Annotated in this window: 56 protein-coding genes and 6 pseudogenes (2 of these 62 only partly in view); 45 read left to right on the top strand and 17 right to left on the bottom strand. The window is 63.7% G+C overall.

The window, feature by feature from the left end; genetic code table 11:
• Positions 1-200, top strand: partial view of a hypothetical protein gene (locus H8F27_RS06220; RefSeq protein WP_197152241.1) — the 3' portion only. 121 nt of this gene lie to the left of the window's left edge; the window shows 200 of its 321 coding nt (coding positions 122-321); the start codon falls outside the window, past its left edge; its stop codon occupies positions 198-200.
• Positions 201-399: 199 nt separating this feature from the next.
• Here H8F27_RS06220 and istB read toward each other — a convergent pair whose 3' ends face one another.
• Together istB and istA are read right to left on the bottom strand one after the other, a co-directional pair.
• Entirely contained in the window at positions 400-1113 is a 714-nt protein-coding gene (gene istB, locus H8F27_RS06215) for an IS21-like element helper ATPase IstB (RefSeq protein ID WP_231596186.1), read from the bottom strand.
• Positions 1067-2689, bottom strand: a complete 1623-nt coding sequence (istA, locus tag H8F27_RS17490; RefSeq protein ID WP_231596551.1) for an IS21 family transposase — start codon at positions 2687-2689, stop codon at positions 1067-1069. Before istA ends, istB begins: the two co-directional genes overlap by 47 nt.
• Here istA and H8F27_RS06210 point away from each other — a divergent pair.
• A pseudogene (locus tag H8F27_RS06210) lies at positions 2627-3307 on the top strand (group II intron maturase-specific domain-containing protein); the annotation flags it as partial. The gene istA and the pseudogene H8F27_RS06210 overlap by 63 nt on opposite strands.
• Here the strand turns inward: H8F27_RS06210 and H8F27_RS18225 are convergent.
• Positions 3240-3671 carry a transposase gene (locus H8F27_RS18225; RefSeq protein ID WP_370594501.1) on the bottom strand — a complete coding sequence of 144 codons (432 nt, stop codon included), beginning with the start codon at positions 3669-3671 and terminating at the stop codon, positions 3240-3242. The pseudogene H8F27_RS06210 and the gene H8F27_RS18225 sit on opposite strands and share 68 nt — an antisense overlap.
• Before the next feature lie 1229 nt (positions 3672-4900).
• On the opposite strand from H8F27_RS18225, the gene H8F27_RS06205 reads away from it, so the two are divergent.
• From H8F27_RS06205 to H8F27_RS06195, 3 genes are all read left to right on the top strand, one after another.
• Complete coding sequence (locus H8F27_RS06205; protein ID WP_197152239.1) at positions 4901-5158, top strand: plasmid stabilization protein; 258 nt, start codon at positions 4901-4903, stop codon at positions 5156-5158.
• Positions 5155-5592 carry a type II toxin-antitoxin system VapC family toxin gene (locus H8F27_RS06200; protein WP_197152238.1) on the top strand — a complete coding sequence of 146 codons (438 nt, stop codon included), beginning with the start codon at positions 5155-5157 and terminating at the stop codon, positions 5590-5592. Before H8F27_RS06205 ends, H8F27_RS06200 begins: the two co-directional genes overlap by 4 nt.
• A gap of 270 nt (positions 5593-5862) precedes the next feature.
• Positions 5863-6249 (top strand): hypothetical protein, encoded by a 387-nt coding sequence (locus tag H8F27_RS06195; protein ID WP_197152237.1) that lies wholly within the window; start codon positions 5863-5865, stop codon positions 6247-6249.
• A gap of 595 nt (positions 6250-6844) precedes the next feature.
• Here H8F27_RS06195 and H8F27_RS06190 read toward each other — a convergent pair.
• The 3 genes and pseudogenes from H8F27_RS06190 to H8F27_RS06180 form a co-directional block, all read right to left on the bottom strand.
• The gene (locus H8F27_RS06190; protein ID WP_197152236.1) at positions 6845-7042 is read right to left on the bottom strand and encodes a hypothetical protein; all 198 of its coding nucleotides are present in this window, start codon (positions 7040-7042) and stop codon (positions 6845-6847) included.
• A 49-nt stretch (positions 7043-7091) separates the two neighbouring features.
• A pseudogene (locus H8F27_RS06185) lies at positions 7092-8707 on the bottom strand (IS3 family transposase).
• Complete coding sequence (locus H8F27_RS06180) at positions 8682-8948, bottom strand: hypothetical protein (RefSeq protein ID WP_197152235.1); 267 nt, start codon at positions 8946-8948, stop codon at positions 8682-8684. Before H8F27_RS06180 ends, H8F27_RS06185 begins: the two are co-directional and overlap by 26 nt.
• 294 nt (positions 8949-9242) lie before the next feature.
• On the opposite strand from H8F27_RS06180, the gene H8F27_RS06175 reads away from it, so the two are divergent.
• On the top strand, positions 9243-10346 hold the full coding sequence (locus H8F27_RS06175) for a Fic family protein (protein WP_197152233.1): 1104 nt from the start codon (positions 9243-9245) through the stop codon (positions 10344-10346).
• Between the two features lie 317 nt (positions 10347-10663).
• On the top strand, positions 10664-10798 hold the full coding sequence (locus H8F27_RS17975) for a hypothetical protein (protein WP_255517744.1): 135 nt from the start codon (positions 10664-10666) through the stop codon (positions 10796-10798).
• A 58-nt stretch (positions 10799-10856) separates the two neighbouring features.
• On the opposite strand, the pseudogene H8F27_RS06170 reads toward H8F27_RS17975, so the two are convergent.
• A pseudogene (locus H8F27_RS06170) lies at positions 10857-12472 on the bottom strand (IS3 family transposase).
• Positions 12473-12641: 169 nt separating this feature from the next.
• Between H8F27_RS06170 and H8F27_RS06165 the strand changes: the two are divergent.
• The 7 genes and pseudogenes from H8F27_RS06165 (at position 12642) to H8F27_RS06135 (ending at position 17188) form a co-directional block, all read left to right on the top strand.
• Positions 12642-12902, top strand: a complete 261-nt coding sequence (locus H8F27_RS06165) for a DUF2442 domain-containing protein (protein ID WP_197152220.1) — start codon at positions 12642-12644, stop codon at positions 12900-12902.
• Between the two features lie 157 nt (positions 12903-13059).
• Positions 13060-13609, top strand: a pseudogene (locus H8F27_RS18220) (ABC transporter permease); the annotation flags it as partial.
• Between the two features lie 85 nt (positions 13610-13694).
• A complete protein-coding gene (locus H8F27_RS06155) occupies positions 13695-14162 on the top strand; it encodes an antitoxin Xre/MbcA/ParS toxin-binding domain-containing protein (protein WP_197152217.1) in 468 nt (155 codons plus the stop codon).
• The gene (locus H8F27_RS06150; RefSeq protein ID WP_197152216.1) at positions 14159-14629 is read left to right on the top strand and encodes an RES family NAD+ phosphorylase; all 471 of its coding nucleotides are present in this window, start codon (positions 14159-14161) and stop codon (positions 14627-14629) included. Before H8F27_RS06155 ends, H8F27_RS06150 begins: the two co-directional genes overlap by 4 nt.
• Positions 14630-15363: 734 nt before the next feature.
• Positions 15364-15765, top strand: coding sequence for a hypothetical protein (locus tag H8F27_RS06145; protein WP_197152215.1), 402 nt, complete (start codon positions 15364-15366; stop codon positions 15763-15765).
• Positions 15766-15770: 5 nt separating this feature from the next.
• On the top strand, positions 15771-15956 hold the full coding sequence (locus H8F27_RS06140) for a hypothetical protein (RefSeq protein ID WP_197152214.1): 186 nt from the start codon (positions 15771-15773) through the stop codon (positions 15954-15956).
• 197 nt (positions 15957-16153) lie between these two features.
• Complete coding sequence (locus H8F27_RS06135; RefSeq protein ID WP_197152213.1) at positions 16154-17188, top strand: IS5 family transposase; 1035 nt, start codon at positions 16154-16156, stop codon at positions 17186-17188.
• Between the two features lie 474 nt (positions 17189-17662).
• Here H8F27_RS06135 and H8F27_RS06130 read toward each other — a convergent pair whose 3' ends face one another.
• On the bottom strand, positions 17663-17980 hold the full coding sequence (locus H8F27_RS06130) for a DUF5320 domain-containing protein (RefSeq protein WP_197152212.1): 318 nt from the start codon (positions 17978-17980) through the stop codon (positions 17663-17665).
• 433 nt (positions 17981-18413) lie between these two features.
• On the bottom strand, positions 18414-19544 hold the full coding sequence (locus H8F27_RS06125) for an FAD-dependent oxidoreductase (RefSeq protein ID WP_197152211.1): 1131 nt from the start codon (positions 19542-19544) through the stop codon (positions 18414-18416).
• A 56-nt stretch (positions 19545-19600) separates the two neighbouring features.
• Here H8F27_RS06125 and H8F27_RS06120 point away from each other — a divergent pair, with 56 nt between their 5' ends.
• The 6 genes from H8F27_RS06120 (at position 19601) to H8F27_RS06095 (ending at position 24653) form a co-directional block, all read left to right on the top strand.
• Positions 19601-20242 carry a hypothetical protein gene (locus H8F27_RS06120; RefSeq protein ID WP_197152202.1) on the top strand — a complete coding sequence of 214 codons (642 nt, stop codon included), beginning with the start codon at positions 19601-19603 and terminating at the stop codon, positions 20240-20242.
• Between the two features lie 47 nt (positions 20243-20289).
• Complete coding sequence (gene gatB / locus H8F27_RS06115) at positions 20290-21765, top strand: Asp-tRNA(Asn)/Glu-tRNA(Gln) amidotransferase subunit GatB (protein ID WP_197152200.1); 1476 nt, start codon at positions 20290-20292, stop codon at positions 21763-21765.
• Positions 21766-21892: 127 nt separating this feature from the next.
• The gene (locus H8F27_RS06110) at positions 21893-22120 is read left to right on the top strand and encodes a type II toxin-antitoxin system Phd/YefM family antitoxin (protein ID WP_197152194.1); all 228 of its coding nucleotides are present in this window, start codon (positions 21893-21895) and stop codon (positions 22118-22120) included.
• The gene (locus H8F27_RS06105) at positions 22110-22550 is read left to right on the top strand and encodes a type II toxin-antitoxin system VapC family toxin (RefSeq protein WP_197152188.1); all 441 of its coding nucleotides are present in this window, start codon (positions 22110-22112) and stop codon (positions 22548-22550) included. Before H8F27_RS06110 ends, H8F27_RS06105 begins: the two co-directional genes overlap by 11 nt.
• 280 nt (positions 22551-22830) lie before the next feature.
• Complete coding sequence (locus tag H8F27_RS06100; RefSeq protein ID WP_197151357.1) at positions 22831-23922, top strand: IS630 family transposase; 1092 nt, start codon at positions 22831-22833, stop codon at positions 23920-23922.
• Positions 23923-24434: 512 nt separating this feature from the next.
• Complete coding sequence (locus H8F27_RS06095; RefSeq protein ID WP_197152187.1) at positions 24435-24653, top strand: PIN domain-containing protein; 219 nt, start codon at positions 24435-24437, stop codon at positions 24651-24653.
• 193 nt (positions 24654-24846) lie between these two features.
• Here the strand turns inward: H8F27_RS06095 and H8F27_RS17970 are convergent, their stop codons facing one another.
• A complete protein-coding gene (locus H8F27_RS17970; RefSeq protein WP_255517743.1) occupies positions 24847-24969 on the bottom strand; it encodes a hypothetical protein in 123 nt (40 codons plus the stop codon).
• 598 nt (positions 24970-25567) lie between these two features.
• Between H8F27_RS17970 and H8F27_RS06090 the strand changes: the two genes are divergently transcribed.
• From H8F27_RS06090 to H8F27_RS06080, 4 genes and pseudogenes are all read left to right on the top strand, one after another.
• Positions 25568-26179, top strand: coding sequence for a Uma2 family endonuclease (locus tag H8F27_RS06090; RefSeq protein WP_197152182.1), 612 nt, complete (start codon positions 25568-25570; stop codon positions 26177-26179).
• Between the two features lie 57 nt (positions 26180-26236).
• A pseudogene (locus H8F27_RS18215) lies at positions 26237-26371 on the top strand (MbcA/ParS/Xre antitoxin family protein); the annotation flags it as partial.
• Entirely contained in the window at positions 26341-26577 is a 237-nt protein-coding gene (locus H8F27_RS18210; protein WP_370594500.1) for an RES family NAD+ phosphorylase, read from the top strand. The pseudogene H8F27_RS18215 and the gene H8F27_RS18210, both read left to right, overlap by 31 nt.
• 130 nt (positions 26578-26707) lie before the next feature.
• Positions 26708-26842, top strand: a complete 135-nt coding sequence (locus tag H8F27_RS06080; protein WP_197152178.1) for an Arc family DNA-binding protein — start codon at positions 26708-26710, stop codon at positions 26840-26842.
• Positions 26843-26935: 93 nt separating this feature from the next.
• On the opposite strand, the gene H8F27_RS06075 is transcribed toward H8F27_RS06080, so the two are convergent.
• Complete coding sequence (locus H8F27_RS06075; protein ID WP_197149060.1) at positions 26936-28474, bottom strand: IS5 family transposase; 1539 nt, start codon at positions 28472-28474, stop codon at positions 26936-26938.
• Positions 28475-28724: 250 nt separating this feature from the next.
• Between H8F27_RS06075 and H8F27_RS06070 the strand changes: the two genes are divergently transcribed.
• Positions 28725-29150 carry a type II toxin-antitoxin system VapC family toxin gene (locus tag H8F27_RS06070; RefSeq protein ID WP_231596548.1) on the top strand — a complete coding sequence of 142 codons (426 nt, stop codon included), beginning with the start codon at positions 28725-28727 and terminating at the stop codon, positions 29148-29150.
• A gap of 53 nt (positions 29151-29203) precedes the next feature.
• Here the strand turns inward: H8F27_RS06070 and H8F27_RS06065 are convergent, their stop codons facing one another.
• Positions 29204-29824, bottom strand: a complete 621-nt coding sequence (locus H8F27_RS06065) for a YqhA family protein (RefSeq protein WP_231596547.1) — start codon at positions 29822-29824, stop codon at positions 29204-29206.
• Positions 29825-30011: 187 nt separating this feature from the next.
• Between H8F27_RS06065 and H8F27_RS06060 the strand changes: the two genes are divergently transcribed.
• Positions 30012-30458, top strand: a complete 447-nt coding sequence (locus H8F27_RS06060) for a hypothetical protein (protein ID WP_197152177.1) — start codon at positions 30012-30014, stop codon at positions 30456-30458.
• Here the strand turns inward: H8F27_RS06060 and coaE (H8F27_RS06055) are convergent.
• A pseudogene (coaE, locus tag H8F27_RS06055) lies at positions 30422-30968 on the bottom strand (dephospho-CoA kinase). The gene H8F27_RS06060 and the pseudogene coaE (H8F27_RS06055) sit on opposite strands and share 37 nt — an antisense overlap.
• A gap of 141 nt (positions 30969-31109) precedes the next feature.
• Here coaE (H8F27_RS06055) and H8F27_RS06050 point away from each other — a divergent pair.
• Positions 31110-32051 (top strand): HAD family phosphatase, encoded by a 942-nt coding sequence (locus tag H8F27_RS06050; RefSeq protein WP_197152175.1) that lies wholly within the window; start codon positions 31110-31112, stop codon positions 32049-32051.
• 624 nt (positions 32052-32675) lie between these two features.
• Here H8F27_RS06050 and coaE (H8F27_RS18205) read toward each other — a convergent pair.
• On the bottom strand, positions 32676-34193 hold the full coding sequence (gene coaE, locus H8F27_RS18205; RefSeq protein ID WP_197152173.1) for a dephospho-CoA kinase: 1518 nt from the start codon (positions 34191-34193) through the stop codon (positions 32676-32678).
• 14 nt (positions 34194-34207) lie between these two features.
• Between coaE (H8F27_RS18205) and argJ the strand changes: the two genes are divergently transcribed.
• From argJ to H8F27_RS06025, 4 genes are read left to right on the top strand one after another with little or no spacing between them, the layout of a single operon-like run.
• Positions 34208-35452, top strand: coding sequence for a bifunctional glutamate N-acetyltransferase/amino-acid acetyltransferase ArgJ (gene argJ, locus H8F27_RS06040; protein ID WP_370594499.1), 1245 nt, complete (start codon positions 34208-34210; stop codon positions 35450-35452).
• Positions 35453-35477: 25 nt separating this feature from the next.
• Positions 35478-36023, top strand: a complete 546-nt coding sequence (locus H8F27_RS06035) for a hypothetical protein (RefSeq protein WP_197152164.1) — start codon at positions 35478-35480, stop codon at positions 36021-36023.
• Positions 36020-36349 carry a hypothetical protein gene (locus H8F27_RS06030; protein ID WP_197152162.1) on the top strand — a complete coding sequence of 110 codons (330 nt, stop codon included), beginning with the start codon at positions 36020-36022 and terminating at the stop codon, positions 36347-36349. The genes H8F27_RS06035 and H8F27_RS06030 overlap by 4 nt, the downstream gene beginning before the upstream one ends.
• A complete protein-coding gene (locus H8F27_RS06025; protein ID WP_197153399.1) occupies positions 36349-38010 on the top strand; it encodes an AarF/ABC1/UbiB kinase family protein in 1662 nt (553 codons plus the stop codon). Before H8F27_RS06030 ends, H8F27_RS06025 begins: the two co-directional genes overlap by 1 nt.
• Positions 38011-38012: 2 nt before the next feature.
• Here the strand turns inward: H8F27_RS06025 and eno are convergent, their stop codons facing one another.
• Positions 38013-39308: a phosphopyruvate hydratase gene (gene eno, locus H8F27_RS06020; RefSeq protein WP_197152154.1), complete on the bottom strand. Its 1296-nt coding sequence runs from the start codon at positions 39306-39308 to the stop codon at positions 38013-38015.
• 68 nt (positions 39309-39376) lie between these two features.
• Here eno and gloA point away from each other — a divergent pair, with 68 nt between their 5' ends.
• From gloA to rplA, 6 genes are all read left to right on the top strand, one after another.
• Complete coding sequence (gloA, locus tag H8F27_RS06015) at positions 39377-39769, top strand: lactoylglutathione lyase (RefSeq protein WP_197152152.1); 393 nt, start codon at positions 39377-39379, stop codon at positions 39767-39769.
• An 11-nt stretch (positions 39770-39780) separates the two neighbouring features.
• The gene (locus H8F27_RS06010; protein WP_197152150.1) at positions 39781-42471 is read left to right on the top strand and encodes an ATP-dependent Clp protease ATP-binding subunit; all 2691 of its coding nucleotides are present in this window, start codon (positions 39781-39783) and stop codon (positions 42469-42471) included.
• Between the two features lie 47 nt (positions 42472-42518).
• Positions 42519-42767 (top strand): preprotein translocase subunit SecE, encoded by a 249-nt coding sequence (secE, locus tag H8F27_RS06005; protein ID WP_197152141.1) that lies wholly within the window; start codon positions 42519-42521, stop codon positions 42765-42767.
• Positions 42768-42852: 85 nt separating this feature from the next.
• Complete coding sequence (nusG, locus tag H8F27_RS06000; protein ID WP_370594498.1) at positions 42853-43470, top strand: transcription termination/antitermination protein NusG; 618 nt, start codon at positions 42853-42855, stop codon at positions 43468-43470.
• A 103-nt stretch (positions 43471-43573) separates the two neighbouring features.
• A complete protein-coding gene (gene rplK / locus H8F27_RS05995) occupies positions 43574-43999 on the top strand; it encodes a 50S ribosomal protein L11 (protein ID WP_197152138.1) in 426 nt (141 codons plus the stop codon).
• 100 nt (positions 44000-44099) lie between these two features.
• Positions 44100-44807 (top strand): 50S ribosomal protein L1, encoded by a 708-nt coding sequence (gene rplA, locus H8F27_RS05990; protein WP_197152136.1) that lies wholly within the window; start codon positions 44100-44102, stop codon positions 44805-44807.
• On the opposite strand, the gene H8F27_RS05985 is transcribed toward rplA, so the two are convergent.
• Entirely contained in the window at positions 44791-46299 is a 1509-nt protein-coding gene (locus H8F27_RS05985; RefSeq protein ID WP_231596546.1) for an ABC transporter permease subunit, read from the bottom strand. The genes rplA and H8F27_RS05985 overlap by 17 nt on opposite strands.
• A gap of 271 nt (positions 46300-46570) precedes the next feature.
• Between H8F27_RS05985 and rplJ the strand changes: the two genes are divergently transcribed.
• Both rplJ and rplL read left to right on the top strand, forming a co-directional pair.
• Positions 46571-47095 (top strand): 50S ribosomal protein L10, encoded by a 525-nt coding sequence (gene rplJ / locus H8F27_RS05980; protein ID WP_197152134.1) that lies wholly within the window; start codon positions 46571-46573, stop codon positions 47093-47095.
• Between the two features lie 39 nt (positions 47096-47134).
• A complete protein-coding gene (gene rplL / locus H8F27_RS05975; RefSeq protein ID WP_197152132.1) occupies positions 47135-47518 on the top strand; it encodes a 50S ribosomal protein L7/L12 in 384 nt (127 codons plus the stop codon).
• Between the two features lie 250 nt (positions 47519-47768).
• Here rplL and H8F27_RS05970 read toward each other — a convergent pair whose 3' ends face one another.
• Positions 47769-48509, bottom strand: a complete 741-nt coding sequence (locus H8F27_RS05970; protein ID WP_231596545.1) for a DUF3747 domain-containing protein — start codon at positions 48507-48509, stop codon at positions 47769-47771.
• A gap of 38 nt (positions 48510-48547) precedes the next feature.
• Here H8F27_RS05970 and H8F27_RS05965 point away from each other — a divergent pair, with 38 nt between their 5' ends.
• The 6 genes from H8F27_RS05965 to H8F27_RS05940 form a co-directional block, all read left to right on the top strand.
• A complete protein-coding gene (locus H8F27_RS05965; protein WP_197152131.1) occupies positions 48548-49288 on the top strand; it encodes a ribonuclease H in 741 nt (246 codons plus the stop codon).
• A 10-nt stretch (positions 49289-49298) separates the two neighbouring features.
• Entirely contained in the window at positions 49299-50471 is a 1173-nt protein-coding gene (locus tag H8F27_RS05960) for a quinone-dependent dihydroorotate dehydrogenase (protein ID WP_197152129.1), read from the top strand.
• A 38-nt stretch (positions 50472-50509) separates the two neighbouring features.
• On the top strand, positions 50510-51421 hold the full coding sequence (locus H8F27_RS05955; RefSeq protein WP_197152127.1) for a hypothetical protein: 912 nt from the start codon (positions 50510-50512) through the stop codon (positions 51419-51421).
• Positions 51418-52131 (top strand): PilN domain-containing protein, encoded by a 714-nt coding sequence (locus H8F27_RS05950; protein ID WP_197152125.1) that lies wholly within the window; start codon positions 51418-51420, stop codon positions 52129-52131. The genes H8F27_RS05955 and H8F27_RS05950 overlap by 4 nt, the downstream gene beginning before the upstream one ends.
• Positions 52128-52877 (top strand): hypothetical protein, encoded by a 750-nt coding sequence (locus H8F27_RS05945; protein WP_197152123.1) that lies wholly within the window; start codon positions 52128-52130, stop codon positions 52875-52877. Before H8F27_RS05950 ends, H8F27_RS05945 begins: the two co-directional genes overlap by 4 nt.
• A 72-nt stretch (positions 52878-52949) precedes the next feature.
• Positions 52950-54850: the 5' portion of a general secretion pathway protein D gene (locus H8F27_RS05940; protein WP_231596544.1), read on the top strand. The gene runs 427 nt beyond the window's last position; 1901 of the gene's 2328 nt are visible here — the first part of the coding sequence; the start codon lies at positions 52950-52952; the stop codon falls past the right edge of the window.

Below are 54850 nucleotides of genomic sequence, written 5' to 3'. Positions count from 1 at the left end.
AGGGTGGTGTCATCAGTCCATTGCTTGCCTGTCCCGCGTCAACCCCCTTGGCCGATTGGCGTCAATCAAGTTGGCCGGTGAGGGGAACTGATCGCCCCCCAGTTGTCGCCGGCGACAACTGGGGGGCGATGACGCTGGAGGCGACACGAAAACTGAGCCACACATCAGTCCGAGCCATTGCCAGCACTGACTTCCTCTGATCGGCACCAGGCGACAACCACGTTGGCCGGTTAGGCGCCGAGACCTCTGCTGAGCCTTGCCCTGGAGCGCACGAGCCGGCGGACCGCACAGTCCGCCGGCAGCGCGGAGCTCCCCGCCGGGGTCTGGCACCATCGGCACCAGGTTGTCGCCGGACGACAATCTCCCGGGCTGTTCTCCGCTTCTCTACGGCTGCTGTGGCTATTTGCTGCCGCTGCGCCGGCTTGCTTGGGCGCGGCGGTGGCTGTCGCCGCTGATCTCGACGATGTGGCAGTGGTGCACCAGCCGGTCCACCGCCGCCACGGTCATTGAGCTGCTGGGGAAGATCTCATCCCAGGCGGTGAACGGCTGATTGGCGGTGATCAGCAGCGATCGGCGCTCGTAGCGGTGGCAGATCAGCTCAAACAGCACGCTGCTCTCCTGTTCATCCCGCCGCACATAGCCAATGTCATCGATCAGCAGCAGCGGGTAGCGATCCAGCCGCTCCAGCGCTGCCGGCAGGTTGTATTCGGCGCGGGCCTTCTGCAGCTCCTGCACCAGGCTCGTGGCGGGATAGAAGCGGCAGGCCTGATCCAGGCCGATCTGCGCCAAGGCGATGCCGACCGCCAGGTGCGTCTTGCCCACACCGCTGGGGCCGAACAGCAGCACGTTCTCGCCCCGCTGCAGCCACTCGCTCTGGCGGCTCAAGGCCTCCAGTTCCTGCCATCGGTGCGCCTCGATCCGGCCGCCATGGTCGTAGTCCGCCAGCGCTTTGCTCCAGGGCAGCTGGGCCGCGCGCAGCAGCCGGTGCTGGCGGGCCTGCTGGCGTTGCTCCATTTCCTGCTCGCACAGGGCATAGAGAAACTGACTGGGGCTCCAGCCCTCGCCCTCAGCCTGCGAGGCGATGCTCTGCCAGTGGCAGCGGATCCATGCCAACCGCAGCTGTCGCAGCAGGATCGGCAGGGCGGCTTCCGCCGCCTGGGGCCGCGGGATGGAGGGCAAGGAGGTCGTCATAGCTCTGCAGGCTGTGTTGGGGAATGCGTTGCGGTGGGTGGGGGCGATGGGGCGGCAGCCGGAAGCGTTGCTGCAGCGCCGCCAGCGACAGCCCTTGCCGTTGATGGGCCTTCTCGAGCCAACCCAGCACTGGCTCGTAGCCCGCCAGGCGGCAGCCCACATACAGCGCCTCGACCATCAATCGGGCGGCGGCGTCACGGTCACCGCCATTGCGCAGCTGCTGCCACAGCTGCCACCAGCGCTCATCGGGGAACAGCTCCCGCTGGTAACTGCAGTGCAGCAATGCCCGGGGTTTTCGCCTGAGCGCATCGATCAGGTGCTCCAGATCGATGCTCCACGCCCGCCCATGACGCTCGACACCGCCGTGGCGCCGCTCCAGTTCGCAGGCGATCTGCCGGCCCAGAAGCAGCTGCAGCCGGTCGTGGAAGATCCGCACCGTCAGCCGCGGCGGCACCGAATACACGACTCTGCGTACCTCGATCGTGCTGGTGCGCCGCACCGTGAGCTGTTCAATGTCGTAGTCGGCAAAACGAAACCGCGGTAGTGGCCGCAGCGCCGCCTGCTCCTGCTCCAGCCGGATCAGGCGCGGCCTGTTGTACTGGTCAATCACCGCGGCCAGAAAAGCCTGGTATTCAGCCAGCGACTCGAAATCACTGCTGCCGCGCAGCAGCAACGCCTGCTCGATCCGCCGCTTGAGATGGCCATGGGGACTCTCCACACGGCCGTTCTCATGCGCCACCCCCAGGTTGTTGCGGCTGTAGGCCAGGCTGTAGTGGCTGCAGAGGGCGTGATAACGGCGGGTGATGTCGGAGCTGAAACTGCCGTTGCGGTTACGGCACGCTGCTGATAACCGGTCGGTGCGCAGTTCACCTGGCACCCCGCCGCAGGCAGCCAGAGCGTTCTGCAGACCCTCGGAGAGGGCTGCAAAACTCTCGCCGCCCTGGACCACCTGCGCATAGCTCCAGCCGCTCCAGGCCAGGCGGTAGTGGAACAGCAGATGGGGGAACACCTGGCCGGCGATCGTCACCTCCACCCCCTTGAGCTGGGTGAAGTCACAGAAGGCAATTTCGCCAGGCTCATAGCTCAAAGGGAAGATCACCTCCGGCGCCGGGCCGTGCAGTGCCTTCCACTCCCGCACCCGGCGCTGCAGGGTGCGCTGTAGCGGAATCCAGTCCACATCAGGTTTCTGCTGCTGCAGATGCTCCAGGAGCGTGATCGGCGTCAGCGCGGGTGAGCGCTGCAGCAACGGCACCAGCTCCTCCTCCCATACCCCTACCAGCGGATCGGGGCGGGTGCGGCCACGGGGCTGGTTCGCCCGCGGCTGCAGCTGATTGCATTCAATCCGGCGAGCACTGCGCACTGAGATGCCCGCCGCCGCGGCAGCAGCCTCCTGGCTGCTGCCGCCTCGTCGTTTCGTCATGAACAGATTGCGTTGGTGGCTTGTCAGTGGTGCCGGCATCACCTGGTCCCTGCGCATCGGCACCAGGGTCTCCAGCACTCACCCCACCGGCCAACGAGCTTGTCGCCGACCGGCCAACTTCATTGTCGGCGGACACTTGCCAATCTGTATCTGCATTATGCGTTTGACTCCTGGATGTGGCGGAGTTTTCCGCACATCCCGTTTGAGCGCTATGCAGACGATGTGATCTGCCACTGCCACAGCCTCGCCGAGTGCGAACGGCTCATGGCGGCCTTGCAGGAGCGATTCGCATCCTGCGGGCTCACGCTGCATCCGCAGAAGACCCAGGTGGTCTATTGCAAGGACAGCAGCCGTCGTGGTCAGTTTCCTCGGATTCAGTTCACGTTTCTGGGCTATTGCTTCCGGCCGCGTATGGCCAAGAACCGGCATGGGGAGATCTTTACGAGCTTCCTGCCGGCGGTGAGTCCGCAGGCGCTTAAGCGCATGCGGGACAGGATCCGGCAGATTGATCTGCGTCGACAGACCTATCTGCCGTTGGAGGAGCTTGCCAGACGACTGAATCCGATCCTGCGGGGCTGGATCCAGTACTACGGCAGGTTCTATCCAACGGAGCTGAGGGCCAAGTTGTTCAGCTACCTAAATCAGGAGCTGAGCGCCTGGCTGCGGCAGAAGCACCAACGACTGCGGCGTAAGCATCGCCGCAGCCGTGAGCTCCTGACGCGGATTGGCCAACAGCGCCCTGGCCTGTTTGCCCATTGGCACGGTGAGCGGGCAGTGGCTGGATGACAGGAGCCGTATGACGCGAGAGTGTCACGTACGGATCTGTGGGGGCCTCGGGGGGAAGTTCCCCGGGGCTACCCGGCGGGTCGGCCAGGCTGATGTCGCCTACCTGGGTGGTGAGCAGCCGCTGGCGGTAGCCGTTGCGGTGGGTGGACCGCTGATCAGGACAGCGCTCATGGAGTTGAGCGCCGGTAAGGGCTGAAACCTCGGCTTCCAGCAGATCCTGGAAGCCCCGGCGCACGATTTCAGGGATCAGGGCGCCAGCGGTGGTGCCCTCCATGAGCTGAGCCAGCTCGGAGGCGCCACTATGGGTAAGGGTCATGGTCTGTGTTTGGTTTGGTGGTAGTGCTCCAAACAGGGTCACAGACCGGCGCACCCATTGCCACAGCTGATGTCTGAGGGAGGCGAACCGTCAGCCCCGGCGTAGCCGGGGCTGACCCCCCTGAGTTACACCACTCCATGGGACGCCGCTAGAGGCTGCGATGTGATTTTCTGGGGTTAGCAATTTTTCGTAGCGAACTTGGGTGGCGCCCGACTTGACAAAGATAACAGCTGGGCTTTTGGTGGGATCTGAAGCTAAAAAACAATTTTTTGCGCAGATTTGCATTGGCAATCTACTTTGTTGAGTGAGTTCTACAGGGATTCATTTGTCAATCCTTCCCAGGATAGCTTTTTGGCTTTTTCTCCGCAATTGCATCACGCCACTTTTCTGGCTTAGATGGCGGCACTCAGATGTTTAAGCCCGTCTTGCGTCGTGGCTTCATGGCGGATTCCGTGTGGATTGGGGCCGCACTTGCGTTTTCGCGTTGCTGCGGTTTTTGCCCATCTTGGCGCCAGTCAGGGACTAAGGTAATCGCAGATCCTGGCTCGCTTTCCTTGATCCAGCCACTGTTCTTGTGGTTCGAATCGTTTAACGATTGCTAGAAGTTAGCGAGGAGCTCATCACGCTGATCTCCGGCGTCCCCCGCGCGCATATCCATCCACCACACCAAGGCGAAGCCAAGGTCACCCTCCGCTTCCTGGCCCGCCGCCGCTGACCCCTCAGCGAAGCCACCGCTGCCTCGATCCAGGCCCTGCCCCTAGAGCTACTTGAAGAGCTGGCTGTAGGCGCAGCCTTCTCCATCGCCGCAGGCTCTCGAAGAGAAGGAGTAGCTCTGCTCGACTTTCAAGGTCCGGCCGACCTGGCCGCCCACTCCTGAAAGCAGCGTCCGGCCTTCTGTACAGCTTGTACCAAACCCCGGCACATGAAGCAGGTGCTTTCCCCCGAGCCTCCGAGCCCCCCAGCCCGAACGAAGTGCTGAGTCACCGCCACCGAGATCCAGGTCGGATAGACGTTCACCCCGGTGTGATGGCGCTCCGCGAGGCCGGCCTCAACGCCCAGCGTCAGTGGCTGCCGCTGAAGGCAGCTCTGGCCTTTTCCGGCGGATGGAGAAGCGCTTTGCGGATGTGATCTGACCATCCTCCTCGCCACCGCTGCTAGCATGATAACAGCCTAAATTGGTTGGCAACGTGGCCCAATTGCTGGTGCGCCAGCTCGACCTGGCGGTGAAGGAAGCCCTCAGGCGTCGCGCCCAGCGCCATGGCCGTAGCATGGAAGAAGAAGCACGCGTGATTCTGGCCCGGGCGCTGGCCAGCGATCACGACACCAATGGTGAAACCGAGGGGCTGGGCACGCGCATGGCGGCGCTGTTTGTGGATGCCGTACTGGAGGAGCCGATTGGCGAGTGGCGCGGACAATCCGCCCGCCCCGCTGTCTTTGCACCATGATCCTGCTCGACACCAATGTGGTGTCGGCCCTGATGCTGCAGCAGCCAGAGCGGCACGTGCTGCAGTGGTTGGATCAGCAGGACCCTCGCCAGGTGTGGCTGCCGAGTGTGGTGGTGTTTGAGCTTCGCTATGGAGCGGCGATCCATCCCGATCCACGCCGCCGCAGCAAGCTGGAGCAGGGCCTCAACCGGTTGATCGGCGAGTTGATTCAGGAGCGGATCGCGCCTCTGGATGGCGTGGCGGCTGAGCAAGCGGCTGTGCTGGCGGCGCAACGACAAACGCGAGGCTGCAGCGTCGATCTGCGCGACACTCTTATTGCTGGCATTGCCCTCGCCCACGGGGCCCGGCTGGCCACGCGCAACGTGCGCCATTTCAGCGACACCACAATCAGCCTGATCAACCCTTTCCCCCCAGATCCAAGCCGCGAGCCCTGAAACCAGCGCGATCCGGCGGGGTGAACGGGTGGGAATCATCGGCCGCATCACCGAACCCAGCACGGGCCGGGAGGCCATCCCATGACCACCAACCCCCACCCCTTCAGGTTCGCCTCCATGCCCCCGAAAGCCGCCTGGCTGGCCGCCCACTCCTGAAAGCAGCGTCCGGCCTTCTGTACAGCTTGTACAAAACCCCGACACATGGGGCCGGCGCTTCCTCCAGAGCCGTCAGCTTCCCCAGCCTGACCAAACCCCTGGGCCGCCGCCGCCATGCGAGTGCCCGCCGCCATCAGCCTCCTCACGAGCTCCAGCCCAAAGCAACACCCCCTTAATCCCCCCACGCGTGTATGCACTTGGCCCCGCGACCGCTGTTCCAAAGATCAGCAGAACGCGCTCACCTCAGCGGAGCTGAACCGCCGTCGGATCGCAGCGATTGAGCAGGCGCTGCAGCATGGCCTGGTGTATCTGTTGAAGCGCAACCGATCTGCCGCTGTGGTGCTGAGTGAGCAGCACTACCGCCAGCTGCAGTTGCAGGCATCACGAGCTCCTGGGGCCGCAGCATCGGCGTTGCAGTGGCTGCTGACCCAGCCGCCTTCCACGAGCCCGCGCCGTAAGGCTGAGATCGATGCGGATCTGGCGGCTGAGCGCGAATGGTGATTGCCTGCCTGGATGCCAGTGCCCTGATCTATTTGGTGGATGGTGAGGCCCCATGGGGATCTCGCACTGGCCGTGATGCCGCCTCAGCGTTCTGGAGTGTCGTGTGGCTCCGTTGTGGCGGGGCGATCAAGCCAGCCTGGACCGTTTTCAGGCGTTGTTTGCCTAGCCGGATCTGCTGGTTGTGGAGCTCAGTGCTTCTGTGGTGGCGCTGGCTGCGCCCACCCGATGCCGTGATGATCACGGGTGATGCCGGCTTTCAGCGCCTGCAGGCGTTGCAGGTGCGCCTGATTGCCTGCTCCTGCCGCTCGATCGCGGGGCTTGTCGCTGATCGCCGGAGCCCGAAGTTTCAAACCCAAACGTCAGCGGCAGGGGTCCGTACAGCCTGTACGGAATCTGGACGGTGCTGATGCCCCAGTCGCCGGCGTTCAGCAGCCAGGCTCTTCAGATGGAACGGAATGGCGCTGCGGATCTCGGCCAACACGACCTCTCGGCTCGCAGAGCGGGCCCCGTCCTGCAGCAAGCGCTTGATCACCACTCCAACTTTCACGATCCAGGTTTGCCATCCCGATGGCTTCAGCCGCCCACACCGAGAGATCTACTTCACCAGGGCATGGGGGATGTTTGGACTGCGGGGATCGGGCTCCAGTCGCTGGCGGCTGGGGTTGATCGTGAGGTCCATGTCTTCCATGGGCACGGCACCGAGCAGCACGGTGTCACCCAGCACCAGGGCCCCAACGAAGCAGATCCGATCCTGGAAGGCCACTTCTACGGGCCCCACATAGGGGACTTTCATTGAGCGGCCACGGTGACTTTCAGGAAAGTTGTCACTCCTTGGCTGCCATTCAGGCGGCCTTGATTAAGGGTAGCGCCAGGACCGGATCGGGCTCTTCTGTTGGCTTGTTTATCCACACTTCTGCCGGTTGACTCCAGCAGCGGGTGGCACCGCTCCAGCGCGTTGGATTGGCACGGCGGGCGGCCTCGTAGACATCAGTGCGCTGCTGGCAAATGGCCTTGGCAGCTCCACTGTGGCGCTGGTGGGGCGTCACGAATTTGATCGCGCTGTGGTGGTGCCGGTGGTTGTACCAATCCACAAATGCTGCCACCCATTCACAGGCCTCCTCTTTGTTGGCGAATGGCCGGCTGGGGTAGTCGGGGCGGTATTTGACCGTACGGAAAAGGGATTCCGAGTATGGGTTGTCGTTTGAGACCCTTGGCCGGGAGAAGGATCTGAGCACGCCCATCTCCTCGAGCCGTGATTCCAGCGTCGCCCCGCGCATTGCATTGCCGTTGTCGGCGTGGAGGATTAGTGGCTGCTGCTGGCACTGGCGGCGGCCAAAGCCGTTGGGGCGGTGGTAGCGCTCCTTGAGGCAGGCCCGCTGCACCAGATCCGCGGCGATCTGAGCCGACTCCACCTCGGCCACATCCCATGCCACCACTTTGCGGCTCCAGACGTCGATCACCAGGTAGAGGTAGAGCCACACACCCCGCACCGTGGTCGGCAGGAAGCTGATGTCCCAGCTCCAAACCTGGTTCGGGCCATCCGCCCTGAGGCGCGGCACCGAGCGCGGTTCTTGAGGCAGCCTGGCCCTCCCCCGGCGGTGGCACTGACCCGCCTGGTGCAGCACCCGATAGAAGCTGCTCTCTGAACCAATAAAGAGCTTTTGATCGGACAGTGCCGGCACGATCTGCCCTGGCGGCAGCGCGGCGTACTCCGGCTGGTTGCACGTCAGCAGGATTCGCTGGCGCTCTTCCTCGCTCAGGCGGTGACCCACCAGGCGAGCACTGCCTTTACGGCGATCCACGCCGTCCCCATCACCCAGGAAGGCCTTCCGCCAGCGTTTGAGGGTGCGCAGGCAGATGCCGATCACACCACAGGCCCTCACCAGGCCGGCGCCCGCAGCATTGGCCTCCCCGATCAGCTCGATCACCTTCCGCCGGTGCACGGCGCTGGTCAGCCTTCCGCGTCCTCCGAACAGAAGGCATCCCACTTTTTTTGCAGCACCAGCAAAGCCGCCATCTCCGCCATGGCCTTCTCCTTGCGCTGCAGTTCCTTTCTGAGGGCTTTGATCTCCCGCTGGTCCTGGGCGCGGAGCTTCTCGAGCTCCTTCTGTTCGGCCATCGTCAGCACCGGCTTGGCGTTGGCATCCTGGGCCGCCTGCCGCCAACGGCTCACCTGCTCAGGGAACAGGCCCCGCTCGCGGCAGTAGGCGCTGAGTTCGGTGGCATTGAGCCCGGCGCTTTCCAGCACCACCGTGAACTTGTCGGCGGCGTTCCAGCCCTCTGGTTCCTTCTCGGATGCCGGCACCACCTCTCCCTGCAACCGCCAGGCCTTCCTCCATTTGTAGAGGGTCATCACGTGAATGCCCAGCTCCTCTGAAATCCGGGCCACGCTCTGCCTGTGGGGCGGGTGCATCCGTCTCCTCACATCAGCCTTAACGGCCTCGCTGTATCGGCGCATTGGTCATGTCCTCAAGCCCCCGGATGGATGGATCAAAGGGGTGACATCTTTCCTGAAACCGGGGGCCATCGGCAACGGTGACTTCACGCTCTGATTCCTGTTGCAGGTTGAGCTGCAGGGCCAGATGTTCAGGAATACAGAGCATCAGCGCACCGCTATTAGCCAAGGCCTGAGCTGAGATCGGCTGTAGATCTGGCTCCCTGGGGTTGCTCAGTTCAATGGTGGCGTGCACGTAGCCCATCGATCACGCATGGGGGTGGGGTCTCGATCAACCCTATCGGCGATCCCACATCCTGAAATCCGTGGGATCACGGAAGAGCCTCCAAGGGGAAGCTCCCCCCTGAGCCGCCAGGCTCCCCCGCCCGAACAAACCACTCAGCCTCTTGCTGCCCGCAAAGCCCGCTTCCACCAAGCACTGCAGGAACTGCAGCCTAAAGAACCCTTGTCCAGAAGGACCAACCCTGAGCACCCGCTCGGCCTCGGCAGCGGCGATCCCAAGAATCGCCAACCAGCACATTCGTTGGCATTATTGGGCTTGGCATTGGCTGCCTATCAAGGTTTTGCGTCTGCGCTGGAGCGCCTGCGGCTCACGGCAGCCGATGGCGCCATGTTGGTAGCCCTGGCCAGCCACCAGGGCCGGCAGGAGTTGTTTTTGCGGCGGCGCCCAGAGGCCCTGGATGCCCTGCGCACCGTGGCTCTCGTGGAGAGCAGCGAGAGCTCGAATCGCCTTGAGGGCATCGCTGTGCCCCGGGCGCGGGTGGAGCGGCTGGTGCTCAAGGGTGCCGAGATGCGCAACCGCTCGGAGCAGGAGGTGGCTGGTTATCGCGACGCTCTGGCCCTGATCAATGAGAACGCCGCGGAGATGCCCCTGGAGCCGCGCTTGCTGTTGCAGCTGCATCAACGGCTCACCAGCTATTCGACCGGCCGGGGCGGGGTGTGGAAGAGCACCAACAATGAAATCCAGGAGCGCGACGCCAACGGACAGGTGTTGCGGGTGCGGTTTCGCTGCCTCGATGCAGTGGCTGTGCCGCAGGCGATGGATCTCCTCATGGCCGAGATCAGATCGGCCCTGGTGCGACGCGGCAACGACGAACTGCTCTGGATCCCGCTCGCCCTGCTCGACTTCCTCTGCATTCATCCGTTCACGGATGGCAATGGGCGCGTTGGCTGGTTGCTCACCCTGCTGCTGCTCTACCGCAGCGACTGGATTCTGGGCCGCTACATCAGCCTGGAGCGGTTGGTGGAAGACGCCCGCGCCGGCTACTACGAAAGCCTGGAGGCCTCGTCCATCGGTTGGCATGGACAGCAGCATGACCCGCTGCCGTGGTGCCGCTACCTGTGGGGCGTGCTGCTGCGGGGCTACCGGGAGTTTGAGCAGCGCATCGATGCATTGGCGCATGTTCGCCAGAGCGAGGGCCTGGCGGTGCCACGGGCTGAGAAGCGTCAGCTGGTGCGCGAGGCCTGCCTGCGCCAACTGCTGCCCTTCCCCGTGAGCTCCATTGAGCAGGACTGTCCTGGCATCAGCCGCGAATTGATCCGCCAGGTGCTGCAGAAGCTGGCGGATGAAGGCCTGATGCAACTGGAGGGCCGCGGCCGGGCGGCGCGCTGGGTGCCGCTGATGGCTGCCGAGAGCGAATGACCACGAAGCCGCCGGGCTGGCCGCCAACTCCTGAAAGCAGCGTCCGGCCTTCTGTACAGCTTGTAGTGAACCTTGACAGCTGTTTGCACCGCTTTCGACGTTGAGCAGCGCAGCCACCGTTGGGGCTCCCCCCTGAGCCACCTGGCGCCCCAGCCCCGAAGGTGCCAGTCTTCAATCAGCTCGATTAGCCTGAAGGAGCAATTCACGAGGCCATGTGACCACTTCGGTCAACCTGGACCCAGCAGTGGTGGTACGGTTGGACCACCTTGCTCAGGTAACGGGCCCGGGCCAAGGCCACTGTTCTTCATAAGCTGATCGTGCAGGGCCTCGACGACCTTGAAGATGCCGTTCTGGGCGCTGAGGCTCTGAACCGCATCCGCGAGGGCAAAGAGAAGACCTACAGCCTCAATGAGGTGATCACAGAGATTGGCCTGGAAGCTTCGGATCTCTGACACTTCCAAGCGGCAGCTCCGGTGACTTTCAGGAAAGTTGTCACTCCTTGGCTGCCATTCAGGCGGCCTTGATTAAGGGTAGCGCCAGGACCGGATCGGGCTCTTCTGTTGGCTTGTTTATCCACACTTCTGCCGGTTGACTCCAGCAGCGGGTGGCACCGCTCCAGCGCGTTGGATTGGCACGGCGGGCGGCCTCGTAGACATCAGTGCGCTGCTGGCAAATGGCCTTGGCAGCTCCACTGTGGCGCTGGTGGGGCGTCACGAATTTGATCGCGCTGTGGTGGTGCCGGTGGTTGTACCAATCCACAAATGCTGCCACCCATTCACAGGCCTCCTCTTTGTTGGCGAATGGCCGGCTGGGGTAGTCGGGGCGGTATTTGACCGTACGGAAAAGGGATTCCGAGTATGGGTTGTCGTTTGAGACCCTTGGCCGGGAGAAGGATCTGAGCACGCCCATCTCCTCGAGCCGTGATTCCAGCGTCGCCCCGCGCATTGCATTGCCGTTGTCGGCGTGGAGGATTAGTGGCTGCTGCTGGCACTGGCGGCGGCCAAAGCCGTTGGGGCGGTGGTAGCGCTCCTTGAGGCAGGCCCGCTGCACCAGATCCGCGGCGATCTGAGCCGACTCCACCTCGGCCACATCCCAGGCCACCACTTTGCGGCTCCAGACGTCGATCACCAGGTAGAGGTAGAGCCACACACCCCGCACCGTGGTCGGCAGGAAGCTGATGTCCCAGCTCCAAACCTGGTTCGGGCCATCCGCCCTGAGGCGCGGCACCGAGCGCGGTTCTTGAGGCAGCCTGGCCCTCCCCCGGCGGTGGCACTGACCCGCCTGGTGCAGCACCCGATAGAAGCTGCTCTCTGAACCAATAAAGAGCTTTTGATCGGACAGTGCCGGCACGATCTGCCCTGGCGGCAGCGCGGCGTACTCCGGCTGGTTGCACGTCAGCAGGATTCGCTGGCGCTCTTCCTCGCTCAGGCGGTGACCCACCAGCCGAGCACTGCCTTTACGGCGATCCACGCCGTCCCCATCACCCAGGAAGGCCTTCCGCCAGCGTTTGAGGGTGCGCAGGCAGATGCCGATCACACCACAGGCCCTCACCAGGCCGGCGCCCGCAGCATTGGCCTCCCCGATCAGCTCGATCACCTTCCGCCGGTGCACGGCGCTGGTCAGCCTTCCTCTTCCTCCGAACAGAAGGCATCCCACTTTTTTTGCAGCACCAGCAAAGCCGCCATCTCCGCCATGGCCTTCTCCTTGCGCTGCAGCTCCTTTCTGAGGGCTTTGATCTCCCGCTGGTCCTGGGCGCGGAGCTTCTCGAGCTCCTTCTGTTCGGCCATCGTCAGCACCGGCTTGGCGTTGGCATCCTGGGCCGCCTGCCGCCAACGGCTCACCTGCTCAGGGAACAGGCCCCGCTCGCGGCAGTAGGCGCTGAGTTCGGTGGCATTGAGCCCGGCGCTTTCCAGCACCACCGTGAACTTGTCGGCGGCGTTCCAGCCCTCTGGTTCCTTCTCGGATGCCGGCACCACCTCTCCCTGCAACCGCCAGGCCTTCCTCCATTTGTAGAGGGTCATCACGTGAATGCCCAGCTCCTCTGAAATCCGGGCCACGCTCTGCCTGTGGGGCGGGTGCATCCGTCTCCTCACATCAGCCTTAACGGCCTCGCTGTATCGGCGCATTGGTCATGTCCTCAAGCCCCCGGATGGATGGATCAAAGGGGTGACATCTTTCCTGAAACCGGGGGCTCCATGAGCAGCAATCTGGGCTTCAGCGCTCGGGAGCTCCGCGCGATCCAGCGGCTGGTTCAGCTCAACAGCGTTACGCTGCTTAAAGCATGTCGGGAGTTCCTTGGCTAACCCCGGCGAACGCATCACCCACGTGCACTGCACGGACGACGCGCTGGTGGTTTCGCTGGCGGCCGGGCGCTCGATTTCCGACCCCCTGGCCTGGTATCCCCGTCTGCTGCATGCCACGGCGGCAGAGCGTGACGCCTGGACACTCGCGGGCGCTGGCTACGGCATCAACTGGCCCAGCCTCGATGAGGACCTGAGCGTGGCCGGCCTGCTGCGCGGCGCTCCAGCACCCCGTCAGGCCTTGCCGCTCGCTTGAGCCACCAACAACCCTCTGCACCACCAGCCCGGACGCACCACCACACCAAATCTGGGGTCTCCACCTCCTCAATCCGTAAGCCACTTGGAGGGGCGATCCTGCAGATCGTCGATCCCAAGGTGAGTGAGCGGCAGATGGCGCTCGACCTCGGCCAGCACTGCCCAAGCTGCCCACCGAGGGGGATGCGCCCTGCGCGATTTTGGTGTTTGCGGCGATGCTGCCCTGGCAATTTTTCTCCGCAGCGCTGAGCAGCTGCTCCGACCGCCTGATCGCCAACAGCAACCTGCTCACCTAGCCGAAGGCTGATCGTGCTGGCATCGGCGGTGATCACCAGCTTTGTGGATTTTCTGATCTCGTTTGTGATCCTGGCCGGGTTGATGCTCTGGTATCAAACCGGCCTATAGCTGGCCAGCCTGAATGTGCAATACCGGGATTTTCGCTATGTGGTGCCGTTTCTGGTGCAGTTCGGGTTGTATGCGAGCCCGGTGGGCTTTTCCAGCCCGATCGTGCCCGAGAAATGGCAGCTGCTCTATGCGCTCAACCCGATGGTGGGCGTGATCGAGGGGTTCCGCTGGGCGATCATCGGGCAAGGGGCCTTCATCAACCCCATGGGCTTCTGGCTGTCGATGGCGATCGTGGCGCTGCTGGCGATCACCGGTGTGCGCCAGTTCCGGCGCATGGAGAAGCGCTTTGCAGACGTGATCTGAGCGGTCGCGACCCGACCGACTCCCACCGAGGTGCGTCAATTGAGGCTAGCATCGCTTCAAATGATCCCGCCTGAGCGCTACGGCCATGGCTCCTGCGATCCCCGCCCCAGCGCGCGACGCGGCCCAAGAGGCAGACCTGGGCCAATCCTTCTGGCAAAGAGCGACCGAGCTCGGCGGCCTGGATGAGCATCAGCGCCTGGCTGCGATTGAGCAGGGCTGGAGCAGCAGCTGGCTGGCGGCCTTGCGCCAGAACCTGCACCTCAAGCCTTCGGAGTTAGAGCCACTGGTGGCTCTTTCGGAAGCCACGATGGCGCGCCGCACTCGCGAGCAGGCGGCCCTGGATCTGGTGGCCTCCGAGCGTCTGGACCGACTGATGCAGGTAGTGAGCCAAGCCTATGGCGTGTTTGAGCAGCCAGGCAGCACGGAGGCCTGGCTGAAGGCGCCCCACCCGCTGCTGCATCAAGCCAGCCCACTGCGGCATTGCCGCACGGCGATCGGCGCTGGCCAGGTGCGGCGCCTGCTGCAGGCGCTGGAGCAGGGCGCCCCGGTGTGAACCAGGGTGTGATTCGTGCCTGGCGGCTGAGCAAGGCACGCTACGCCGGTGATCTCACGGGCCAGGGAGCGGCGCGCGAAGGCCAGCGCTGGAACCAGCCGGGCCAGCGGGCGGTGTACTTGGGACTGACACCCGAAATCACCGTGCTGGAGGTGCTGGTGCATCTCAACGGGGTGCTCACCGCCCCTCTGGTGTTGAGTGCCTATGAGGTGCCCGATCGTTCAGACCTGATCACCAAAGCCGATCCCGCAGCATTGCCTGAGGGCTGGGACGCCATCCCCCATGGCCAGGCCAGCGCCGCCTTTGGTGGCGACTGGCTGCGGGAGGGCCAGCAGCTGGGCTTGGTGCTGCCCTCGGTGGTGGTGCCGCAGGCGCGCAACCTGCTGCTCAATCCCCTGCACCCAGCCATGGAGCAGGTGGCACTGGTGCACCAGGAGCCCTTCCAGCTGGATACAAGGCTGGCCTGAAAACGGATGACGCTCCACCCTGGGCCGTCAGGTTGCCCAGCCAGAACAACCCCCTGGGCCGCCGCCGCCAAGCGAGTGCCCAGCTCCACCAGCCCCCGCACGACCTTCAGCCCCCAGATTCTCGCCCCCGCGTGTCCGGCGACAATCAAGTTGACCGGCGCTTTGCCTCAATAAACTGTTACCACTTTTGCTAGTCGCCTGGTAACACTGGGATCCGTCCGTCCAGTGGCCTGCCATCAAGCTTGAGGTCGGCTCCAGAGGAGTTCACGCGAACGATCAGCCATCGTGTTGCTCAGCGTTACCGCAGCGCCAACGGCATCGTTCTCGTTTCCGGCACTCAGGCCCTAGGGGTCAGTGTCGGGACCGCCCCCACTGGGAGGGCCCGGCCTCGGACCCCGCCCGGGGGCCGGCCGCACCAACGCAACGGATCGATCGGGAGCCCTGCGATTCGGTGCCCGTCCCCTACGACTCGACTTCATCGCCTTGCCGCTCATCGCTGCCTGCCATCTCCGCCTCAATGCGCCGCAGCCGGTGCCCGCGCAGACGGCGCTGCAACGTTCGCATCTGGCGGCTTCCTGGGATCGCCGCTGGCTCGCCTGGTCGACACCCGGTCCTATCCATTGATGCAACAAATTTACCCAGGTAACTTCCGCAATGATGCAATGCGCCGGTCGGCGACAAGCTCGTTGGCGCGGCTTCACCCTGAGCCACCGCACCACCTCCACCCCCAACCCTTGACCTCCCCACCCCTTCAGGTTCGCCACTACACCCCCGAAAGTCCCCTGGCGCATCCCGCCATGCTCTGGGCCGGCCGCGAACTGGCCTGGCGGCTGGCGGTGCTGTGGGCCCTGATCAACCCGCTGGCCAACACGGTGGTGTGGCTGTTCCTCACCGGCAGCAAGGTGGTGCAGGTGGCACCCACGCCGGTGCCCTATCCGGTGTTTGTGTTCACCGGCACGCTGCTGTGGTCGACCCTGATCGATGCGCTCAATGCGCCGCTGCAGGTGGTGAGCGTCAATAAGGCACTGCTGGCCAAGATCAACTTCCCCCGGGAAGCGCTGATCGTGAGCGGCGTCTACCAGACGCTGTACGACGCCGCCATCAAGCTCCGCATCCCGCTGATCACCCAGTTCTGATGGTTGTGAGCCCGGTGGTTTTTCCGCTGGCGGCCCCAACAAGCTGCCCGTTCTGGAATGCCGAACCTTCGCATCGAGCTGGCCGGCCGCAGAGCAGCGCGGATGTGGAAATCAGGAATGATGAGTTCTGGGTGGTGAAGGCTATCAGCATTGATTGCGCGGCGGGGCTTGCCATGAGATACGAAGCCTGACATGAAGGTCTGATAAGTTTGACAGGAAGAGTGTGGGCAGTAGTTTTATGAAGCGGCTGATTTTTCATGTTGGGTGGCCTGAAACTGGAATGACATCAATTCAGTCGACTTTGTTTTGGGCACCTCAAAAAATACGATCAGCCCTTGCGTTGAGGCGACTATAGCTTATAATTTGGACAGTTAATTGCATCCCTGGTATGGGCCAAAGAGGCTTCTGGGACGAGCAGCATAGGGTTCCAAAGCTCAAAACTAAAAAGCCTGTTCTTGAGCGACTCTCCGAATCGATTCCTTGGGAATCATTTCGCCCACTGCTCGAAAAAGGTTATGCGCAAGAGCGCAAAAGCAATGCTGGTCGGCGGAGAATTGATCCGCTGATCCTCTTCAAAATGCTGGTGCTTCAACAGCTTTTCAATTTGAGCGATGATGAAACTGAATTCCAGGTAAATGATCGCCGTTCTTTTGAAGAGTTTGTTGGCTTAGGCGTAATGAACGATATTCCCGATGCTACTACTCTCGCCTTTTTTCGAGAAAGGCTTCGCAAGGCCGGAGTGATCGAAGAGCTATTTGAAAAGTTTGAGTCATATCTTCGGTCCCAAGGTCTCGAAGCCCGTGGCGGTCAGATCATTGATGCAACGCTAGTACCAGTTCCAAGGCAGCGAAATAGCAGAGAAGACAACAAGGAGATCAAAGAGAATCGCATGCCTGAAGGCTGGGACGAAAACCCAGACCGATTGCAGCAGAAGGACTTGGATGTGCGATGGGTTAAAAAGAACGGCATCAATCACTACGGCTACAAGAACAATATCTGTATCGACGTGGAACATGGATTTATCAGGCGCTATGCCGTGACACCGGCCAATATCCATGACAGTCAGATGCTACCAATGCTTCTCGATCCTGAGAACACAGATGATTATGTTTGGGCAGATTCTGCCTATGCAGGTGAGTGCTTTGAAAACCTACTGAATCTTGGCGGTTTTGAAAGTTGCATTCACGAAAAAGGCAGCCGCAATCACCCGCTAAGCGACGCAGCCAAAGAGCGTAACCGTATTAAATCAGCAATAAGAGCTTGTGTGGAACATGTTTTTGGCTGCATGACCATGTCTATGGGTGGCAAGATGACTAAAAAGATTGGACTTGAGAGAAACAAAGCATGGTGGGGTCTCAAGAACCTGACATTCAACTTCCTGCGATATCTTCTAAGGAAGGATCGTGGGCTTGCACTCGCATGAGCAATAATTAGTACGAAGCTGCTTGAGTCAATTCAGCCATTTTGATGTACAATATATTAGACCCTTTGGCGCCGCAAGGCGTTTTTTTGCAAGCTTCTGTAGGCGTGAAATTCTTGATTTTTCGAGGTTCCCTTTTGGAGTCCACCGAAGAAGAGCTTTTGGTTGGTGACGTTGGATATAAATTGCGGTAATCAATTGACCCTGGCGGCTTTTGTGGATCGCCTTGGAAGTACTGACAGTTACTTCGAGTGGATCATGTTTAAGAGTCAGATGCGGAAGTTGATAACGCAGTGGTGGAGAGCATCTCCTATGCCCTCAAGCACGAACTGGATCCCCAGGATGATGTCGTGACTCTGAACAGACCCAAGCAGTTGATCAGGCACTTGACATTTTAAAACATCATGGCAGGTAGCGTCGTTCCTCAGCGTTTGACTGTCTCGGAGGGAACCAGGCCTCAGCCCGCCAGCTCGGTGGCTATGTAGGCGAGGAATCGCCGGTGGAGGATGGTGGGTTCGAGGAGGAAAAGAGCTCCTGCTCGAAGCGCGCGATTCTGGCGTCGCTCTCTTGCAACTGCTTCAAGCGCTTCTCGCTCTCGAGCAGCCGCTTCTCGTTCTCGAGCAACCGTTTCTCGCTTTCGAGTGAGCTGATCCTCAAGCGCTCGGTTTCTTGCTCGATGTCGTAGACGGGTCGCCAGTTCAACATCGCCAGTAAGCGCCGCCAGGGCGGCAAGGTGGAGACATAGTCCGATCTGGTCAGCTGTTTTGAGGCGGCTGAAGCGGAGGAGGTTTTCATCGCCGAAGTTCGATGTGAACGAGATCAGCAGGAGTAGCGCACCGGCCAGAAGGGTTGACCAGCCCTGACGATCCAACAGCCGGGGCCGCGGCGGCAAACCAGTCAGCGCTGGGGAGGTTTCAGATTGCATCAGCGTAACGAGAGCGCGCCAGGTGCGATCTCTCGATAGTACGTCAGTATTGCAGGCGAGACCTCCGTGTTTCCACGGTTTCTGCAATCTGCAGCGCAGCAAGTGCCCTGGAGTCTGCGCCCGTAGTGATCTCAACGACGTTGCCTGGAGGTCCCCTTGGGGCTGGCCCGGCAACGCGGGAGGGCAACTGGATCCAGCTAGGCCAGGCCCACGCGTTACTGCCGTTCGCCCGAGGGAGCATCGCCCAGAGGGCTTGTGAACCAATAGCAGTTGGTCTCAGCCTGAATATCTCAACTGAGCTACTCAGCTCTGGAACCTGCCCAGGCCCCAGGGTTCCAGCAGGGCCTTGTTTTCCGCCTTGGCTGATCCGCTGATCACTCCTGCCAGCAGCTGGGCGGTGATCGCCGCCAGCAACACGCCGTTGCGGTGGTGGCCGGTGGCCAGCCATAGCCCCGGGATGCCGCTTTCACCCAGCAGCGGCCCCTGGTCTGGAGTGCAGGGCCGGAAGCCCCACCAGCGCTCCATCGGTGGCCAGCTGGCCGCTTCCGGCAGCAGGGCTTCGAGGCCCTCCTGCAGCTGGCGTTGGCCAGCGGGCGACAGCCCCTCGCTGAAGCCCGCCTCCGGTTCACTGGTGGCGCCCACCACCAGCAGGCCATCGGTCCGGGGCACCAGGTAGGTGCCGGGGCCGAAGATCACCCGCTGCAGGGCCTGGCGTGGCGCCTGCAGCGACAGCATCTGGCCCTTCACCGGAAACACCGGCAGCTCGCCCAGCAGCCGGGCGCTCCAGGCGCCGCAGGCCAACACCGCCTGCTCGGCCGGCAGCCCCTGCTCTTCGCCTGCGGCCGTGCGCAGCCGCACCCCGGCCAGGGCGCCGTCGCCGCTGCGCTCGAGGGCCAGCACCTCGTCCCCCTCCTGGAAACTCACCCCCATCCCCACGCAGGCCCGCTCCAAGGCCCGCATCAGTTGGCGGCGGTTGTCGATCTGGCCGTCCTGGCTAAACAGCAGCCCGGCTTGCCAGCTTGGGCCGATGCCCGGCACCTCCCGCTCCAGGCTCGCCCGCCCCAGGGGTTCGCCCCAGGCGGCGGTGGGGTAGGCGTCCCGTTCGGCGCTGCTGCGGAAGGGCACCACGATTCCGCAGGGGCGCAGGCCACAGGCCAGGCCGCTGTCGGCCTCGATCTGCTTCACCCAGGCGGGGATGCGCGCCAGGCTGGCCTGGCCCAGGGCGAGCATTGCGCCGCCGAGTCCCTCGGCGTGGGGCGCCAGCATGCCGGCGGCCACAAAGCCCGCCGCTTCGCTGCGGCGCCGGCTGAGCACCTGGACGCGGCGGCCGCGCCGGGCCAGTTGGTGGGCAATGGCCAAGCCGATCAGCCCACCGCCCAACACCAGCACCCGCACCGGCTCGCGGCTTGGCGGCTGGTTGGGGGGGCCGGTCATCGCTTATGCCCGGGGCTTCAGGGTGATGATGGCAGGCCATTGCAGCCCCACCAGCGATGGCCAGCTGGGCGATTCACCTCGAGCTCGAGATCAGCTACCGCGATGCGGAGGGCATCGCCAGCTGCCGCAGGATCGTTGTCAAGACAGTGCAACTCGATGCCGATGGCCAGCCGGCCCGGCTAGCGGCCCATTGCAGCTTGAGCGGCAGTTTCCAGGAGTTCCTTACTGAACGAATCGAGAGCTGCCTTGACCTGTCCACCGGTTTGCCGGTCGCAGACCTGCCAGCTCTGGTGCGCCAGCGCTATTCCCAGAGCCGGGCGGGTCGACTCGATGCCCTGCGCCGCCTGCTGGGTGCGGAACTCACCGTGCTGCTGAGCATGGGCCAGGCCGATGGTCTCTTCCAACATCGCGAGAAGCAGTTGATTGCCGCCTACCTCTGCACCCGCCAGGCAGAGCTCCAGCCTGCCGAAGCCTTCAGCCCTGCCCAACTGGCCAGCCAGCTGGCCTGGCTGGAGCGGCCCTCCGCCGAGGAGTTTGGAGCGGCTGTTGAGGTCCTGGCGGCAGCCGAAGCCCCGTTGCGGGCAGAACTCTTTGCCACCTGCCTGGCGGTGGCCGACGTGCGGGCAGCCCGCGAGGGTGGGGAGCAGCCCGCCCTCGATCAGCTCGAGGCCAGCTGGTTTGGTGCTGACGGCGCCTGAGCCCGGTGCCATTCCATAGGATCAACTTTCTTGGAACCCGGGCATCCATGGCGACAGGGCAAGGCGAGTGGGAAGCCGTGATCGGCCTGGAGACCCACGTGCAGCTGGGCACCGCTAGCAAGATCTTCACCGCGGCCTCCACCGCTTTCGGCGATGCCCCCAACACCCACATCGATCCGGTGGTGTGTGGCCTGCCTGGCACCTTGCCGGTGCTGAATCAGAAGGTGCTCGAGTATGCCGTGAAGGCGGCGATGGCCCTCAATCTGCACATTGCTGAGCACAGCAAATTTGATCGCAAGCAATATTTCTATCCCGACCTCCCCAAGAACTACCAGATCTCCCAATACGACGAGCCGATCGCTGAAGATGGCTGGATCGAGGTGGAAGTGGCCGAAAAGGGCAAGGACACCTACCTCAAAAAGATCGGTATCGAGCGCCTGCACATGGAGGAGGACGCCGGCAAGCTGGTGCATGCCGGCAGCGATCGCCTGGCGGGCTCCAGCTATTCGCTGGTGGATTACAACCGCGCCGGCGTGGCCCTGGCCGAGATCGTCAGCAAGCCGGATCTGCGCACCGGCCGCGAGGCTGCGGAATATGCCTCCGAGATTCGCCGGATCATGCGCTATCTGGGCGTCAGCGACGGCAACATGCAGGAGGGTTCCCTGCGCTGCGATGTGAACATCTCGGTGCGGCTTGGCCCCGATGCGCCCTTCGGTACGAAGGTGGAGATCAAGAACATGAACTCCTTCTCCGCGATCCAGAAGGCGATCGATTTCGAGATCCAGCGCCAGATCAAGGCCTATGAAACCGGTGAGCCGGTGGTGCAGGAAACCCGCCTCTGGGACGAGAGCAAGCAGCTCACCAAGAGCATGCGCTCCAAGGAGGGCGCCAGCGACTACCGCTACTTCCCCGATCCCGATCTCGGCCCGATTGAGGTGAGCGAGACCCAGCGTGAGGCCTGGCGGGCCGAACTGCCCGAGTTGCCCGCCGCCAAGCGCCACCGCTACGCCGACCAGCTGGGCCTCTCGATCTATGACGCCCGAGTGCTCACCGAAGAGCGGTCGATGGCCGCCTATTTCGAGGCGGTTGTGGCGGCTGGCGCCGATGCCAAGGCCGCTGCCAACTGGATCAGCGGCGACATCGCCGCCTACGTCAATGCCAACAAGCTCCCGATCGCTGCGTTGCCCCTCCGCCCTGAGCAGCTGGCCGAGATGGTGCAGCTGATCGAGGGCGGCGTGATCAGCGGCAAGATCGCCAAGGAGATCCTGCCGGAGCTGCTGGAGCAGGGAGGATCTGCCAAGGCGATCGTGGAGCAGCGCGGCCTGGGCATGATCAGCGACCCAACAGCGATCACGGCGGTTGTGGCCGAGCTGCTGGCCGCCCACCCCGCGGAAGTGGACGCCTTCCGCGGCGGCAAAACTAAGCTCCAGGGCTTCTTTGTGGGCCAGCTGATGAAGCGCACTGGCGGCAAGGTGGACCCGAAGCTGGCTAACCAGATCCTCAATCAAATGCTGGGGGGGTGAGCGACGCCAAAGTGATCACGGTGTACCCAACCGACCAACACACTCTTCGCTGACCCGCTGACCCTGCCTGATCAGCTGCGGAGCATGTGCTGCATCCGCTAAAATTGCAGCACAACGAGAGGCGTGGGTGAAAGAGCTCAACATTCGTGAGATGCGTGCCAGTCTCGGCCAGCTGGCCGAGTTGGTTGCTGCGGAGGGTGAGTTGGTCATCCGTCGGCGAGGCGAGCCGATCGCGCGGGTTCTGCCTATGACGCAGCAACGCCGGCCCCCCGACCATGCCGACCTTCGCCAACGTATGCCGTTGTTAGAGACTGCTTCAGCGGATCTGATCCGCGTTGACCGTGATGAGCGCTGAGCAACGTGCCTATCTCGATACCAGCGCGCTGGCGAAGTGGTTTCTCAACGAGCCTGGTTCTGAGGCTTTTGTCGCTTTTCTACAGGGGCTCGGTTCAGCTGTAATCAGCAGCCTCACAGTAACTGAGATGCGTTCCTTGCTGAGCCGGCGGCGGCGCATGGGAGATCTTTCGGTTGAGCTCGAGTCTGTGCTGTTTGCAGCCCTTCTCGACGATATCGATCGAGGCTGGCTGCAACGCTATCCGCTGGATGATGCACGTTTTGACGAAGCAACAAATCTGATCTCGCGTTATCCGGAATATCCCCTACGCACACTGGACGCCCTGCATCTCACGATGGCGGCTGATCTGGGAGTTTCTATTCTCGCGACTGCCGATGGAGTTATGGCTGATGCCGCCATGAGTATGGGTATGCAGGTAGTGCGGTTTTGAAAGCGCAATTCAACCGTTTGCTGGAAGTTCAGGGCGATGGCCTGTTGGGGTTCCACACAGTTCCCTGCGGAAACTGCCCCCTAACTGCCCCCTAACTGACACCTTCCCACCCCTCACCATGACCTGCCTGAGATGGTCGACGTTCTGGTCAAAGTGGAGGACGTGAACTAGCGGTTCTGCGGCAGCCCCCAGCGTTCGCTCTGGTATGGCCTGCAGGACCTAGTGTTTAGTCCCGCAAATAACTGATAGAATATGAAGTGTCTCCCGGGGGAGTCTTTCCATGGCCGTCGGCCGTCCGATGCCGCCGCTGGTCCTCACAGGGGACGAAGTTCAGCAGTTGCAGGCCCTTGCCCATTCCCGATCCCTGCCGCATTCGATCGTGCAGCGCGCCCAGATCGTGTTGGCCTGCGGCGCTGGTGAAACCAACACCGCTATCGCCAGACGGATGGGCCTGACCGGAATGACCGTTGGCAAATGGCGCAAGCGATATCGGGAGCTGGGCTTGGAAGGTCTGCACGACGAGCTCCGCCCCGGCCGGCCGCGCACCTACGAGGACGACAAGGTGGCCGAGGTGATCAACCGGGCCCTGCAGACCAAGCCCGCCGATGGCAGCACCCAGTGGTCAGCGCGTTCTCTGGCAGCCGCCACAGGAATTTCAAAAACCACCGTTCACCGCTGGCTGCAGACCTTCTCGGTCCAGCCGCATCGGCAGAAGCATTTCAAATTGCCGACCGATCCGTTCTTTGTTGAGAAGGTCCGCGACATCGTTGGCCTGTACCTGAATCCACCCGAGAACGCTGTCGTGCTCTGCGTTGATGAGAAGACGCAGATCCAGGCCCTAGACCGCACTCAGCCGCTGTTGCCCATGGGCCTGGGCTACGTGGAAGGTGTGACGCATGACTACATCCGCCACGGCACCACCACCCTGTTCGCCGCACTGGATGTGGCCACCGGTGCGGTAATCGCCGAATGCAAGCCCAGGCACCGGCACCAGGAGTTCCTCAGCTTCTTGCGAAGGATCGACAAGGAGGTGCCCAAGGAGCTCGATCTGCACCTGATCGTCGACAACTACTGCACTCACAAGCACACCAAAGTGAAGGCCTGGCTGGCGCAGCGGCCTCGTTTCCACGTCCACTACACCCCCACCTACGCCTCCTGGCTCAACCAGGTGGAGCGATGGTTTGGGATCATCACCCAGAAGGCGATTCGGCGCGGCAGCTTCTCGAGCGTCAAAGAGCTGATCAACAAGATCGAGCAGTTCGTGGCGGCCTACGACAAGACCAAGGTGCCGTTCAAGTGGACCGCCCACGCCGACTCAATCCTGGAGAAGCTCCAGCGACTTTGCTCGCAAATCTCCGGGACGGCACACTAGGCCTTGACCTGCCTTTCTCTATGCGCAATGCCTCGTTCCCCCCCTCTGATTTGCAACTGTGCAGGAGTCTGTACAGCTGTACAGATTCAGGGAGGCGCCCCAGCCGGAACGAACCCCGAGGCCGCTAGCCCCTGCACCCCCGCGACCATCGCCCCGTTCTGGACGAACACTCGCGCCTGGTGTACCGGCTGGCGATGCCGATCCTTATCAAGCGGATGAGTGCCTGAACCCACGCCAGCCGAGACAGCCACCGCTAATTTGGTTATCTAACCAACTCTTCATGGAATGCGCAGTCTCAACGTGGCGCAGGCCAAGGCTCAGCTTTCGGCTCTCTTGGTTGCCGTGGAAGCAGGTGAAGACGTGGAGATCACCCGGGCGACCGAGCAGCCTGCGGCGGGCTTTGATCTGGAAGCTTTTTTGGCTGCCACGAGGGCCCAACCCCTACACAACACGAGGGCCCAACCCCTACACAAAGGGAGTGATTTCGCCAGCATGCGAGAGGGAGCTCGCTATTGAGGCGCCTTTACCTCGACACCTCCCTGCCGCTGACAGCCGAGGATTTCGAGGTAGCCGCCCGGTTTTGTCTGACTCAAGGGCCCCCTCTGCGGGCAGGGGATGCGCTGCATCTGGCTCTCTGCCAACGGCTGAACCTGCAAATGGCCAGCTTTGACCGCGGCCTGTGCAAGGCCGCTGCCCATCACAAAGTCGCTCACGAGCAGCTCCTGATCTGACCCCGCTGTCGAAGCGCCCCCCCTGTTTTGCAACTGTGCAGGAATCTGTACAAGCTGTACAGATTCAGGGAGGCGCCCAAATTGTCATGGCGGTTGGCTTCCCCCTGAGCCGCCAACGCCCTATTGCTTCTGACCGATGTGATCTAGTCCCCCATCCATTCCAGGATGCCACTCAGCAGCTTTGCCGCTTCCCTCAGCCGGGCTCGGCTGGGCTCTCCTGGCTCGAGCTGGAATTCGGCGAGGCGAATGAGGCAAGCATATTGTAGTAAAGCTCGTCGATCTCGTCGTTTTTGGCCAGCTCGATCTCGAGTTCCACGGTTCCACTCAAGGCCGAGATCAGCCAGGAGAGCCGCTGACGCCAGGAGAAAGGCCGTGAGGCTCCAACCCAACAGGGTGAGCGGAACCGTCGGGATGGGGATGGAGTTGGAGGAGCCATAAAACCTCAGCAGAGCCGCCAGAGCTAACAGGAAGGTGGTGAGCCCCCGCGGCAGGAGGGCCAGAAAGACAATCTTCGCCGACCCAGGCGAGGGGTGTCCTCTTCAACAGTTCCACCCCTGTCTCAGCGGCGGCAGGCAAGCAACCTGCCGAGCTCGGCGCCGGTGATCGCCAGCTGTCCCAACAGCCTGGCCACCTGCGGCCATCGTCCGGGGTGAACCCGGAGGGGCTTCCCCCTGAGCCGCCAGGCGACCCAGCTCGAACGAACAGGAGTGCGGGCTGCTTTGAGTGCCCAACCATCACCTTCACCGAGCGGATGCTGGCGGCTTTGACCACCGTGATCCGGATGAACGTCAAGGTGGAAGAGATGGCGGGGGCGAGGAGAGACTCCCCCCTGAACCCATGGAGGCAGTTTGGACCGGATCAGACGGCGCTGGTTGCCGTTCTCGCTACGCTGAAATCTCTGCAGGTTTGGGGACATGACCCTCACCACCAGCCGACCCCAAAGCGCACTGCGCTTGCCGTGGGATCTGCGCCTCACGCCGGAGCAGTTTGGGCTGGTGTGCGCCGAGAACCGGGAGGCGGTGCTCGAACTCGATGCGGATGGCCGCCTGATTGAGATGACCCCAACAGGCAGCGAAACCGGCTCCCGCAATGGCGAGCTGTTCTTCCAGCTCAAGTTGTACGCCAAGCGAGCGGGGGGCTGGAAGGCGTTCGATAGTTCAACGGGCTTTTGCCTCCCAGATGGATCTGTCTTCAGCCCGGATGCCTCCTTGCTGCACCTCGATCGCTGGCAGGCCCTCAGCCCGGATGAGCGGCGTGGTTTCGCTCCGCTCTGCCCCGATCTGGTGGCGGAACTGGCCAGCCCCAGCGACTCAGGTCCCCGCGGCCTGACGGCCTTGCGCAGCAAGATGGCGGCCTACCAGACCAATGGTGCTCGACTTGGCTGGCTGCTGATTCCCCATGAGCAGGCAGTGGAGGTTTGGCCTGCCAGCGGAGAACCCGAGCGCCGGGAGCTGGTGCAGGTTTTGGAGGCAACTTCTGAGTTCCCTGGGCTGCAGTTGCAGCTGGCCGAAATCTGGGCGGGGTGAGCGCTCAACGTGTGGGCGTCCTGGCTGGCTCAGAACATCTGATTCGCCGCGTCACCCATGCCGCTGATCTGGGCTTACGGGGTGTTTGAGCAGCCAGCCAGCACGGAGGCCTGGCTTAAGGCTCCCCACCCGCTGCTGCATCAAGGGAGCCCGCTGCAGCACTGCCGTACGGCGATCGGCGCCGGCCAGGTGCGGCGTCTGTTGCAATCCCCCATGGCCAGGTCAGCGCTGCCTTTGGTGGCGTCTGGTTGCGGGATGGCCTGCAACTGGGACTTGTGCTGCACTCGGTGGTGGTGCCCCAGGCTCGCAACCTGCTGCTCAACCCCTTACATCCGGCCATGCCACAGGTGGCGCTGGTGCACCAGGAGCCTTTTCGGCTAGATCAACGGCTGGCCTGACGCACTTTCCTTACTCCACGACCGAGCCCGCACCCCCCCCTGTACGAGCGATTCCGATGTGATCTGAACGAAAGCCCTGACACCATCCTTCCCACTTGCTATCGTGATAGCAAGGCAAGCGGAGTGGGGCGTGGCTCAGCTGTTGGTGCGCCAGCTTGATGGGGTCGTGAAGGAGGCCCTGCGCCGCCGAGCTCGGCGGCATGGCCGCAGCATGGAAGAAGAGGCTCGGCTGATCCTGGCCCAAGCTGTAACTAGGGCTTGCTGAATTTCATTCGCGGGTTTTTCGTCCGCGCCAAGGGCCGCGACTCAGCCTGCAGCGCCAAGCGCTGGTGACCTCAATTTTACTCCTAGAAGCTGACTAAGCAGCCCACAGAAGCGCTGGACGGCGCCAGGAGGCGAGCAAATAGAGCATCAGGATGTACACAGAGACAAGAATAGATAATAAGAGGCGCAGTAGCCTGAGAACCTTCTCGGCATTCATCACAAAGAACGCCATCGTGATCACCGTTCTTGATGTTTCAATCAGCTTGGTCATGATCCGATCCAGTCCATATTTCCGTTTGCTCGTTCCGATTCTTCCCTCGATCACGGAACGCTTTCTCAAGTCTGATTTAAAAAGCTCTTGTTGCTCTGCTGTCTGCACCTCGGCCTCTACCTGCTTCTTGCGTGGACGGCCACTGAGTCTGATGTTATTTTCTGCGCAGAACTTCTTGTTGCCTAATGTCATATAGATTGAATCGGCACAGATTCGTGCTGGATAGTACCCTCGCTCTTCCTTGTATTGCTTGGTACGTGCGATCAGGTCGTTGGCTTCATTGTAGTTGTCCCAGCTGATTCGATCCACATCGACAAAGCCATTATCATCTGATATTGAGATCTTCGCACCGAACTCTGTTCGCCTTCCCGCCTTGCCCCTCACGATCGGCCGCACGTGTGGTTTTGACAAATTGACAATCCGATCGTCGATGCGCCGGCTATCAGCGTCATACATCTCCTGCTGCTGCCGGTACAGTTCACTGGTGATCAGCAGCTTGCGGTAGAGCTGGGTTCCAAGCTCCAAAAGCATGGCACCGCAATGGATCATCTGATCAATTGCTCTGAGGTTTCTCCGGATCTCGTTGAGCTGAAAGCGCTTGACTTCACGGATCTCGGCGCATTTGGGCTTTTTCTTCTTGATGATCGCCAGAAACCGATTCCGAGCTTTATCCCGGTTGCAGCGGGGTTTACGATTGATCTTTCCCTGCAACTGCTTGAACAGTTCGTCGATGATCTTCTCAGTGGCCTCTCTCGCTTCGTTGAGCAACCTCAGATCTACTGGGTAGGGAATGTCATCAGGCACGCAGGTTGCATCAAGAATCAGAGTACCCCAGTTACTTTCAGGATCCAACGTTGCAGGCTTCACCCCTAGCGCTTCGTCGATGGCAGCAAGCTGTTGCTCCTCTTCTTGTTCGCTATCATCCTCCTCCGCCGAAACCAGCATCTCTTTAATCATCGCAATGCCATTGGCCTTGGTCATGTCATTGCAGATCTTGATCAGATCAGGGCCAATGCGCTTACGAAAATGCACCATCATCGATGGATCAAACGGGGGCATTGCCTGGTATGCACTCAAGCCAATGAAAAATTGTAGATACGGTGATTCCGTGATCAGCTGAACTGTTTCGCGGTCTGTCACTCCCAGGCGTTGCTGGATGTACAGCGCACCGAACGCCATCTGAAACGGCTTGGCCGGTGCTCCTGTCTTGGCACTGAATTGGGGTGCATACTGGCTTTCCAGCGGCATCCATGGAATCAGGTTACGAAGCAGAAGCCAGCGATTATTAGGATCTAGTTTGCCGCCGAAGGGCGTGTAAAACTCCTCGATCGATAGCTGACCTGCGTGCTGAAAAACGTACATTGGCGTGTCAGCAGATTGTTCTAAGCCAGGAATGGCTCCATTAGGCTCATTTTAACGTGAGACCATCCCTGGAATCAACTGCGGCGCAATGGATATCGGTTCCTCAGCAAGCCCTAACTAGCGACGAGGAGTCCAGCCCGGGCGCCGCAGGGCTCGGCACTCGCATGGCAGCCCTCTTCGCCGATGCCGGGCTGGAAGAACCGATCACCGAGTGGCGCGGGGTGGAAGCCATCTCGGCGCCGTTCGAGGCGTGATCCTGCTGGATACGAATGTGGTGTCGGCGGTGATGCTGCAGTGCCCCGATCCCGCCGTGGTGGCCTGGCTCGATCGGTTGGACCCCAGCCAGGTGTGGCTTCCCAGTGTGGTGGTGTTTGAGTTGCGCTACGGAGCGGCCGTACACCCTGAGGCCAGCCGGCGCCGCAAGCTGGAGCTTGCCCTCAAGCGATTGATTGCCGAGTTGATCCAGGAGCGGATAGCGCCGCTAGACGCGCGCGCCGCGCAGCAGGCCGCCGAGTTGGCGGCGCAGCGCAAGAGGCAGGGCCGGCCCGTGGATCTGCGCGACACCTTGATCGCCGGCATCGCCCTGGCGCACGAGGCCCAACTTGCCACGCGCAACATGCGCCACTTCAGCGACACCACCATCAGCTTGATCAATCCGTTCGCGCCGATGGCGTGACCGATAGAGCCACCCTTAGCTGCCTGGCCACAACGGGAACATCGTTTTCAAATCTACGACTTGCTGGCTGGTTTGTAGGTCATCAGAAAGCCACTTAAAGCCAGGATTAAAACGCAAAAGCAGAAGTAAATCATAATCTTGACGTCTGTCAGCGGGATCGTGATCATCGACTTAAACGCTGAAACTATTAATGCAACTACCAGCACTTTTACTAGCTTTTCCTTGAGGTGATCGAGGCTGCGAATATCGAGGAGGCCGCCGCTGTTATCTGTATCAGAGCCGGCGCGGTAGACATCGATCTCGGAAATCAATAGCTCATAAAGGCCGTAGCCAAAGATCAGGAACGCGACGCCGATTAGGTAGAAGTCGATCCCGGATACCACACTTGCAAGGGCTGTGTTGGCGACTTTCGCGGTATCAGGGGCAAAAAAGAAGAATTTGATTGATTTAAAAATATCCCGCGTGCCAATCTCAAAAGTCAGCAGGGTACTCGCCAGGCTCATCACCACCGGTACGATCGCAATCAGCCGAAAGCGCCAGAGCCCCATTTCCAGCGTCAGTTCGATCTTTTTCTGCAGGCGGCTGCGTCTAGGTGTCGGTTCGGTTGGATTCATGATCAGCAAGTAGTGGATTGCGCTGTTGTGCAGCCGCAGGCGCTTGCCAACGTTTTGCAAGCCTGCGCCGCATCCGTAGGTAGCCAGCTAATATTGACCTAATTGGATTAATATTGGCCTCTAGCTGTGTTCAGATCCTGACCACTTCGCTCGCGGGGCGGGTGCGATATTTGTTGTAGCCCCGTTCCGGTTGAGCGCCTAAGCGCATTTTAAGTAAGGTTACTTTTTCCATTTATGGCCAAGGTTTATGGCCAAAGCAAGCCAGAAAAGGCCTGTCTTTTTGTGCAATCTTTTGGCTGAGAATCAGTTTGAATTTGGTGCTTCCGAAAATCGGCATTTTAATTCGCTTGCCAAATACTGTGTTATTTCGGCTTTGGCGCTCGTCGTATTCGCTATCGCCAATGCATCATTCCTTTTTAATGTGATCGCAAGCGGCAAAGTGGCGCTCATGATCAAAGCTCTCGACGACGCCTTGTTGACCTTGGCTGCTTTCTTTGCGGCATATCAGCTCCGCCAGGCTGCCGGAAACTTTCGCCAAATTGTACAAACTCAGGGTGATGATCTAAGGCTGCTGAACCGTTCAAATAGCAGTTTGCGGCTTGTTTTTGCAAGTCTTGCGGTCATGCTCATATCGCTGGCCATCAGGTTCATTCTTGATTACCCAGCCCTGATGAGTTGGATCAAAGCTGCCTGATCTACCTGCAAGGGCAGATCCGCCGGGTTGCCCCGATTGTCAATCACCACGTCGGCGAGGCCTCGCTTGCGTGCCAGGGGCCACTGGGCCTCGATGCGGGCCCGGCTTCGCTTTCGCCCAGGCCATCGCGCTGGCCCAGCCTTTGCAGCCGCTGGCTTTCGTCGCAGTCCACCAGCCAGATTTCGCTGCACAGCCCTTCCAGGCCCGCTTCAAACAGCAGCGGCACCATCAGCACCACTGCCGGTGCGCTGGCCAACTCCGCCAGAGCCGCTTCAAGGCCGGCCCTCACGATCGGGTGCACCAGCTGCTCCAGCCACTGGCGCTCCTTGCCATCGGCGAAAACGATTCGCCCCAGGGCGGCCCGATCGATCCCTGCCCCCGCTCTGGGCCCGCGCACTACCTTCCCGTAGCGATCCAGCACGGCTGCTGCGCCCATGCTGCCCGGTGCCAGGGCCTGGCGGGCAGGACATCGGCATCGAGAACGGGCAGGCCCCGCTCCTCCAGCAACATGTCCACGCTGCTCTTGCCCGTGGCAATGCCGCCGGTGAGGCCGATGCGGCGCTGCTGGCCTGGGGCGCGTAGCCGGTTCAAGCCGGAAGTCGCCAACCCTGCCGGCCATTGTTCAGGATGGTGATCCCCTGAGACCCTTTTATGCCCCCCACTACTGGTGATCCCCTCCCCTCCTGGAACGAGGGCCCGGCCAAGGAGGCGATCTTCGCTTATATCGCCCGGATCACAGATGTAGGCTCGCCAGACTTCCTGCCGTTGCCTGAACGCATCGCTGTTTTCGACAATGACGGCACCCTCTGGCCGGAGCATCCGCTCCCCTTTCAGGCAGCATTTGCCATAGACGAACTCAGCTCGCGCATTCCCCGGGAGCCGGATCTTGCCGCTGATCCAATGGTGCAGGCCGCCCTGGCTGGCGACCTTGCCAAGCTGCTGGAGGGGCCCGGCTATGAAGGCCTGTTGCAGATCCTGGCCCTCACCCATGCCGGCATGTCCGTTGATGCTTTTCGTAGGACTGTTGAGGCATGGTTGGTGTCGGCCAGGCACCCGCGCTTTGACAGGCCCTACGACTCACTTACCTATTTGCCCATGCAGGAACTCCTGCGCTATCTGCAGGCCAATAACTTCAAAAACTTCATTGTTTCTGGAGGTGGTGTTGACTTCATGCGCGTTTGGGTGGAGCGGGTATATGGCATCCCGCCGGAGCAGGTGGTTGGCTCGACTGCCCGCACCACCTTTGAGCTGGGCGCAGCGGGCCCGGTGCTCACCAAAACCCTGGACTATTTGTTCGTCAATGACAAGGGGGGCAAGCCAGTGGGCATCCATCAGTTCATTGGCCGCCGTCCGACGTTGTGTTGCGGGAACAGTGACGGAGACCATGAGATGTTGCAGTACACCACAATCAATAACCCACGCCCCAGTCTCGGCCTGCTTGTTCACCACACCGACCCCGAGCGCGAATATGCCTATGCCGCCAAATCGACCAGCACCGGAAAGCTCGTTGAGGCCCTTGCAGCCGCCCCCAGCCACGGCTGGTGTGTGGTGGACATGAAGGAAGACTGGAATATGATTTTTGCTCGCGAATAGTTGATGGCACAACCCAGCGTTCCAATCGTTGCTTGCGGCTTGTTTTTTAAGTCTGGCCGTTATGATGGTCTTGCTGGCTCTTCGATTCAATCTTGATTACCCAGGGTTAATGCATTGGATCTGGGCTGCCTGATCTTTGATGGCGCCTGTTCCACATTTCGCCGGAGCATGTGGTTGGCTCGTCCGCCCGCACCACCTTTGAGCTGGGTGCTTAGGGGCCGGTGCTTACCAAAACAAGGACTATCGGTATGTCAATGATAAGGCGACAAGCCAGTTGTCATTCACCAGTATATCGGCTGCCGTTCGGTTTTCTGCTGCGTCAACAGTGACGGAGACCATGGGATGTTGCAGTACGCCACAATCAATAACTCCTGCCCCAGTTTGGGCCTGATTGTTCGCCACACGGCGGTGGCGCACCGGCTGATCAGGGCGATTGAGGTCTGCCTGGCTGCCGCGCCTGGAGCCCCTTTAGTTGTGGGTTGAGGCCCCGCTCGATTTCGGATCCGCCAATGGGCCTGAGCCCGATCTCGCCCTGGTGGCCCGCCGTGACCACGACGACTGGCCCGCCCACCCCAGCGCGGCTGAGACCTCTCTGCTGGGCGCTGCCCGGCTGGCCTTGGCGGCTCAGGCAGCCGGCGGATCTGATCCTGGCGGCCCCGCCGCAGGGCCGAGGGCCGCTGCCACCTGCGCGTTCAGCTGCTCGTCTGTGCCCCGGTTGTCGAGTACCACATCGGCCAGGGCCCGTTTGCGCTCCAGCGGCCACTGGGCGGCCATCCGGGCCCTGGCTTCCGCTTCGCTGAGGCCATTGCGCCGCATAAGCCGCTGCAGCTGTTGGACCTCGTCGCAGTCGACCAGCCATACCTCGCTGCAGAGCTCCTCTAGGCCAACCTCGAGCAACAGCGGGATGACCAGCACCACGGCCGGGGCATCAGCCAGCCGCGCCAGTTCGGCGCTGAAGCATTCCCGCACGATCGGGTGAATCAGCTCTTCCAGCCACTGCCGCTCGTCGGCATCACCAAACACGATCCGGCCGAGAGCGGCCCGATCGATTGCTGCCTCACCGGCACCCTGTTCCGGGGCCAGCACCCGCTCGCCAAAGCGACCCCGCACCGCCCGTGCGCCCGAGCTTCCCGGCGCCAGGGCATCCCGCGCGTAGACGTCTGCATCAAGTACTGGCAACCCCCGGGTCTCCAGCAGCCGCCCCACCGTGCTCTTGCCGCTGGCGATGCCACCGGTGAGGCCGATGCGTCGCTGCTGGCCTCTCCAACGGGGCCGGTTGAGCTGCTCCAGCAGGGGCGGCGGCCCCAGCTGTTCCAGCCGGAACTGGCGGCCGTAGGTGGGGGTGGGCCGTTCGGAGTAAAAGCGGCTCCGGCGCAGCGGGCGCAGCCGCTGCCAGCCATTCAGCAGCCGGCTGCGGGTCCGCAGGGCCAGCCCCAGGGCCGGTTGCAGGCAGCCGGGCGCCGTTGGCCAACCGAGGCTGGAGGTCACCGGTTCGGGTAGTACCCCCCGCAGTAGCCCAGCCAGCGGCGGTCGCAGGACAGCTGGCCAGTCCGCCAGCAGCATGGCCAGGGTGGCGTCCGCCACCTGGCGGTTGCTGGCGGCGGCGACAAATACCGTGGTTTCCACCCACTGGTTGAGCGCCAGCAGCTGCTCGAGGGTGGCCGGCAGATCGGTAATGCCCATCTGGGCTCCCACGTGCCGCCAGAAGCGGAACAGCGCCTGCTGCTCCGCATGGCAGAGCGGTCGCCAGCCGTAGCGCTCCAGCCAGCGGATTGGCTCGGCCACGAAGCCCGAGAGTACATAAAGGAAGTCGATATTGGCGATGGCGTAGTGGCCGTGGATGCGGTTCAGCCGCCTGATCACCGCCCGGCCCTCGGGACTGTCGGGCCCGTGGCGCAGCAGCTCGGCCACCATCAGGCCCGTGTCGTCGTAGCGCTTGCGGGGCCGCTGTTCGAACTCACCGGTTTGACTCAGCAGTGCCGAGATCGAGGGCAGGCAGAAGGTTTTCAGTAGGGCCAGCTCGAGGGCGCGGGTGATGTCCCAGGGAAAGACGCGGCCGGCCAGCCGGTGACACAGCGCCGTCGCTTCGGGATCCAGGGGGGTGAGCGGAGCCACGGCGGTGCCGCCAGGGAGTGTTGCCATCCTGATCGGCCCTGCTGTGGTCATGCGTTCAGGATGGCTCCAGTGGCCCCGGCGCGTTGACCCACCCCTGGCATCCCATCCCCGGCGGCATCACCGCCCCCAGCGGTTTTAGGGCCGCCGCTGTTACGGCTGGCCTCAAGGCCTCCGGCAAGCCCGACCTCTCCTTGCTACAGGCCCCCGAGGGTGCGGTCTGCGCCGGCAGTTTCACCACCTCACTGCTGCGGGCGGCCTGCGTCGATCTCTGCGCCGAGCGATTGCGGGCCTCGGGCGGTCACGCTCGGGCCGTGTTGACCAACTCCGGTCAGGCCAACGCCTGCACTGGCGAGCGTGGTTTGGCCGACAGCCTGGGGGCCACCGCAGCCCTGGCCCAGCGCCTGGGTCTGGCGGCCGAGCAGGTGCTGATCTGCTCCACTGGCGTTATCGGTGTGCCGATCCCGATCGATACGCTCCTGGCGGGCCTCGATCCCCTGGTGGCGGCCCTCAGCCCCGAGGGTGGGGGCGCGGCGGCCCAGGCAATCCTCACCACCGACCTGGTGGACAAGCAAATCGCCCTGGAGGCCAATCTGGACGGCCGCACCGTGCGCATCGGCGGCATGGCCAAGGGCTCGGGGATGATTCACCCCGATATGGCCACGATGCTGGGTTACCTCAGCTGTGATGCGGGCGTGCCGGCCGAGGTGTGGAGCTCCATGGTGCGCCGGGCGGTGGCTTGCTCCTTCAATGCGATCACGGTGGACGGCGACACCAGCACCAACGACACGTTCCTGGCCTTTGCAGCCGGTGAGCCCTTGAGCCCCGAGCTCTTTGATGCCCTGGAGGCCGGCCTGACGGCGGTGTCGCAACACCTGGCCAAGGCGATCGCACGCGACGGTGAGGGCGCCACCTGCCTGCTCGAGGTGCGGGTGGAGGGTACGGCCGATGACGCCGGCGCCCGCACCATTGCCCGCACCATCTGCGGCTCCTCGCTGGTGAAGTGCGCCGTGCACGGCCGCGACCCCAACTGGGGCCGCATCGCCGCCGCCGCCGGCCGGGCCGGCGTGCCCTTCAACCCCGCTGGCCTGGCGCTCTGGCTGGGCGGGCACCAGCTGATGGCCGCCGGCCAGCCCCTGCCCTTCGATCGCGCTGCAGCCAGCACCTATCTGCACAGCGACACCGTAATAATCCGCCTGGTAGTCGGCAGTGGCCCGGGGGCGGGGCTGGCCTGGGGCTGTGACCTCTCCGATCAGTACATCCGCATCAACGCCGATTACACGACCTGATCCGGAGCCGCGTCAGAATGGATCCATGGTCCTGGTTTCGTCCCGCCCCCAGCCCGGTAACAAGCCGGGTACCCAGCCCCGCTGGCAGCTGCCATTGCTGGTGGGAGTTTGCTTTGGCTTGGGTTACGGCGTGGCCAATCGCCTGCTTGCCCTGCAGCTACCTGCCTTTGTGAGGCTGGGACAGGGCTTTGAGGTGCGGCCCTTCCCTGGCCAGTCGCTGGAGAGCCTGCGCCTGCAGTTCGGCACCGAAGAGCAGGAGGTGCGCGGCAATCTCGAGCCCCTCGAGCCCGATTCCCAGCCCGGCGCCGACCAGTTCACAGATTCAGAATCCCCAGACCCAGCTGCCCCCGATCCAGCTGGCCCAGGTCAAGCTGGCCCAGATGCTGATTCCCTAGGGCTTCGGGCCGATCCAACCCTGCCGCTCGAAACCAGGTCTGCCGATTCCCCTCGGGCCTCCTCCCCCCCTTTCTCCTCGCCCCCCTCCCCTGCCTCGCCCGCCGCCGCGCCGCCGCCGCCGCGCTTGCCGAGCCCCGACCTGCCAAAGTCAACTCCAGACGCCGGACTGCCATGAGTGCGCCGCAACTCCTGCTTCAGGCTGCCGTCCATCGTCTTGGCGCCCGTCTCGGCAGTGGCCTGGTAGACGGGGCCGCCAACCTGGCCCTGCTGGCCCAGGATGCCCCCGAGCGGATCCGGCAGGAACTGCAGCTGTTCTGGGATGAGGTGGAGGCCGAGGCGGCCCGGATCGAGCGGGGTGAGGCTGGAGCCGGAGCTGGAGCTGGTGCTGGAGCCGGCGATCAGCCCCCTTCCCCTGAAGGGGTTCCGGATCCCCAGGATCAGATTGATGCCCTGCGCGCCAGGGTTGCGGCCATGGCCAGCCGCCTGGACAGCACTTCGTGATCCTGCTGCGGCCCCTGCGCATCTGGTGGTTAGCCCTGGCCCTGGTGCTGGGGCTCTGGTGGGACGCTCAGAGTTGGACCTACCTGGGCGGTGTCAGCGAAGAGCGTCAGCGGCGTCGCCAGGTGCGGCGGGCCCGCTGGCTCACCGACGAATTTCTGGCCCTGGGTTCGGCCTTCATCAAGCTCGGCCAGCTGCTCTCGGCCCGCCCTGACGTGTTGCCCGCCGAGCTGGTGGAGCAGCTGGCCACCCTGCAGGACCAGGTGCCTGCCTTTCCCTTCACCGTGGTTCAGGACCTGCTCGAGCAGGAACTGGGCGGCCGCTGCGCCGAGATAATCGACCTTGAGGCTGAACCCCTCGGTTCCGCCAGCCTGGCCCAGGTGCACCGGGCCAGCCTGCGCAGTGGCCGTCAGGTGGTGCTGAAGGTGCAGCGTCCAGGCCTGGAGCGCACCTTCCGACTCGATCTGCAGGTGCTCCAGCAGGTGGCCGCCGCCGTTCAGCGCCATCCCCGCTGGGGCCAGGGCCGCGACTGGATCGGCATCGCCCAGGAGTGCCGCAGGGTGTTGCTGCGGGAGCTGGATTTCCGCCTCGAAGCCGAACATGCGGCCCGTTTCCGCCAGCAGTTTCTCAGCGATCCCGGCATCCGGGTGCCAGCGGTGATTTGGGAGCTGAGCAGCCGGAGGGTGCTGTGTCTCGACTACCTGCCCGGCATCAAGATCACCGATCGGGCGGCCCTGCTGGCGGCGGGCATCGAGCCTGCCGCGGTGGCAGAGAAAGGCGCCGCCAGCTACCTGCAGCAGTTGGTGCGGTTCGGCTTTTTTCACGCCGACCCCCATCCGGGCAACCTGGCCGTGGCGGCCGATGGTGCGCTGATCTACTACGACTTCGGCATGATGGGCCAGCTCTCGAGTCGGCTGCAGGCTCGGCTCGGCAGCATGGTGCGGGCAGCAGCCGGCCGGGATGCCGCCGGCCTGGTCAATGAGCTGCAGCAGGCTGGCCTGATCGCCCCCGGCATTGACCCTGGGCCGGTGAGGCGCCTGGTGCGTGTGATGTTGGAGGAGGCCCTCACGCCGCCCTTCTCCGCCAATGTGCTGGAGCGGCTGTCGGGCGATCTCTATGACCTGGTCTACGGCCAGCCCTTTCGCCTGCCCCCTGAGCTGATTTTCGTGATGCGGGCCCTCACCACCTTTGAGGGGGTCGGCCGCAGCCTCGATGCCAGCTTTAGCTTGGTGGCGATTGCCCGCCCCTACCTGCTTCCTCTGATGACTTCAAGCGGTTCCGGCAGCGGCGGCGATCGGTTCGGCAACGAGCTGTTCAACGAAATCTCGCGCCAGGCGGCTGAGGTGGGCAGCCGCGCCCTGGGTATCCCCAAGCGCCTGGACGACAGCCTGGCCCGCATTGAGCAGGGCGACCTGCAGGTGCAGATCAGGGCCGGCGAAACCGATCGCCTGTTGCGTCGCCTCGCCCTGGCCCAGCAGGTTGCCGGCCAGTCCATGCTCCTGGCCGGCCTGGCCGTGGCAGCGGCCCTGCTGGCGGCCAGCAGCCGCCCCGCCCTCACCGCCATTCCCCTGGTAGGCGCCCTGCCGGTGGCCCTGAGCTGGTTGAAATTGCAGGGCCGGCTCAAGCGCGATGGCCGGCTCGATCAGCTGCCGGCTTCTCGCTGAGCTCAGGCTTTGCCGCGGGGGCCCCGGTCTTCGGCGCCGGCATACACCGCCTGGCTGCCGAGCTCATCTTCGATGCGCAGCAGCTGGTTGTACTTGGCTACCCGATCGGAGCGGCTGAGGGAGCCGGTTTTGATCTGGCCGGCGCGGGTAGCCACGGCCAGGTCGGCGATGGTGGTGTCTTCCGTTTCGCCGGAGCGGTGGCTGATCACGCTGGTGTAGCCGGCTTGGCCTGCTAGATCGATCGCCTGCAGGGTTTCGGTGAGCGAGCCGATCTGATTCACCTTGATCAGGATCGAGTTGGCCACGCCCAGGTCGATGCCCCGCTGCAGTCGGGTGGTGTTGGTCACAAACAGGTCGTCGCCCACCAGCTGCACCGTCTTGCCCAGCCGTTCGGTCAGCAGGGCCCAGCCCTCCCAGTCGTCTTCGGCGATGCCATCCTCGATTGACACGATCGGGAAGCGGCTGGCCAGTAGGGCCAGCTGGTCGACCATTTCGGCGCTGCTGTAGCTGCCGCCGCCGAAGTTGTAGCGGCCGTCCTTGAAAAACTCCGTACTGGCCACATCCAGGGCCAGGGAGATCTGGTCGCCGGGGCGATAGCCGGCCTTCTCGATCGCCTGGATCAGCAGCTCGCCGGCCGCATCGTTGCTGGCCAGGTTCGGGGCGAAGCCGCCCTCATCGCCAACGGCGGTGGAGAGGCCCTGGCTGCTCAGCAACCCCTTGAGCGTGTGGAACACCTCGGCGCCCATGCGCAGGGCTTCGCTGAAGCTGGCCGCGCCGTGGGGCACCAACATGAACTCCTGGAAGTCCATGTTGTTGGAGGCGTGGGCGCCGCCGTTGATCACGTTCATCAACGGTACCGGCAGCAGGTTGGCCAGCGGGCCTCCCAGGTAGCGGTAGAGGGGCAGGCCGACGCCGTTGGCGGCTGCCCGTGCGGTGGCCAGGCTCACTGCCAACACCGCATTGGCGCCGAGGCTGGATTTGTTGTCGCTGCCGTCCAGTTCGGCCATGGCGGCGTCGACGGCACTCTGGTCGAGGGCGCTGAGGCCGCAGAGGGCCGGCGCGATCCTCTCCTCGATGTTGCTGACGGCCCGGGTCACCCCTTTGCCGAAGTAGCGGTTGCCGCCGTCCCGCAGTTCGTGGGCCTCATGGGCGCCGGTGCTGGCGCCGCTGGGCACGATCGCCCTGCCACTGGCGCCGCCCTCCAGCATTACCTCGGCCTCCACGGTGGGGGTGCCGCGGGAATCAAGCACCTCCCGGGCCACAACGGTGTCGATCACTAGGTCGAGGGAGTCGATCACGTGGGTCGTCGGCTGTTGTCTTTGAGGCGATCCTATGATTGGAAGTTGGCAGCCAATCGGGTGGATCGATGCGAATGCTGCACACCATGCTCCGGGTGGGGGATCTGGATCGCTCCCTTCTCTTCTATACGGAGGTGCTGGGCATGGACCTGCTGCGCCGTAAGGACTACCCCTCGGGCCGGTTCACCCTGGCCTTCGTGGGCTACGGCGACGAGAGTGACACCACCGTGCTGGAGCTCACCCACAACTGGGATATCAGCCACTACGAGCTCGGCAGTGCCTACGGCCACATTGCCTTGGGGGTGGATGACATCTACACCACCTGTGCTGCGATCGCGGCAAAGGGGGGCAAGGTGGTGCGCGAACCCGGGCCCATGAAGCACGGCAACACGGTGATTGCCTTCGTGGAGGATCCTGATGGGTACAAGGTGGAGCTGATCCAGATCTCTGCTCCAGGCTGATCCCAAAGCCCATGTCCCCAAGCCTCACCAGCGACCCCGATCGCTTCAGCGATGACGGCTGGGAGCTGCTCCTGGCTGCTCAGGACACTGCTCGCCGCTGGCGCCATGGCGCCATGGACGTGGAGCACCTGCTGCAGACCCTGCTGTCGGAGCGGCGCTTTGACCGCTGGCTGGATCCCCTGCCCCTCGATCCAGACCGGCTGCTGGATCGGCTGGAGAGCTTCTGTGCCGACCAGCCCAGCGCCAACGGGCCGGAGCTGTACATCGGCGATGCCCTGGAAGATCTGCTGGAGGCTGCCGAGCGCTGCAGGGTCGCCTGGGGAGCCCCCTTGCTGGATGTGCCCCAGCTGTTGGTAGCCCTGGTGGGGGATCCCAGGATCGGAGCCTCCCTGCTGGTGCCGGAGGGCCTCAGTGAAGACCTGTTGCGGCGCCAGTTCTGCCCGGACGACTGGATAGACAGGCCCCCACTCCCCACCCCCCCAGCTCCTCCACCTGCCACCGCTGCTGGCCCTGTTGCTGGCCCTGCTGCCCCAGCCCCCGAGCTGCGCCTGGAACCCGAGCCCCCAGGCTCCTCCGAGCCAGCCGAGGCCTGCGCCCTGGAGCGCTACGGCCGCGACCTCACCGCCGCGGCCCGCGCCGGCGAGCTCGATCCGGTCATCGGCCGCGACCTGGAGATGCGTCGGCTGATCCAGGTGCTCTCCCGCCGCAGCAAGAACAATCCGGTGCTGATCGGCGAGCCCGGCGTCGGCAAGACCGCCGTGGCTGAGTTGCTGGCCCAGCGGATCGTGGCCGGCGAGGTGCCCGATTCACTTCTGGGCCTGCGGCTGGTGGCGCTGGATCTGGGCGCCCTGATCGCCGGCGCCAAGTTTCGCGGCCAGTTTGAGGAGCGCCTGCGCGCCGTGCTCAAGGAGGTGCGCGACGCCGATGCGGTGGCCGGTGCGGCCGGCGTGGTGCTCTTCATTGATGAGCTGCACACGGTGGTGAGCAGCGACCGTTCCACCGCCGATGCCGCCAGCGTGCTCAAGCCCGCCCTGGCCCAGGGGTACCTGCGCTGCATCGGTGCCACCACCCCGGAGGACTACCGCCGCAGCATCGAGAAGGATCCAGGCCTGGAGCGGCGCTTCCAGCAGGTGCTGATCAAGGAGCCCGGGCCAGATACCAGCGTGGAGATCCTGCGGGGACTGAAGGAGCGCTACGAGCTGCACCACGGTGTGGCGATCACCGACCAGGCCCTGGTGGCGGCGGCCCGGCTGGCCGATCGCTACATCACCGACCGGGCCCTGCCCGATTCGGCGATCGATCTGGTGGATGAAGCGGCCGCCCAGCTGCGCATGGAGGTCACCTCCAAGCCCCAGCTCGTGGAGGCGGCGGAAGCGGAGCTGCGCCGGGTGGAGCTGGCCCTGCTCTCGGCTGAGGCGTCACCCCAGCAGGAAAGGGTGCAGTGGCAGGAGCAGCGGCGCCGGGCCACCGAGGCCCTCCAGGAGGTGCAGCAGCGCTGGCAGGCCGAGCGGGAGCGGCTGGCTGAACTGCGGCAACTGCTGCAGCAGGATGAAGACCTGCGCACGGCGATCGCCGAAGCCGAGCGCGAGGGCGACTACGAGGAGGCGGCCCGGCTGCAGCACGACCAGCTCTACGGGCTGCAGCAGCGCCGCGAAACCCTCGAGGCCGAACTCCAGGCCGAACCAATCCTGCGGGAGCAGGTGGAGGAGGGCGACATTGCCGATGTGGTGGCCCGTTGGACCGGTATTCCGGTGCAGCGGTTGCTGGCCGGCGAGCGTCAGAAGTTGCTCGAGCTCGAGGCCAGGCTCGGCGAGCGGGTGATTGGCCAGCCGACGGCGGTGGCTGCCGTGGCCGCGGCGATTCGCCGGGCCCGGGCCGGCATGCAGTCCCCCACCAGGCCGGTGGGCTCCTTCCTGTTTTTGGGACCCACCGGCGTCGGTAAGACCGAGTTGGCCAAGGCTCTGGCGGCGGCCCTCTTCGATGAGGACGAAGCCCTGGTGCGGCTCGACATGAGTGAATTCATGGAGCGCAATGCCGTGGCCCGGTTGGTGGGGGCGCCGCCCGGCTACGTGGGTTATGAGGAGGGAGGCCAGCTGACCGAGGCTGTGCGGCGCAGGCCCTATGCGGTGCTGCTGCTCGATGAGGTGGAGAAGGCCCATCCCGAGGTGTTCAACCTGCTGCTGCAGGTGCTCGATGACGGCCGCCTCACCGATTCCCAGGGCCGCACGGTCGATTTCCGCCACACGGTGGTGATCATGACGAGCAACCTGGCCAGCCGCGCCATCCTGGAAAACGCCAGGGCCGGCGGCGACCCTGACGAGCGGGAGCAGGCCTTGGAGCAGGCCGTTGACCAGGCCCTGGCTGCCCAGTTTCGACCGGAATTTCTCAACCGCATCGACGAGGTGATCCGCTTCAGTCCCCTGGCCCCGGCCGATCTGCAGCGCATCGTGCGCTTGCAGCTGGCCGAGCTGGCCCGGCTGCTGGCGGAGCAGCACCTCCAGCTGGAGGTGCCCGAGCCGGTGGTACAGGCCCTGGCCGAGCAGGGCTATGAGCCCGAATATGGGGCCAGGCCCCTGCGGCGGGTGCTGCGCCGCCAGCTGGAGAACCCTCTGGCCACCGAGCTGCTGGCGGAACGCTTCAGCGGTGCCCAGGGCGTGCGTGTGGTGGCCGGCAACCCCCTTACCTTTGAGCCCCTCGGGTAGGGTGTTCGTTTGCCGATCCGCGCGGACGCCACCGTGCGCAAGCGCCAGTGGATTCCGACTCCCCCCAACCCGATTCCCCAAGCCCTGAACAGGCCACCCCGGCTGCCGAGTCATCGGCCGTTCCTGGGGGCTTTGTCGCCGCAACCCTGGCGGAGTTGCGCAAGGTTGTCTGGCCCAGCCGCCAGCAGCTGTTCAGCGAATCGGTGGCCGTCATCTTGATGGTGAGCATCTCGGCTGCGGCGATCGCTGCGCTGGATCGTTTTTACGGCTGGGCGTCCAGTCAGGTGTTTGGTTGAACCCTTGTTGTTTGCTGTCCCGTCCGTCGATTCCGTTCTTGCCGTGAACCCCGTGTCCGAGCCCCTGACCGAGCCCCTTAGCGAGGTGGTGAGCCCCCTCGATCTTCAAGAAGCGCCGGCCGCTGGCGGTGAGAAGCTCCAGGTGGCTCGCTGGTATGCGGTGCAGGTGGCCTCCAGCTGCGAGAAGAAGGTGAAGGCCACGCTCGAGCAGCGGGCCGTCACCCTGGGGGTCGACAACCGCATCCTCGAGATCGAGATCCCCCAGACCCCGGGGGTGAAGCTCAAAAAAGATGGCACCCGCCAGAGCACCGAGGAGAAGGTATTCCCGGGCTATGTGCTGGTGCGGATGGTGCTCGATGAGGACACGATGATGGCGGTGCGCAGCACCCCCAATGTGATCAATTTCGTGGGGGCCGAAGAGCGCCGTGCTACCTCCAAGGCCCGCGGCCACATCAAGCCCCGGCCCCTGAGCCGCAACGAGGTCGACCGGATCTTCAAGCGGGCGGCCGAGAAGAAGGCCGTCGTCAAGGTGGATCTCACCGAGGGCGACCAGATTCTGGTCACGGCAGGTCCGTTCAAAGACTTCCAGGGCGAGGTGATCGAGGTGTCGGGTGAGCGCAACAAGCTCAAGGCCCTGCTCTCGATTTTCGGCCGGGAGACCCCGGTGGAACTGGAGTTTTCCCAGATCAGCAAACAGAGCTAGGCCCTGGCCCTGCCCAGCGGCCGTCTCCCTGCGGAGGACGGCCCTCACCCCACACCTCCACTACCTGGGGGTCATCCGCAGATCCGCCCCGTAGCCTCAGACGATGGCCAAGAAAGTCGTAGCCGTGATCAAGCTGGCCCTCCAGGCCGGCAAAGCCAACCCCGCGCCGCCGGTGGGCCCTGCCCTCGGCCAGCACGGCGTCAACATCATGGCGTTCTGCAAGGAGTACAACGCCCGCACCCAGGAGAAGGCCGGCTATGTGATTCCGGTGGAGATTTCGGTCTTTGAAGACCGCAGCTTCACCTTCATCACCAAGACCCCGCCAGCTTCCGTGCTGATCACCAAGGCTGCCGGCATTGAGAAGGGTGCCGCCACCTCCGCCAAGGGGGCCGTGGGTGCCATTTCCCGTGCCCAGCTCGAGGAGATCGCCAAGACCAAGCTGCCCGACCTCAACTGCACAACCGTGGAGTCGGCCATGCGCATTATCGAAGGCACCGCCCGCAACATGGGCGTCGCCGTCAACGACTAATCCCGACTAATCCCCACCTATCCGGGGGAGATCCAGGCAACCCTGACCAGTCCATCTGTTCAACGGCCAAGCCCTGAATCGCCCGCACCCCATCCTCACCATGACGAAAATTTCTAAGCGCTTCGCTGCCCTCAGAGCCACGGTCGAAGACCGCAGCTACACCCCCCTCGAGGCGATTGAGCTGGTCAAGACCAACGCCACCGCCAAGTTTGATGAAACCGTCGAGGCCCATGTGCGCCTCGGCATCGATCCCAAGTACACAGACCAGCAGCTGCGAACCACCGTCGCCCTGCCCCACGGCACCGGCCAGACCATCCGCATCGCCGTGATCGCCCGCGGTGAGGCAGTGGCTGCCGCCAAGGCCGCCGGCGCCGACCTGGCCGGCGACGACGATCTGGTCGACCAGATCGCCAAGGGCGCAATGGACTTCGACCTGCTGATTGCCACCCCGGACATGATGCCGAAGGTGGCCAAGCTGGGCCGGGTGCTCGGCCCCCGCGGCCTGATGCCAAACCCCAAGGCCGGCACCGTCACCACCGACCTGGCCGGCGCCATCAACGAGTTCAAGGCTGGCAAGCTGGAGTTTCGGGCCGACCGGGCCGGCATCGTGCACGTGCGCTTCGGCAAGGCCAGCTTCGATTCGGCCAAGCTGCTCGACAACCTCAAGGCCCTGCAGGAGACCATCGACCGCAACAAGCCCAGCGGCGCCAAAGGCCGCTACTGGAGGAGCCTGTATGTGACCTCCACCATGGGCCCTTCGGTGGAAGTCGACTTCTCGGCCCTGCAGGACATCAAGCAGGACGCCTGAGTCTCCGTTCCAGCTGCTTGAACAGCAGCGATGCGGCGGTGGTCATCACCAGGTACACCAGGGCTACCGCCAGATACACCTCAAAGGCCCGGTAGCTGGTGGCCACCACCAGCTGCCCCTGGCGGAACAGTTCATTGAAGCCGATCACCGCCGCCAGGCTGGTGTCCTTGATCAGGGTGATGAACTCATTGGCCAGGGAGGGCAGCACCCGCTGCAGGGCCTGGGGCAGAATCACCATCTGCAAGCTGGGGATGGGCCGTAGTCCGAGGGCTTTGGCCGCTTCCCATTGGCCGCGCTCAATCGAGCTGATCCCTGCCCGCAGGGTCTCGGCCAGGTAGGCCGCCCCGTTTAGCCCCAGGGCCAGTACGGCGGCGGCGAAGCGGTCCATCTGGAGGGTGAGCCCCAATTGCTGGGCCAGTGCCGGCACGCCGAAATAGATCACGAACAGCTGCACCAGGATCGGTGTGCCGCGAAAGAAGTCGACGTAGACCCGGCTGCAGCGCTGAACCAGCGGATTTGTTCTCAGCAGCCCGGTCGCCACCAGGGCCGCACCGATCAGGCTCACGCCGAAGGAGCAGAGGGTGAGGGCCAGCGTCACCCCGGCGCCGCGGAGCAGATTGCGCAGCAACTGCATCAAGTCGAGCCTCGCACTGCCGCTGCGGCTGTCGAGGGCCGGGGCGCGTGGCGGCAGTGAAGGGGGAGCCTGGCCAAACCAGCGCTGGTAGATGCGGGCGTAGCTCCCATCGGCCAGGAGCTGGCCCAGGGCCCGGTTCACCGGGGAACTCAGCGGAGAGCCCTTGGGGAAGGCGATGCCGTAGAAGTCGGAGGTGAGGGGCTTGCCGGCGATCTCAATCCCCTTGAGCTCAGCGGTTTCAATCGCGTAGAGGGTGGCGGGCAGGTCATTGACGTAGGCCTCCACATTCCCGTTCAGCAGTTCCTGCAGGGCCAGGGGGCCTGAATCAAAGGTGCTGAGCCTGGCGCCGGGTACGGCAGCCATGGCCTTGGCTCCGGTGGAGCCGATCTGCACGGCGATCGTGCGACCTTCGAGATCCTTGATGGTGCTGATGCCCTGGGTGCCTTCCCGCACCACGATGCCCAGGCCGGCGGCGAAATAGGGCCGCGAGAAGTCGACCGTCTCGGCCCGCTCCGCGGTGATCGTCATGGCGCTGATCGCCAGGTCGAGGTTGCGCACCTGGAGGGCGGGGATCAGGCCATCGAAGGGCAGGGGGGTGAGTTGGAGGCGGTGCCCACTGCGTTTGGCGATGGCTTCGATCAGCTCGATGTCGAAGCCGCGCAGTTTGCCGCTGTCGCCATCCGTGAAGCCGAAGGGGGCGTAGCTCGGATCGGTGCCCACGTTCCAGAGCGGCTTGGCCCGCCCCGGCGCAGCCAGAGCGAGGCCCAGGGCCAGCAGCAGGGCCAGCAGCAGGGCCAGCAGCAGGGCCAGCAGCAGGCTGGGCAGCAGCACCGCCATCCGGCGAGCAGGAGGGAGCATGGGTCGGGGATTGGTTGGGGAACGGTCAGGGAATGGTCGCTGTGTAGTGTGGATCGCTGGCTTAGGCCAGAAGGGCACGCGCCCTACCCCTGACAGCAGGTGGGTTCACGCCCGTAAGTCCTGCCGAGGTGATCGCGACAGGTTTGGCTCCAGGCAGGATTCGTCCGACCGGGTGGCAGAACAGGCAGCGGCCTCGAGTTGATCCCCCCAAGGAGGGCTTCAGCGTCCCGGGCTGCGTTCCCCGCTTGTTCCCCCGATCCGTTCCTTCCCTATGGGCCGCACTCTGGAGAACAAGCAACAGATCGTCGAAGAGCTCAAGGGGCTCCTCGGCGAGGCCGAAATGGCGCTGGTTCTTGATTTCAAGGGCCTGACCATCAAGGAGATGTCTGATCTGCGGACCCGTCTGCAGGCCAGTAACGGCGTGTGCAAGGTGACCAAAAACACCTTGATGCGCCGGGCCATTGATGGCGATAGCGCCTGGTCGAATCTCGATTCCCTGCTCACCGGCACCAATGCCTTCGTGCTCGTCAAGGGCGACGTGGGTGGTGCGGTGAAGGCCGTGCAGTCCTTCCAAAAGGACACGAAGAAGTCGGATGTGAAGGGCGGCCTTTTCGAAGGTCAGCTCCTTTCCCAGAACGACATCAAGGCCATCGGGGATCTGCCCTCCAAGGAGGTGCTCATGGCCCAGATCGCCGGTGCGATCAACGCCGTGGCCACCAAGCTGGCCGTGGGTATCAACGAGGTTCCGTCCGGTCTTGCCCGGGCGCTCAACCAGCACGCCGAAGGCGGCAGCTGAGCTCAAGCGACTTCCCCTTTCTGTTGCTGATTCCCAACCATGTCTGCTACAACCGACCAAATTCTCGAATCACTCAAAACCCTCTCGCTGCTTGAGGCTTCCGAGCTCGTCAAGCAGATCGAAGAGGCCTTTGGCGTGTCTGCCGCCGCATCCGCTGGCGTGGTGATGGCCGCAGCTCCCGCAGCTGCTGCTGAAGCCGTTGAAGAGCAGACCGAATTCGACGTCATGCTCGACAGCTTTGACGCCGCCGCCAAGATCAAGGTGCTCAAGGCCGTCCGCGAGGTCACTGGCCTCGGCTTGGGCGAAGCTAAGGCCCTAGTTGAAAGCGCTCCATGCGCCATCAAGGAAGGCATCGCCAAAGGCGACGCCGAAGCGATCAAAAAGGCTGTTGAAGAAGTTGGCGGCAAGGTCACCATCAAATGACTCCCAGGCCGCTTGCGGCCCTGCCAGCCTCGACGCCCTCGGCCGGCCCCATCGCGGGGCCGGTTTTTTATGGACTCCGTTCTGAGACCAGGCAAAAAAAAGCCCCGCCGAAGGCAGGGCTTTGAGCTGGAACGATTCTGGGAGTCTTGCCTCGTTTCGACCCCGGAAGAGCGTTCCCACTCCTCACACCCCAGAAATTTAACGGTGGGATGGGGGTGGGGCCAGCTCAGGGAGGCCTCTCTGCCAACTGTCACTCGCTGAAGGGGATCACCGGCAGGCGGATCGGCCCCTGGGCGAGCAGCTTGCTGCGCTCAGCCCTGGTGGGTTCAGGCGGCAGCGGCGGGGGCGCCATCGGTGGCTGGGCTCTCGTCGCCAGGGAGCCATTGGCACTGGCCAGCAGCAGGGGCAGGGGGATGGGGTTGGCGAAGTAGACGTGGTTGAGGGTCTGGGCGTTGAAGCTGCGTCGCTGCAGGTCCCAGCCAGGTTCGAGTGTCAGCGCCACAAAGCCATTCTTGTCACGCAGGGGCACCTGGGCTCTGCCCACCACCAGCACGGTTGCGTCGCTGGGGGTGCTGGCCTCCAGCCGCAGTTCCGCTCCGCTCTGGCGCAGCTGCAGCCGGTAGCGGCTGGCCAGATCCTGATCGCCGATGCGCAGGGAGTAGCCGTTGCTGTCGAGGTAGCGGTTGCAGATACCGGTGAAGTTGAAGCGGTTCAGGGCCGGCTCGGTGAGCCCGTCAGGACGCTGCTCCCAGCAGAGGGGCTGGGGCCTGATCTGTTCCAGCACCACCAGGCTCCAGCTGCTGGTGCCCACTGGGCGGGCCAGCACGGCGAAACGGCTGCCATCCAGCGGCTGGCTGGTGAACATGTTGGCAGCCTGGGCCCAGGGGCTGATCGCGGCCAGGCCCAGGGCGGCCAGGGGCAGGTAGGTTCGTTGTAGTCGGCGCCTGGTTGGGCCTGGGGTGGGGCAGACCATGGCAGGGCGTGAACGCAAACAGAAGTGCTCTCTAGCGAATTTTTGGAGGTTGTCCAGTGGCTGCTGAGCCGGTGCGCGTGGTGGCAGCTGCCTGTGACGGAGCCTGCAGTGGCAATCCCGGCCCAGGGGGCTGGGGTGCCCTGCTGCGTTTCGAGGATGGCTCGGTGCATGAAATGGGTGGTGCCGAGCGGGCCACCACCAACAACCGCATGGAGTTGACGGCGGCCCTGGCCCTGTTGGAGGCCATCAAGGAGCTGCCCCACGATTCCGGCCTGACGATCCGCACCGACAGCCGCTATCTGATTGATGGCTACAGCAAGTGGATCCAGGGCTGGAAGCGCAAGGGCTGGCGCACGGCCTCCGGTGGCGTGGTGCTCAACCGGGACCTGTGGGAACAGCTGGATCAGGCCCGGCTGCCGGGGGTGGAGCTGGTGCATGTCAAAGGGCACAGCGGTGATCCCGACAACGACCGCTGCGATGCCATCGCCGTGGCCTTCTCCCATGGCCAGATGCCTGCCATGGCGGCTGGGGAGGTGGTGGCCAGCGCCAGGATCGAAGCCGATGTGCCGCCGCCTGGCCTGCAACAGCTGCTCAGCCGGCTGGAACTGGCCGACCGCCTCGCCGACCAGGGCTACGGCCTCAATTTGGTGGAACTGGCCCAGCTGGTAGAGCAGCCTTTGCAGCAGCTGGAAAGCCGCAGCGATCCCTGGGTGTGGCGGGATTGGCAAGTGCTGCCCCTGGGGGGTGGGCGCTGGCGTTTGCAGAGGAACGCGGGAGGATTGGCGGATCGGGAGTAGGCGGCGGGCGATGGCGAATCCAGCTGGGGCAACCAATACAGGTGCTCTCTATCAGCGGTTGCTGGGCCCCCTGCTCAGCCGCGATGAGGGCGCCGATGCCGAGCAACTGAGCCAACTCACCCTCACGGCCCTGGGCCAGGCCTCCTTGCGGCGAACCTGGCCCATCGTCAGCGGCGCCCTGGCTGGCCTGGCGGCGGAGTTGCAGCACCCCGATCCCAGGCTGGAACAGAGCCTGTTCGGCTGCCGCTTCGCCAATCCGGTGGGCCTGGCCGCCGGTTTTGACAAAAATGGGGCGGCGGCTGCCATCTGGCACCTCTTCGGCTTCGGCTTTGCCGAGGTGGGCACGGTGACCTGGCACGGCCAGCCGGGCAATCCCAGGCCGCGGCTGTTTCGGCTGGCGGCGGAGCGGGCGGCCCTGAACCGGATGGGTTTCAACAACGATGGGGCCCAGGTGCTGCGCCGCACCCTGGAGCGCCAGCAGTTGCCCCCGCCCGGTCGGCGCCCTGCCGTGTTGGGGATCAACCTGGGCAAATCGAAGCTCACCTCGCTGGAGCTGGCTCCAGACGACTACGCCTCCTCGCTTGAGCTGCTGGCGCCCCTGGCCGACTACGCCGTGATCAACGTCAGCTCGCCCAACACGCCCGGCCTGCGGGAGCTCCAGGAGGAAACCCTGCTGCGGCGCCTGGTGGAGCGGCTGCGGCGGCTCCCGGCCTGTCCGCCGCTGCTGGTAAAGATCGCCCCCGACCTCGAGGACGACGCCATCGATGCGATTGCCCGGATCGCCTACGAGGAGGGATTGGCCGGGGTGATTGCCGTGAATACAAGCCTCAACCGCTTTGGCCTGGAGCAGCGCCGCTTGGCCCAGACCGGCCGCACCCTGGCCCAGGAGGCCGGCGGGCTCAGCGGTGCCCCCCTGCGGGCCCGGGCCCTGGAGGTGTTGCGGCGGCTGCGGGCCACGGCCGGCCCTGCCCTGCCCCTGATCGGAGTGGGCGGCATCGATTCGCCTGAAAGCGCCTGGGAGCGGATCGCCGCCGGGGCGTCCCTGGTGCAGGTCTACACCGGCTGGATCTACTCGGGGCCGGCCCTGGTGCCTCAGATCCTGGCGGGTCTGGCATGCCAACTCGAGCGCCATGGTCTGGCCCATATCGGCGCAGCTGTGGGCTCCGGCCTGGCCTGGCGGTGAACTCTCGATAACCTTCAGGCGGTGGTTCGGGAGTCCCGTTGGTCGTTGCACGCTTGCAGGAGGAGTGGCAGACACTGCGGTCTGAGCTGTTTCCCACCAAGGTGGTGCTCGATCTCAGCGACCTGGTGCTCACGGCCCAACGCCTGCCGAAGGCCAACCAACCCCTGGACGCCCCTTGGATAGTGCCCTTGCCGGCGGCCACCTGCCGGGGGGGCAGGCCCCTCCAAACGGAGGCCCTGGGTGATTTCATCGGCGACCTGCTGCTGAGCTACGGGGAGATCAAGGCCCTTTTGAGCGTGGTCCTGCCGGCGCCGGCCTGTTACTGGCGGGCATTGCAGTGGCCCCTTGCGGCCTCGCCCCTTGCGGCCTGGCCCCCAGAGCCAGCGCGGCAGCTGCGAGAGCTCCAGCCCGATCTGGGCCTGCCCTTCGCGCTGGAGCAGGGCTGGTTCGACGTAATGCCCGTCCAGGGCGGTGACGTCGATGCCCTGGTGGTGGCCATCGAGCGCCAGCTGCTGGCGGACTGGCTGGAGGTTTTCAACATTGCGGGGGTGCGCCTGGGTCGGCTCGTGCCGGCCCAGGTGGCCTGGATGGTGGGCCTGCAGGAGCGGCTGCTGGCGGCGAATTCAACGACCCTGGTGGGCCTGTTGCTGCCCGAGCCGCAGGCCCTGCGCCTGCTGGTGTGGCGCGATGGGGTGCCGCTCTACGAGCGGCTACTTAGCGGGGAGCTGGAGCAGTGGCTAGGCCAACTCGAGGCCTGCCTGCGCTTTCTGCGCTGGCAGCAGGGGATGCAGGCCACGGGCCCCATTGAGCTGCTACTGGCTGCAGGGCTGGCCGCCGGCCAGCAGGAGCGGCTGCAGCTCGGCTGCCCCCAGCCGCTTGAGCTGCTCGATTCTGGCGGCTACGGAAACCTGGCCCTGCGGGGTCTGGCCCTGCTGGAGGGGGCCCGATGAGCGCCCAGTTGGATCTGGCTGCGGGGGTGGACCTGCTGCGGGAGCGGCGCCGGGAGCTCGGCCTGCCCGATCCCCAGGAGCTGCGGGCAAGTCAACGGAGCCAGCTGGTCCGTGGCTGCGGCTGGGCCTTGCTGCTGGTCGGTGGGGTGGCCCTGGTGGGAGTGCTGCTGACCATGCGAGCCCAGTCTGTGCTCGCTTCGCTCGATCGGGAGGCCCTGGTGGAGGCGAAGGTGGCCGAGCTGGAGCAGGCTCTCAATGGCCGCAGGCAGTCCCTGGAAAAGCTGGGCAGTGCCAATCGCACCCTGGCCAATGCCCTGGTTGCCAACCGTTCAGGCTCGGCGCTGATGCGGGATCTGCAGCTGCGGGTGCCCCAGGGGGTGCGGCTGCGGGAGGTCAAAATCCTCACCGATAGCCTGGAGATCAAGGGCGAGGCGCGGGACCCGCTCAGCTTTGGCCGCATCAATGCACTGCAGCTGCAGTTGGCCCGCTCGCCCTTGCTCGACCCCCAGGGGGTGGTGTTGAGCCAGGCGGAGCGAATCCGCAGTGAGGGTTCCCAGGCCATGGGATCAAACCAGGTGGGCTTTATGGTCACCGCCAGGTTGAGGCCGCCGCTGGCCGCAGGCCAGGAAGCGCTGATCCTCCAGCAGCTCGGCGCTGATGGCATGGTGCGCCGGCTCCAGATGCTGAAAGGGGAGGGACTGCTGCCATGACCAACCTGCAGGCTCCTGCTGGTGAGCAACCGGCCCTGGCCGGCAGCCGCCTATCGCCGCGTCAGCTGCTGCTGCTGCCCCTGGCCCTTGGCGGGGTGGTGGCGCTGGCGTTGCTGGGGGGCTGGGTGATTCCCCAGCTGCAGAAACTCAACGAGGCCAACCAGCGCCAGGCCCAGAAGCAGGCCACGGCGGCCGGGATTCCCCTGCTGCGGCAGCAGCTGGATCAAACAATCACCGCGACCCAAAGCGCCGAGTTGCAACAGGCCCGCCTGCTGGCCCTGATCGCGGGCAGTGGGGATCTGGCCACCTTCCTCACCCAGGTAGATCGGCAAGCCCAGCGCCACGGCGTGCAGCTCGATGTGCTCCAGCCCGTCCAGTCAAAGGGCGCCCCAGGGGAGGCCGCCCCAGCTGCCTCCGCAGCCCCGGCTGAGCCGCCCGATCCCCTGGCCGGTGCTGGCCTGCAGGCAACCCAGATGCAGCTCAAGGCTGTGGGGACCTATCCAAACCTGCTTGGCTTCATCCGGGCGATGGAGCGGTTGAGCCTGCTGGTGCGGCAGAGCGGCTTCACGCTGCAGCAGGTTGGGCCCACGGCTGGCCAGGCCCCCGCCGCTGCCGCCGCTGATTCCCAAGCCAGCTCGCCAGCTTCCCCCCCAACCCCTGCCGCCGCGCCGGCCCCAGCACCCACGGCGATGACCTTCACCCTGACCCTCTACAGCTCCAGCAAGACTGGTTTTAGCCAGCCTTAAGCGGGCCCAGGGGCCTGGCGGGGCGGGTTTCTTGTGGATACCATCGGGCCATTCCCGGGATGGCTGGCCTTGGTGGCTCGGATCGGCTGCGCCTGGTTGTCGCTGGTGGTGGCGACAGCGCCCCTGCTGCTGCCCGCCAACCAGGTGCTTGCCCAGGCCCGCCGGCCCGTGCCACCGGCCAGCACTGGTACCACCCAGGCGATTGCGGGCGCTGGGCTGCAGTTGAAGGTGCGGCGCCTGCCCGATGCGGTGGAGTTGGTGCTGGAGCAGGCGGGCCTGGGGGCCTCCCTGACCCAGCAGCCCCTGGCCGACCGCTGGCAGGGGGACCTGCGCACCGATCGCCCCCGGTCACTGAAGGTGGGTCCCCAGTCGCTGGCGCTGCCGGCTGAGGGTTTCGAGCGCATCAGCTTCGAGGGCAGTGGTGAGAATTTCCGGCTCACGGTGACGCCCGTGACCGGACGGCCCCTGGCCTCGCCGGTGATCAGCAGCGACGGTCGGGACCTGGTGGTGAGCTTCCCGGCCCAGCCCAATGTGCTCTCTCAGACGGCGCGCCCCAATTTGCGGCAGCCTACCCCGGTGCCCATCAAGAGCTTTGTGCCCACCCTGCGGCCCCGGGCCGTTGCACCGCCGCTGGGGGATATGGCTGTGGGCACGATGACGCTTCGAAATCGCGGCTACATCCGATTGAGTGGCCCTCCTGTAACCCTCACCACGCGGGGGGCTAACGCTAGAGATGTGTTGATGGTGCTGGCCCAGCTGGGTGGATATGGGTTTGTGTATGTGGAGAATCCCGCTACAAGCCAGAATTCCTTCCCTGGTCAGGGCGCTGGTGCGCCTGCTGAATCTTCGCCTGCAAACAAAGATCTTCCAAGGGCCCAGCCCGTCACCGTTTCATTTCGGGGTGAGGCCTATAGCAGGGCACTCAATGCCATTCTTATGGGCTCGGGCCTGCAGGCAAGGGTGGAGGGAAATACAATCTTTGCAGGCCTCAATGTATTATCAAAATCATTCGGCCCCCAGCTTTCTAAGGTTTATCGATTAAACCAAGTCAGCGCCAACTCCGCCGCTGATTACCTTGCTAATCTAGGCGCTTCTGTTACTAAAACCAATACCATCACCACCGCTGTTACCCAGGGCGCCAATCAAAGCTCGGCCGTCATCGGGGCTGCTTCCAGTGCCACCACCCAATCAAGTAGTCAGACCATGGTGGAGGCCTATGGAGCTTCTACTGGCCCCCTGGTGGGCCTGCGGGCAACTACCGACACCAGGCTGGGAACAATCACTTTAGTGGGGGATTCTTCGGTCATCCTCATCGCCGAGCAATACCTAAAGCAGCTTGATCTGCGCCAGCGCCAGGTGGCATTATCCTTGAAGATCTTAGATGTCAATTTAGATAACGACTCGACAATGAGCAATAGCTTTGCGATTCGATGGGGCAATAATTTTATCGTCAATGACAATGGTCAGCTGCTTGGGGCATTTGGCAATAATTTGCCGCCGACTGGGAGTCAGTTTGAAGCTATGGCTGGAGGGGCGTCAAGTGCGAAGCCAGAACGCATACAAGAGGACACTACTTGTACCGATAGGGCGTGCAGCTCAACTAGAATAATTAATGAAGCGCTAGATCCATTGTCCCCTGCCCCAGTCAATCCTGGAACTGCTTATCCACCTAATCAATTTTATGATTTTTTAAAGGCCCAAATAGTTTCTGCAAATACAAAGTTATTGGCTAGTCCAACCCTTATTCTGCAGGAAAACTCTGCACTTTTGAGAGAAGGTCAAGAGTCTGGCATGAAAAATGCCGAAAAAGATGTTACTCAAGGCATTCGGAGCATTGATGTAGACTCGGCGATTGGACGCAGAAGAGCCAATGAGGGAGTCGTTAGGGTGGGGACTAATGTAGTCACCGATTATGAAACCAAACAAGCTCAAGGTGTCATTTCTTGTGTGCCAAAGCTTTCAACTGCTGGTCT

The sequence above is a fragment of the Synechococcus sp. CBW1108 genome (genome assembly GCF_015840335.1).
In the GTDB taxonomy this organism is placed as follows: domain Bacteria; phylum Cyanobacteriota; class Cyanobacteriia; order PCC-6307; family Cyanobiaceae; genus Cyanobium_A.
Note: the sequence above shows the minus strand (reverse complement) of the source record. Positions and strands in the feature narration are given on the sequence as shown.

Excerpts from the sequence above, each read along its gene's own strand:
- H8F27_RS18225 (WP_370594501.1), bottom strand. The coding sequence starts at position 3,671 with ATGGAGGGCACCACCGCTGGCGCCCTGATCCCTGAAATCGTGCGCCGG.
- H8F27_RS06200 (WP_197152238.1), top strand. The coding sequence starts at position 5,155 with ATGATCCTGCTCGACACCAATGTGGTGTCGGCCCTGATGCTGCAGCAG.
- H8F27_RS06195 (WP_197152237.1), top strand. The coding sequence starts at position 5,863 with ATGCGAGTGCCCGCCGCCATCAGCCTCCTCACGAGCTCCAGCCCAAAG.
- H8F27_RS06190 (WP_197152236.1), bottom strand. The coding sequence starts at position 7,042 with ATGAAAGTCCCCTATGTGGGGCCCGTAGAAGTGGCCTTCCAGGATCGG.
- H8F27_RS06180 (WP_197152235.1), bottom strand. The coding sequence starts at position 8,948 with ATGGGCTACGTGCACGCCACCATTGAACTGAGCAACCCCAGGGAGCCA.
- H8F27_RS06155 (WP_197152217.1), top strand. The coding sequence starts at position 13,695 with ATGGCTCCTGCGATCCCCGCCCCAGCGCGCGACGCGGCCCAAGAGGCA.
- H8F27_RS06135 (WP_197152213.1), top strand. The coding sequence starts at position 16,154 with ATGGGCCAAAGAGGCTTCTGGGACGAGCAGCATAGGGTTCCAAAGCTC.
- H8F27_RS06130 (WP_197152212.1), bottom strand. The coding sequence starts at position 17,980 with ATGAAAACCTCCTCCGCTTCAGCCGCCTCAAAACAGCTGACCAGATCG.
- H8F27_RS06125 (WP_197152211.1), bottom strand. The coding sequence starts at position 19,544 with ATGACCGGCCCCCCCAACCAGCCGCCAAGCCGCGAGCCGGTGCGGGTG.
- H8F27_RS06120 (WP_197152202.1), top strand. The coding sequence starts at position 19,601 with ATGGCCAGCTGGGCGATTCACCTCGAGCTCGAGATCAGCTACCGCGAT.
- gatB (WP_197152200.1), top strand. The coding sequence starts at position 20,290 with ATGGCGACAGGGCAAGGCGAGTGGGAAGCCGTGATCGGCCTGGAGACC.
- H8F27_RS06105 (WP_197152188.1), top strand. The coding sequence starts at position 22,110 with ATGAGCGCTGAGCAACGTGCCTATCTCGATACCAGCGCGCTGGCGAAG.
- H8F27_RS06100 (WP_197151357.1), top strand. The coding sequence starts at position 22,831 with ATGGCCGTCGGCCGTCCGATGCCGCCGCTGGTCCTCACAGGGGACGAA.
- H8F27_RS06090 (WP_197152182.1), top strand. The coding sequence starts at position 25,568 with ATGACCCTCACCACCAGCCGACCCCAAAGCGCACTGCGCTTGCCGTGG.
- H8F27_RS06075 (WP_197149060.1), bottom strand. The coding sequence starts at position 28,474 with ATGTACGTTTTTCAGCACGCAGGTCAGCTATCGATCGAGGAGTTTTAC.
- H8F27_RS06060 (WP_197152177.1), top strand. The coding sequence starts at position 30,012 with ATGGCCAAAGCAAGCCAGAAAAGGCCTGTCTTTTTGTGCAATCTTTTG.
- H8F27_RS06050 (WP_197152175.1), top strand. The coding sequence starts at position 31,110 with ATGCCCCCCACTACTGGTGATCCCCTCCCCTCCTGGAACGAGGGCCCG.
- coaE (WP_197152173.1), bottom strand. The coding sequence starts at position 34,193 with ATGGCAACACTCCCTGGCGGCACCGCCGTGGCTCCGCTCACCCCCCTG.
- H8F27_RS06035 (WP_197152164.1), top strand. The coding sequence starts at position 35,478 with ATGGTCCTGGTTTCGTCCCGCCCCCAGCCCGGTAACAAGCCGGGTACC.
- H8F27_RS06030 (WP_197152162.1), top strand. The coding sequence starts at position 36,020 with ATGAGTGCGCCGCAACTCCTGCTTCAGGCTGCCGTCCATCGTCTTGGC.
- gloA (WP_197152152.1), top strand. The coding sequence starts at position 39,377 with ATGCGAATGCTGCACACCATGCTCCGGGTGGGGGATCTGGATCGCTCC.
- H8F27_RS06010 (WP_197152150.1), top strand. The coding sequence starts at position 39,781 with ATGTCCCCAAGCCTCACCAGCGACCCCGATCGCTTCAGCGATGACGGC.
- rplK (WP_197152138.1), top strand. The coding sequence starts at position 43,574 with ATGGCCAAGAAAGTCGTAGCCGTGATCAAGCTGGCCCTCCAGGCCGGC.
- rplA (WP_197152136.1), top strand. The coding sequence starts at position 44,100 with ATGACGAAAATTTCTAAGCGCTTCGCTGCCCTCAGAGCCACGGTCGAA.
- H8F27_RS05985 (WP_231596546.1), bottom strand. The coding sequence starts at position 46,299 with ATGCTCCCTCCTGCTCGCCGGATGGCGGTGCTGCTGCCCAGCCTGCTG.
- rplJ (WP_197152134.1), top strand. The coding sequence starts at position 46,571 with ATGGGCCGCACTCTGGAGAACAAGCAACAGATCGTCGAAGAGCTCAAG.
- rplL (WP_197152132.1), top strand. The coding sequence starts at position 47,135 with ATGTCTGCTACAACCGACCAAATTCTCGAATCACTCAAAACCCTCTCG.
- H8F27_RS05960 (WP_197152129.1), top strand. The coding sequence starts at position 49,299 with ATGGCGAATCCAGCTGGGGCAACCAATACAGGTGCTCTCTATCAGCGG.
- H8F27_RS05950 (WP_197152125.1), top strand. The coding sequence starts at position 51,418 with ATGAGCGCCCAGTTGGATCTGGCTGCGGGGGTGGACCTGCTGCGGGAG.
- H8F27_RS05945 (WP_197152123.1), top strand. The coding sequence starts at position 52,128 with ATGACCAACCTGCAGGCTCCTGCTGGTGAGCAACCGGCCCTGGCCGGC.